51 protein-coding genes and 1 pseudogene (1 of these 52 running past the window's edge) are annotated in these 57671 nt (G+C 55.7%); 39 read left to right on the top strand and 13 right to left on the bottom strand.

Annotated features, from left to right (window positions below; all coding sequences use genetic code 11):
- Positions 1-77: 77 nt before the first annotated feature.
- On the bottom strand, positions 78-905 hold the full coding sequence (gene iclR, locus INF86_RS01405) for a glyoxylate bypass operon transcriptional repressor IclR (RefSeq protein WP_022646720.1): 828 nt from the start codon (positions 903-905) through the stop codon (positions 78-80).
- A 193-nt stretch (positions 906-1098) separates the two neighbouring features.
- Here iclR and metH point away from each other — a divergent pair, with 193 nt between their 5' ends.
- From metH to rluF, 5 genes and pseudogenes are all read left to right on the top strand, one after another.
- A complete protein-coding gene (gene metH / locus INF86_RS01410) occupies positions 1099-4782 on the top strand; it encodes a methionine synthase (RefSeq protein ID WP_023299082.1) in 3684 nt (1227 codons plus the stop codon).
- 217 nt (positions 4783-4999) lie between these two features.
- On the top strand, positions 5000-6631 hold the full coding sequence (locus INF86_RS01415) for a Na/Pi cotransporter family protein (protein WP_022646722.1): 1632 nt from the start codon (positions 5000-5002) through the stop codon (positions 6629-6631).
- Between the two features lie 94 nt (positions 6632-6725).
- Positions 6726-6941, top strand: a pseudogene (locus INF86_RS01420) (type II toxin-antitoxin system CcdA family antitoxin); the annotation flags it as partial.
- A gap of 13 nt (positions 6942-6954) precedes the next feature.
- Positions 6955-7116, top strand: coding sequence for a CcdB family protein (locus INF86_RS01425; RefSeq protein ID WP_193543152.1), 162 nt, complete (start codon positions 6955-6957; stop codon positions 7114-7116).
- A 54-nt stretch (positions 7117-7170) separates the two neighbouring features.
- Positions 7171-8043, top strand: coding sequence for a 23S rRNA pseudouridine(2604) synthase RluF (gene rluF / locus INF86_RS01430; RefSeq protein ID WP_022646725.1), 873 nt, complete (start codon positions 7171-7173; stop codon positions 8041-8043).
- On the opposite strand, the gene INF86_RS01435 is transcribed toward rluF, so the two are convergent.
- From INF86_RS01435 to lysC, 3 genes are all read right to left on the bottom strand, one after another.
- Positions 8044-8316 carry a DUF3811 domain-containing protein gene (locus tag INF86_RS01435; RefSeq protein WP_017382612.1) on the bottom strand — a complete coding sequence of 91 codons (273 nt, stop codon included), beginning with the start codon at positions 8314-8316 and terminating at the stop codon, positions 8044-8046.
- A gap of 50 nt (positions 8317-8366) precedes the next feature.
- Positions 8367-9311 (bottom strand): ketopantoate/pantoate/pantothenate transporter PanS, encoded by a 945-nt coding sequence (panS, locus tag INF86_RS01440; RefSeq protein WP_023295757.1) that lies wholly within the window; start codon positions 9309-9311, stop codon positions 8367-8369.
- A gap of 93 nt (positions 9312-9404) precedes the next feature.
- Positions 9405-10754, bottom strand: a complete 1350-nt coding sequence (lysC, locus tag INF86_RS01445; protein WP_022646727.1) for a lysine-sensitive aspartokinase 3 — start codon at positions 10752-10754, stop codon at positions 9405-9407.
- A gap of 374 nt (positions 10755-11128) precedes the next feature.
- Here lysC and pgi point away from each other — a divergent pair, with 374 nt between their 5' ends.
- The 6 genes from pgi to psiE all read left to right on the top strand — a co-directional run bounded on the left by pgi (position 11129) and on the right by psiE (position 17508).
- A complete protein-coding gene (gene pgi / locus INF86_RS01450; protein ID WP_022646728.1) occupies positions 11129-12778 on the top strand; it encodes a glucose-6-phosphate isomerase in 1650 nt (549 codons plus the stop codon).
- A gap of 366 nt (positions 12779-13144) precedes the next feature.
- Positions 13145-13387, top strand: a complete 243-nt coding sequence (gene yjbE, locus INF86_RS01455) for an exopolysaccharide production protein YjbE (RefSeq protein WP_003860341.1) — start codon at positions 13145-13147, stop codon at positions 13385-13387.
- A gap of 63 nt (positions 13388-13450) precedes the next feature.
- Entirely contained in the window at positions 13451-14089 is a 639-nt protein-coding gene (locus tag INF86_RS01460; protein ID WP_275062472.1) for a YjbF family lipoprotein, read from the top strand.
- A complete protein-coding gene (locus tag INF86_RS01465; protein ID WP_193543154.1) occupies positions 14086-14823 on the top strand; it encodes a capsule biosynthesis GfcC D2 domain-containing protein in 738 nt (245 codons plus the stop codon). Before INF86_RS01460 ends, INF86_RS01465 begins: the two co-directional genes overlap by 4 nt.
- A complete protein-coding gene (locus INF86_RS01470; RefSeq protein WP_023299084.1) occupies positions 14823-16919 on the top strand; it encodes a YjbH domain-containing protein in 2097 nt (698 codons plus the stop codon). Before INF86_RS01465 ends, INF86_RS01470 begins: the two co-directional genes overlap by 1 nt.
- Positions 16920-17097: 178 nt before the next feature.
- Positions 17098-17508 carry a phosphate-starvation-inducible protein PsiE gene (gene psiE / locus INF86_RS01475; protein WP_000202963.1) on the top strand — a complete coding sequence of 137 codons (411 nt, stop codon included), beginning with the start codon at positions 17098-17100 and terminating at the stop codon, positions 17506-17508.
- A gap of 96 nt (positions 17509-17604) precedes the next feature.
- On the opposite strand, the gene malG is transcribed toward psiE, so the two are convergent.
- The 3 genes from malG to malE all read right to left on the bottom strand — a co-directional run bounded on the left by malG (position 17605) and on the right by malE (position 21366).
- Positions 17605-18495 carry a maltose ABC transporter permease MalG gene (malG, locus tag INF86_RS01480; RefSeq protein ID WP_003860332.1) on the bottom strand — a complete coding sequence of 297 codons (891 nt, stop codon included), beginning with the start codon at positions 18493-18495 and terminating at the stop codon, positions 17605-17607.
- 14 nt (positions 18496-18509) lie between these two features.
- A complete protein-coding gene (gene malF, locus INF86_RS01485) occupies positions 18510-20054 on the bottom strand; it encodes a maltose ABC transporter permease MalF (protein ID WP_023299085.1) in 1545 nt (514 codons plus the stop codon).
- Positions 20055-20175: 121 nt separating this feature from the next.
- On the bottom strand, positions 20176-21366 hold the full coding sequence (malE, locus tag INF86_RS01490) for a maltose/maltodextrin ABC transporter substrate-binding protein MalE (RefSeq protein WP_022646733.1): 1191 nt from the start codon (positions 21364-21366) through the stop codon (positions 20176-20178).
- Positions 21367-21737: 371 nt separating this feature from the next.
- On the opposite strand from malE, the gene malK reads away from it, so the two are divergent.
- The 5 genes from malK (at position 21738) to ubiA (ending at position 26859) form a co-directional block, all read left to right on the top strand.
- On the top strand, positions 21738-22847 hold the full coding sequence (gene malK, locus INF86_RS01495) for a maltose/maltodextrin ABC transporter ATP-binding protein MalK (protein ID WP_003860329.1): 1110 nt from the start codon (positions 21738-21740) through the stop codon (positions 22845-22847).
- A gap of 42 nt (positions 22848-22889) precedes the next feature.
- On the top strand, positions 22890-24257 hold the full coding sequence (locus tag INF86_RS01500) for a maltoporin (protein WP_032621777.1): 1368 nt from the start codon (positions 22890-22892) through the stop codon (positions 24255-24257).
- 111 nt (positions 24258-24368) lie between these two features.
- Positions 24369-25307 (top strand): maltose operon protein MalM, encoded by a 939-nt coding sequence (malM, locus tag INF86_RS01505; RefSeq protein WP_032627019.1) that lies wholly within the window; start codon positions 24369-24371, stop codon positions 25305-25307.
- Positions 25308-25479: 172 nt separating this feature from the next.
- Positions 25480-25977 (top strand): chorismate lyase, encoded by a 498-nt coding sequence (ubiC, locus tag INF86_RS01510; protein ID WP_058677314.1) that lies wholly within the window; start codon positions 25480-25482, stop codon positions 25975-25977.
- A gap of 12 nt (positions 25978-25989) precedes the next feature.
- Positions 25990-26859, top strand: a complete 870-nt coding sequence (ubiA, locus tag INF86_RS01515) for a 4-hydroxybenzoate octaprenyltransferase (RefSeq protein WP_023305257.1) — start codon at positions 25990-25992, stop codon at positions 26857-26859.
- An 89-nt stretch (positions 26860-26948) separates the two neighbouring features.
- Here the strand turns inward: ubiA and plsB are convergent, their stop codons facing one another.
- On the bottom strand, positions 26949-29369 hold the full coding sequence (gene plsB / locus INF86_RS01520) for a glycerol-3-phosphate 1-O-acyltransferase PlsB (protein ID WP_022646738.1): 2421 nt from the start codon (positions 29367-29369) through the stop codon (positions 26949-26951).
- A gap of 154 nt (positions 29370-29523) precedes the next feature.
- On the opposite strand from plsB, the gene INF86_RS01525 reads away from it, so the two are divergent.
- The 4 genes from INF86_RS01525 (at position 29524) to INF86_RS01540 (ending at position 32339) form a co-directional block, all read left to right on the top strand.
- On the top strand, positions 29524-29892 hold the full coding sequence (locus tag INF86_RS01525) for a diacylglycerol kinase (RefSeq protein ID WP_006810487.1): 369 nt from the start codon (positions 29524-29526) through the stop codon (positions 29890-29892).
- A 108-nt stretch (positions 29893-30000) separates the two neighbouring features.
- A complete protein-coding gene (lexA, locus tag INF86_RS01530; RefSeq protein WP_003860318.1) occupies positions 30001-30609 on the top strand; it encodes a transcriptional repressor LexA in 609 nt (202 codons plus the stop codon).
- Positions 30610-30672: 63 nt separating this feature from the next.
- Positions 30673-32010 carry an MATE family efflux transporter DinF gene (gene dinF, locus INF86_RS01535; protein ID WP_022646740.1) on the top strand — a complete coding sequence of 446 codons (1338 nt, stop codon included), beginning with the start codon at positions 30673-30675 and terminating at the stop codon, positions 32008-32010.
- 119 nt (positions 32011-32129) lie between these two features.
- The gene (locus INF86_RS01540; protein ID WP_003860314.1) at positions 32130-32339 is read left to right on the top strand and encodes a CsbD family protein; all 210 of its coding nucleotides are present in this window, start codon (positions 32130-32132) and stop codon (positions 32337-32339) included.
- 47 nt (positions 32340-32386) lie between these two features.
- Here the strand turns inward: INF86_RS01540 and zur are convergent, their stop codons facing one another.
- On the bottom strand, positions 32387-32899 hold the full coding sequence (zur, locus tag INF86_RS01545; protein WP_006810484.1) for a zinc uptake transcriptional repressor Zur: 513 nt from the start codon (positions 32897-32899) through the stop codon (positions 32387-32389).
- Between the two features lie 117 nt (positions 32900-33016).
- Here zur and INF86_RS01550 point away from each other — a divergent pair, with 117 nt between their 5' ends.
- The 4 genes from INF86_RS01550 (at position 33017) to pspG (ending at position 36441) form a co-directional block, all read left to right on the top strand.
- Complete coding sequence (locus INF86_RS01550; RefSeq protein WP_022646741.1) at positions 33017-33505, top strand: cupin domain-containing protein; 489 nt, start codon at positions 33017-33019, stop codon at positions 33503-33505.
- A gap of 192 nt (positions 33506-33697) precedes the next feature.
- Complete coding sequence (traF, locus tag INF86_RS01555; protein WP_227414713.1) at positions 33698-34984, top strand: conjugal transfer protein TraF; 1287 nt, start codon at positions 33698-33700, stop codon at positions 34982-34984.
- 82 nt (positions 34985-35066) lie between these two features.
- Positions 35067-36062: a tRNA dihydrouridine(20/20a) synthase DusA gene (gene dusA / locus INF86_RS01560; RefSeq protein ID WP_003860304.1), complete on the top strand. Its 996-nt coding sequence runs from the start codon at positions 35067-35069 to the stop codon at positions 36060-36062.
- Between the two features lie 136 nt (positions 36063-36198).
- The gene (pspG, locus tag INF86_RS01565) at positions 36199-36441 is read left to right on the top strand and encodes an envelope stress response protein PspG (RefSeq protein WP_017382623.1); all 243 of its coding nucleotides are present in this window, start codon (positions 36199-36201) and stop codon (positions 36439-36441) included.
- Positions 36442-36626: 185 nt separating this feature from the next.
- Here the strand turns inward: pspG and INF86_RS01570 are convergent, their stop codons facing one another.
- A complete protein-coding gene (locus INF86_RS01570) occupies positions 36627-37610 on the bottom strand; it encodes a quinone oxidoreductase (protein WP_193543155.1) in 984 nt (327 codons plus the stop codon).
- Between the two features lie 66 nt (positions 37611-37676).
- Between INF86_RS01570 and dnaB the strand changes: the two genes are divergently transcribed.
- The 8 genes from dnaB to INF86_RS01610 all read left to right on the top strand — a co-directional run bounded on the left by dnaB (position 37677) and on the right by INF86_RS01610 (position 44904).
- Positions 37677-39089 carry a replicative DNA helicase gene (gene dnaB / locus INF86_RS01575; protein ID WP_193543156.1) on the top strand — a complete coding sequence of 471 codons (1413 nt, stop codon included), beginning with the start codon at positions 37677-37679 and terminating at the stop codon, positions 39087-39089.
- 16 nt (positions 39090-39105) lie between these two features.
- On the top strand, positions 39106-40185 hold the full coding sequence (gene alr, locus INF86_RS01580; RefSeq protein ID WP_023305261.1) for an alanine racemase: 1080 nt from the start codon (positions 39106-39108) through the stop codon (positions 40183-40185).
- A 21-nt stretch (positions 40186-40206) separates the two neighbouring features.
- Positions 40207-40764 (top strand): nicotinamide riboside transporter PnuC, encoded by a 558-nt coding sequence (gene pnuC, locus INF86_RS01585; RefSeq protein ID WP_032627030.1) that lies wholly within the window; start codon positions 40207-40209, stop codon positions 40762-40764.
- Positions 40761-41774 carry an AAA family ATPase gene (locus INF86_RS01590; RefSeq protein ID WP_155025113.1) on the top strand — a complete coding sequence of 338 codons (1014 nt, stop codon included), beginning with the start codon at positions 40761-40763 and terminating at the stop codon, positions 41772-41774. The genes pnuC and INF86_RS01590 overlap by 4 nt, the downstream gene beginning before the upstream one ends.
- 71 nt (positions 41775-41845) lie before the next feature.
- Positions 41846-43039 carry an aromatic amino acid transaminase gene (gene tyrB, locus INF86_RS01595; protein ID WP_126314479.1) on the top strand — a complete coding sequence of 398 codons (1194 nt, stop codon included), beginning with the start codon at positions 41846-41848 and terminating at the stop codon, positions 43037-43039.
- 266 nt (positions 43040-43305) lie between these two features.
- Entirely contained in the window at positions 43306-44019 is a 714-nt protein-coding gene (aphA, locus tag INF86_RS01600) for an acid phosphatase AphA (protein WP_048966216.1), read from the top strand.
- A 112-nt stretch (positions 44020-44131) separates the two neighbouring features.
- Positions 44132-44548, top strand: a complete 417-nt coding sequence (locus INF86_RS01605; RefSeq protein WP_023299095.1) for a secondary thiamine-phosphate synthase enzyme YjbQ — start codon at positions 44132-44134, stop codon at positions 44546-44548.
- Positions 44549-44550: 2 nt separating this feature from the next.
- The gene (locus INF86_RS01610) at positions 44551-44904 is read left to right on the top strand and encodes an MmcQ/YjbR family DNA-binding protein (RefSeq protein ID WP_006810472.1); all 354 of its coding nucleotides are present in this window, start codon (positions 44551-44553) and stop codon (positions 44902-44904) included.
- Between the two features lie 3 nt (positions 44905-44907).
- On the opposite strand, the gene uvrA is transcribed toward INF86_RS01610, so the two are convergent.
- Entirely contained in the window at positions 44908-47730 is a 2823-nt protein-coding gene (gene uvrA / locus INF86_RS01615) for an excinuclease ABC subunit UvrA (protein WP_003860287.1), read from the bottom strand.
- Between the two features lie 251 nt (positions 47731-47981).
- Here uvrA and ssb1 point away from each other — a divergent pair, with 251 nt between their 5' ends.
- Positions 47982-48506, top strand: a complete 525-nt coding sequence (gene ssb1, locus INF86_RS01620) for a single-stranded DNA-binding protein SSB1 (protein WP_045620928.1) — start codon at positions 47982-47984, stop codon at positions 48504-48506.
- Positions 48507-48567: 61 nt separating this feature from the next.
- On the opposite strand, the gene INF86_RS01625 is transcribed toward ssb1, so the two are convergent.
- The gene (locus INF86_RS01625; RefSeq protein WP_022646751.1) at positions 48568-48849 is read right to left on the bottom strand and encodes a YjcB family protein; all 282 of its coding nucleotides are present in this window, start codon (positions 48847-48849) and stop codon (positions 48568-48570) included.
- 431 nt (positions 48850-49280) lie between these two features.
- Here INF86_RS01625 and INF86_RS01630 point away from each other — a divergent pair, with 431 nt between their 5' ends.
- Positions 49281-50681, top strand: a complete 1401-nt coding sequence (locus tag INF86_RS01630) for a sensor domain-containing diguanylate cyclase (protein WP_032677167.1) — start codon at positions 49281-49283, stop codon at positions 50679-50681.
- Positions 50682-50946: 265 nt separating this feature from the next.
- Positions 50947-52512: an EAL domain-containing protein gene (locus INF86_RS01635; RefSeq protein ID WP_023299098.1), complete on the top strand. Its 1566-nt coding sequence runs from the start codon at positions 50947-50949 to the stop codon at positions 52510-52512.
- Positions 52513-52518: 6 nt separating this feature from the next.
- Here the strand turns inward: INF86_RS01635 and soxS are convergent, their stop codons facing one another.
- Entirely contained in the window at positions 52519-52845 is a 327-nt protein-coding gene (gene soxS, locus INF86_RS01640; protein WP_003860277.1) for a superoxide response transcriptional regulator SoxS, read from the bottom strand.
- 98 nt (positions 52846-52943) lie between these two features.
- On the opposite strand from soxS, the gene soxR reads away from it, so the two are divergent.
- The 4 genes from soxR to INF86_RS01660 all read left to right on the top strand — a co-directional run.
- On the top strand, positions 52944-53402 hold the full coding sequence (gene soxR, locus INF86_RS01645; RefSeq protein ID WP_193543157.1) for a redox-sensitive transcriptional activator SoxR: 459 nt from the start codon (positions 52944-52946) through the stop codon (positions 53400-53402).
- Between the two features lie 310 nt (positions 53403-53712).
- Entirely contained in the window at positions 53713-54384 is a 672-nt protein-coding gene (locus INF86_RS01650) for a glutathione S-transferase family protein (protein WP_022646756.1), read from the top strand.
- Positions 54385-54681: 297 nt separating this feature from the next.
- Complete coding sequence (ghxP, locus tag INF86_RS01655) at positions 54682-56031, top strand: guanine/hypoxanthine transporter GhxP (protein WP_022646757.1); 1350 nt, start codon at positions 54682-54684, stop codon at positions 56029-56031.
- 153 nt (positions 56032-56184) lie between these two features.
- Positions 56185-57671, top strand: partial view of a Na+/H+ antiporter gene (locus INF86_RS01660; protein WP_022646758.1) — the 5' portion only. Its footprint extends 160 nt past the window's final position; the window shows 1487 of its 1647 coding nt (coding positions 1-1487); it begins with the start codon at positions 56185-56187; its stop codon lies off the right edge, out of view.

The following is a 57671-nucleotide window of genomic DNA, read 5'->3' on the forward strand; positions in this document are numbered from 1 at the left end:
GTGCTCGCATTAATTTGTGGAAAACCCTCAGCCCTGTGGGAGAGGGCCGGGGTGAGGGCACCAGACCGCTCTCAATCCTAGCGAATCCCACCATACGCCAGCGTCACCTCTTTTGCGGCCTTAATCACCAGCGCACCCAGCTCGGTGACGCGGTCGTCGGTCATACGTGAAATCGGCCCGGAGATGGAGATGGCGGCAAACGGCTCGCGGTGTTCGTCGAAAATACAGGACGCGAGGCAGCGCAGCCCGAGGGCATGTTCTTCGTCATCAAACGAATAGCCGCGCTTGCGGGTCAGAGCCAGATCTTCTTTCAGATGCACCGGCGACACCAGGGTGGCGTGGGTGTAGGCGTGCAGACCTTTACGGTGCAGCAGACCCGTCACCTGCTCTTCGCTAAGCTGCGAGAGAAACGCTTTCCCTGCGCCAGAGGCATGCATCGGCAGCTTGCCGCCAATCGGTGCGGACATGCGCATCAGCTGCGTACACTGCACCTGGTCGATGATAATCGCCTGATGATCGCTCTGATCCAGCACGGCCAGGTTTACCGTCTCGCCGGACTCCTCCATCAGCTTGCGCAGAATCGGGTGGACAATCGCCAGCAGGTTGCGGCTTTGCAGGAAGCTGCTGCCAACGATAAAGGCATGCGCGCCAACCGCCCAGTGACCCAGCTCGCCCACCTGACGTACGAAGCCCAGCTGCTGCATGGTGGTTAACAGGCGGTGAGTGGTGGAGTTCGGCAGTCCCGCCTGCTGCGCCAGCTCCGTCAGGGCCACGCTACCATGCGATTCGGCTATCCATTCCAGCAGCTTCAGGCCGCGCGTCAGGGATTGAACCTGTCCGCCAGGTTGTGCAGCGGTGGTTGCAGCAGGTTTTCTGCCGCGTTTAGCGGGAACGGTCGTAACCATGACGAACTCCTTTTTCTGTATCGTGGAAATCATTTTCGTTTTATTTGGTGGTTTTGCAACCGCTTTCCTGACTGATCGGAGGAGTGATAGTGAACATGTCTCATGTTACCGCTGTGTGACTTTTCGACCCTTAGAGATTATGCCAGTATGGAACGCAGCCTTTTGGCCATGTTGAACGTTGTCGGGAGCAAGTGTGAGCAGCAAAGTAGAGCAACTGCGTGCGCAGTTAAATGAACGAATTCTGGTGCTGGACGGCGGCATGGGCACCATGATCCAGGGCTATCGTCTGAGTGAAGACGATTTCCGTGGCGAGCGCTTTGCCGACTGGCCTTGTGACCTGAAAGGAAACAATGACCTGCTGGTGTTGAGCAAACCCTCTGTCATCAGGGATATCCACAACGCCTACTTCGAAGCGGGTGCGGATATTGTAGAAACCAACACCTTCAACTCGACAACCATCGCCATGGCGGATTACCAGATGGAATCCCTGTCGGCGGAGATCAACTTTGAAGCGGCGAAACTCGCCCGCGCCTGCGCCGACGAGTGGACGGCCCGCACGCCGGACAAGCCGCGCTATGTTGCTGGGGTGCTGGGCCCGACCAACCGCACCGCGTCGATTTCTCCGGACGTGAACGATCCAGCCTTCCGCAATATCACCTTTGACCAACTGGTGGCCGCGTATCGTGAGTCCACTAAAGCGCTGGTGGAAGGCGGTTCCGACCTGATCCTGATTGAAACCGTATTCGACACTCTCAACGCCAAAGCCGCAATTTACGCGGTGAAAGAGGAGTTCGAGGCGCTGGGTGTTGACCTGCCGATCATGATTTCCGGCACCATCACCGATGCCTCGGGGCGCACGCTTTCCGGCCAGACAACCGAAGCGTTTTATAACTCTCTGCGCCATGCCGAAGCGCTCTCCTTCGGCCTGAACTGCGCGCTGGGGCCGGACGAGCTGCGCCAGTACGTGCAGGAGCTTTCGCGCATCGCAGAGTGCTACGTCACCGCCCACCCGAACGCCGGTCTGCCGAACGCGTTCGGTGAGTATGATCTGGATGCCGATACCATGGCGGCGCAAATCCGCGAGTGGGCCGAATCTGGCTTCCTCAACATCGTCGGCGGCTGCTGCGGCACCACGCCAGAGCACATCGCCGCCATGAGCCGCGCCGTCGCCGGGCTTGCACCGCGCAAGTTACCCGAGCTTCCGGTAGCCTGCCGTCTGTCCGGCCTTGAGCCGTTGACCATCGGCGACGACAGCCTGTTTGTGAACGTGGGTGAACGTACCAACGTCACCGGTTCTGCGAAGTTCAAGCGCCTGATCAAAGAAGAGAAGTACAGCGAAGCGCTGGACGTTGCCCGCCAGCAGGTGGAGAGCGGCGCGCAGATTATCGATATCAACATGGACGAGGGGATGCTCGACGCCGAAGCGGCGATGGTGCGCTTCCTCAACCTGATTGCCGGCGAGCCGGACATCGCCCGCGTGCCGATCATGATTGACTCTTCCAAATGGGACGTCATCGAAAAGGGGCTGAAGTGCATTCAGGGCAAAGGCATCGTTAACTCCATCTCAATGAAAGAGGGCGTCGATACCTTTATCCACCACGCGAAGCTGGTGCGTCGCTACGGGGCCGCCGTGGTGGTGATGGCCTTCGATGAAGTGGGCCAGGCCGATACCCGCGAGCGCAAAATTGAGATTTGCCGCCGGGCGTACAAAATTTTGACCGAAGAGGTGGGCTTCCCGCCGGAAGACATTATTTTCGACCCGAACATCTTTGCTGTCGCAACCGGCATTGAAGAGCACAACAACTACGCCCAGGACTTTATCGGCGCGTGTGAAGACATCAAACGCGAGCTACCGCATGCGCTAATTTCCGGCGGCGTGTCGAACGTCTCGTTCTCGTTCCGCGGCAACGACCCGGTGCGTGAGGCCATCCACGCCGTGTTCCTCTACTATGCCATCCGCAACGGGATGGACATGGGGATCGTTAACGCCGGACAGCTGGCGATTTACGACGACCTGCCCGCAGAACTACGCGACGCAGTAGAAGATGTGATCCTCAACCGTCGCGACGACGCCACCGAACGCATGCTGGATCTGGCGGAAAAATACCGCGGCAGTAAAGCTGACGAATCAGCCAACGTTCAGCAGGCCGAATGGCGTTCCTGGGATGTGAGAAAGCGTCTGGAATACTCGCTGGTAAAAGGCATTACTGAGTTCATTGAGCAGGATACCGAGGAAGCGCGTCAGCAGGCAGCCCGTCCGATTGAAGTGATCGAAGGGCCGCTGATGGACGGCATGAACGTGGTCGGCGATCTGTTCGGCGAGGGCAAAATGTTCCTGCCGCAGGTGGTGAAATCCGCCCGTGTCATGAAGCAGGCCGTGGCTTATCTTGAGCCGTTTATCGAAGCCAGCAAAGAGAAGGGCTCCAGTAACGGTAAGATGGTCATTGCCACCGTGAAGGGCGACGTACATGACATCGGCAAAAACATTGTCGGCGTGGTACTGCAATGCAATAACTACGAAATTATCGATCTTGGCGTGATGGTCCCGGCGGATAAAATCCTCAGGACCGCTCGCGAAGTGAATGCGGATCTGATTGGTCTTTCCGGGCTGATTACGCCGTCGCTGGACGAAATGGTCAACGTGGCAAAAGAGATGGAGCGCCAGGGCTTCACTATTCCACTGCTGATTGGCGGGGCAACCACCTCGAAAGCCCACACCGCAGTGAAAATCGAGCAGAACTACAGTGGGCCGACGGTGTATGTCCAAAACGCCTCGCGCACCGTGGGCGTGGTCTCCGCGCTGCTGTCTGACACCCAGCGCGATGACTTTGTCGCCCGCACCCGCAAAGAGTATGAAACCGTCCGCATTCAGCATGGACGTAAGAAACCGCGCACGCCGCCGGTTTCGCTTCAGGCGGCACGCGATAACGATCTGGCGTTCGACTGGTCCAGCTATACGCCGCCGGTCGCGCACCGTCTGGGCGTGCAGGAGGTGACGGCCAGCATCGAAACGCTGCGTAACTACATCGACTGGACGCCGTTCTTCATGACCTGGTCGCTGGCGGGCAAATATCCGCGCATTCTTGAAGATGAGGTAGTAGGCGAAGAGGCGAAACGCCTGTTTAAAGATGCCAACGATATGCTCGACAGACTGAGCGCAGAGAAAGCCCTCAACCCGCGCGGCGTGGTGGGGCTGTTCCCGGCGAACCGCGTGGGCGACGATGTCGAAATTTACCGCGATGAAACCCGCACCCATGTGCTGGCCGTGAGCCACCATCTGCGCCAGCAAACCGAGAAAGTGGGCTTTGCCAACTACTGCCTGGCGGATTTCGTCGCACCGAAACTCTCCGGTAAAGCCGACTATATCGGCGCCTTTGCGGTGACCGGTGGTCTGGAAGAAGACGCGCTGGCGGACGCGTACGACGCACAGCACGATGATTACAACAAAATCATGGTGAAAGCGATCGCCGATCGCCTGGCGGAAGCCTTTGCTGAGTACCTCCACGAGCGCGTACGTAAGGTGCACTGGGGCTACGCGGCGAATGAGAATCTCAGCAACGAGGAGCTGATCCGCGAAAACTACCAGGGCATTCGTCCGGCGCCGGGGTATCCGGCCTGCCCGGAACACACCGAGAAGGGTACTATCTGGAAACTGCTCGACGTGGAAGCGCATACCGGCATGAAACTTACCGAGTCGTTCGCCATGTGGCCGGGCGCGTCCGTTTCCGGCTGGTATTTCAGCCACCCGGACAGCAAGTACTTCGCCGTGGCACAGCTTCAGCGGGATCAGATTGAAGACTACGCCCTGCGAAAAGGCATGAGCGTGTCAGAGGTGGAACGCTGGCTGGCGCCGAATTTAGGCTACGACGCAGACTAACGTCACTTTTCCTTACAACAAACAGGGCACCGCTATGGTGCCTTGTCTCTTTCTTACGTTTAAACCCTTATACTGGAAGAAGGTTCTTACTACATTGCCCGGCGGCGCTGCGCTGACCGGGCCTGCGCGTAGGCCGGATAAGCCGTAGCCGCCATCCGGCAAGATAACGCGTAACAAGCCTCAGGAAAACAGATAACGATAAGGAGGAAAACCCACTGTGTTGACGTTGTTACACCTGCTCTCCGCAGTCGCACTGCTGGTATGGGGCACCCATATCGTTCGTACCGGCGTGATGCGCGTGTTTGGCGCACGTTTACGTACCGTTCTCAGCGGCAGCGTTGAGAAGAAGCCGCTCGCCTTCTGTGCGGGTATTGGCGTCACGGCGCTGGTGCAAAGCAGCAACGCCACCACCATGCTCGTCACCTCGTTCGTGGCGCAGGATCTGGTGGCGCTCGCCCCGGCGCTGGTGATTGTCCTGGGCGCCGACGTCGGTACCGCGCTGATGGCACGTATCCTGACCTTCGATCTCTCCTGGCTGTCGCCGCTGCTGATTTTTATTGGCGTCATTTTCTTCCTCGGTCGTAAGCAAAGCCGTGCCGGGCAGCTTGGCCGCGTCGGTATTGGCCTCGGGCTGATCCTGCTGGCGCTGGAGCTGATTGTGCAGGCAGTTACGCCGATTACCCAGGCCAACGGTGTGCAGGTCATTTTCGCCTCGTTAACCGGCGATATTATGCTGGATGCGCTGATCGGCGCGGTGTTTGCCATTGTCAGCTACTCCAGCCTGGCGGCCGTGTTGCTGACGGCCACGCTAACCGCTGCGGGCGCGATCTCTTTCCCGGTGGCGCTATGCCTGGTCATCGGTGCGAATCTTGGCTCTGGCCTGCTGGCGATGCTCAACAACAGCGCAGCCAATGCTGCCGCCCGCCGGGTGGCACTGGGGAGTTTGCTCTTCAAGCTGGTGGGTAGCCTGATCATTCTGCCGTTTGTGCACCCGCTGGCGAACCTGATGGACAACCTCTCTCTGCCGAAAGCGGAGCTGGTGATCTACTTCCACGTCTTCTACAACCTGGTACGCTGTCTGGCGATGGTGCCGTTTGCCGCGCCGATGGCCCGCTTCTGCGAGCGGCTAATTCGTGATGAACCGGAGCTGGACGCGCGCCTTAAACCGAAGCATCTGGACACCTCGGTGCTGGACACGCCCGCGCTGGCCATCGCGAATGCCGCCCGCGAAACGCTGCGCATGGGTGACGCGATGGAAACCATGCTGGAAGGGTTGCAAAAGGTGATGCACGGCGAGCCGCGCGAAGAAAAAGAGCTGCGCAGGCTGGCGGACGATATCAACGTGCTGTATACCGCCATCAAGCTCTATCTGGCGCGGATCCCACAGGACGAGCTGGCGGAAGAGGAGTCGCGCCGCTGGGCGGAAATCATTGAGATGTCGCTTAACCTGGAGCAGGCTTCGGATATTGTCGAGCGTATGGGCAGTGAAATCGCAGACAAATCCCTGGCCGCACGTCGGGCGTTTTCTGTCGAAGGGCTGAAGGAGCTGGAAGCGCTGCACGAACAGCTGGTCAGCAACCTGAAGCTGGCGATGTCGGTCTTCTTCTCCAGCGACGTGCCGAGCGCGCGCCGCCTGCGCCGCAACAAGCACCGTTTCCGCATCCTCAACCGGCGCTACTCGCACGCCCACGTTGAGCGTCTGCACCAGCAGAACGTGCAGAGTATCGAAACCAGCTCGCTCCACCTGGGGCTGCTGGGAGATATGAAGCGTCTTAACTCATTGTTCTGTGCGGTGGCATACAGCGTGATGGAGCAGCCGGATGAAGACGATGAGCGGGATGAGTATTAATCTCTGAAAGCGCCTCGCAAAACGGTTTTGTGAGGCGTGACTACCATAAAGAGCAATTTATTCTTCAACCCTTACATTTTTAAGGGAATAGGAAGTGCTCAATTATTACGCTACACTTCGCCAGTTCATGCGCATTCCAATGGGGGTTCTCATGCGCGGTGCTAATAGCATTAAAAAATCAGTGAATGTTTCCCTGTCGCCGGACATTCTTGAAGAGGCGCGAAGGCTTAAACTTAACCTTTCTGCCGTGCTAACGGCGGCTTTGCAGGAGCAATTTCGTGAACATCGGCGCGCAGAGTGGCTTGAAGAAAAATAAAGCTTCTATGGTCGCTCCCGCCGTTGAGGTCGCGGGAAAACCCTACGTGGTGATGATGCACATGATGGCAGGCATATCGCTAAAAGAGTTAGGTGAACGCGTTGCCCATCTTACTAACAGCAGTGCTTCATTGCGGGATGCACTCGATTTTCTGATCAGCGGTTACTAGGACTTTTTTGTCAGGCGCAAGGTAAGGTATATTTCGCCCTTCACAGGAGAAACTATGCTGCCAACTCAATCAACCCGATTAAACAAATACATTAGCGAGAGCGGGATCTGCTCACGTCGCGAGGCTGACCGTTACATTGAACAGGGTAACGTGTTTCTTAACGGCAAACGCGCCACCATTGGCGATCAGGTGGTACCTGGCGATGTGGTGAAAGTGAATGGTCAGGTCATCGAACCGCGTGATGCCGAAGACCTGGTGTTTATCGCGTTGAACAAACCGGTTGGGATTGTCAGCACCACGGAAGATGGCGAGCGGGACAACATTGTTGATTTCGTGAACCACAGCAGCCGCATTTTCCCGATTGGCCGTCTGGATAAAGACTCTCAGGGGCTGATTTTCCTCACCAACCACGGCGATCTGGTCAACAAAATTCTGCGTGCCGGTAACGACCACGAGAAAGAGTACATCGTGACGGTGAACAAGCCGGTGACGGACGAGTTTATCCGCGGAATGGGCGCTGGCGTGCCGATTCTGGGCACCGTGACGAAGAAGTGTAAAGTCAAAAAAGAAGCACCGTTCGCGTTCCGCATCACGCTGGTTCAGGGCCTGAACCGCCAGATCCGCCGCATGTGCGAGTACTTCGGTTATGAAGTGACGAAGCTGGAACGCACGCGCATCATGAACGTCAGCCTGTCTGGCATCCCGCTGGGCGAGTGGCGTGACTTAACGGATGACGAGCTGATCGAGCTGTTCAAACTTATCGAGAACTCCTCGTCCGAAGCGAAGCCGAAAGCTAAAGCCAAACCGAAAACGCAGGCGATTAAGCGTCCGGTGGTGAAGGCACCGCAGGCGGAAGAGAAAGGGCGAGGCAAGCCGGGCAACGGAAAACGCTTTACCCAGCCGGGGCGCAAAAAGAAAGGGCGCTGATTAGCGCCTTCCACGGGTTGATGTGCTGGCGGACCAGGAAAAAGTCGCCTCTGCGTCGGGTTTATACGCCTGCTCTTTTTTCAGCTTGCGGGCTTTTTTCGCCGCGGCATCACGTTGCGCCATCAGCTTATCGATGTACTCTTTTTTAACCTGATTGGTTTCGGCGTTCGTCAGCGTGCGGCCATGCGCGATGCGGGCGCGGTCGAGAAGCGTTTTAAGTTCGCGCTGCTCGGCTTCGGTCATGTCTTTCTGGGTCAAACGTGGTGTAGCCATTGCTGAAGCCTCCTGATGGGGAGGCTTCAGTGTAAAGCAAGCCGGCTCAATTAACCCTGTTTCACCGCATCTTTTTTCGGTTGGTCATCAATCGGCTTACCGGACCAGTATCCTGCTAACAGCGAACCGGACAGGTTGTGCCAGACAGAGAACAGCGCCCCCGGCAGCGCCGCCAGCGGTGAGAAGTAAATTTTACCCAGCGCCGCCGCCAGGCCGGAGTTCTGCATCCCCACTTCGATCGCCAGCGTGCGGCAGGTGGATTCGTCAAAGCCAAACAGCTTTCCGCCCCAGTAACCGCCCAGCAGACCAATAGTGTTATGCAGCACAACCGCGACGATCACTACAAAGCCCACCGAAGCAATGTGCGATGCGGAACCGGCTACCACGGCGCTGATAATGGCAAGTATGCAGACCATCGAAAACGCGGGCAGATACGGCTCAACCGCTTTCACCACCCGCGGGAAGAGATGGTGGATCACCAGTCCCAGCGCAATCGGGATCACCACGATTTGCAGAATGCTGAGCAGCATGCCCATCACATCCACCTGGATATGCGCGTCCACGTACAGGCGGGTTAACAGCGGCGTGGCAATCACGCCCACCAGCGTGGAAACGGAAGAGATAGTGACGGAGAGCGCCACGTCGCCTTTCGCCAGATAGATCATGACGTTAGATGCCGTGCCGCTGGCGACGCTCCCCACCAGCACCATCCCGGCGGAAAGGTCGGGCGGCATCTTAAAGGCCATCGCCAGCAGCCAGGCCGCGAGCGGCATCACCAGGTAGTGCAGGAAAATCCCTGCGGCAACCGGTGCCGGGCGAGACAGCACGCGTTTGAAATCGTCAATTTTTAGATGCACGCCCATGCCGAACATAATCAGCATCAGTAGCGTGGTGACCCACGGACCAATGCCCGTGAACGTGGTGGGAGTGTAATACGCGAGTACGGAGAGCAGCAGCGCCCATAACGGGAACAGCCGGGTGATAGCGGAGAGCATAGTGAATTCCTTGCAGTATTGTCGTGTTGTTTTGTTATAAAAAAGCCGGGTCTGTGCCCGGCTTATGGATAATGTTTATCGTGCTAACGAATTTTATTCAAACAAATTCTGATGAAGTTTCTGCACAACCTGCTCGGCCTGATCGGCAGGGACCAGGAAGCAGAGGTTGTAGCTGGACGCGCCGTAGCAAATCATGCGGATGCTGAACGGGTCGAGCACGCCGAACACCTCTTTGCCCACGCCGCACGCGCGCGACAGCTTATTACCGATGATGGCAACCAGCGCCAGATCTTCTTCCACCTCCACGCGGCACAGCTCGGAAAGCTCAATCAGCAGCGACTGCGTCAGCAGGGTGTCGCCGGTAGAGGTGGAACCGGTGGTGTCGAGCGTCAGCGCAATGCTGACTTCTGACGTGGTGATCAGGTCCACGGAGATATTGTGGCGCGCCAGGATGCCAAACACTTCCGCCAGGAATCCGCGGGAGTGCAGCATATTATGGCTGTGCAGGGTAACCAGCGTCTGCTTACGACGCAGGGCCAGCGCGCGGAACAGCGGCGGGTTCTCGGTTTTCTTGCAGACCAGCGTCCCGCCCGCCTTTGGATCTTTACTGGAGCCAACGAAGACCGGAATGTCGCTGCGCACGGCGGGCAGCAGCGTGGCCGGATGCAGCACTTTCGCGCCGAAGGTGGCCATTTCAGCCGCTTCTTCAAAGGCGATCACGTCAATGCGTTTTGCCGCAGAGACCACGCGCGGGTCGGTGGTGTAAATGCCCGGCACGTCCGTCCAGATATCCACGCGGGTGGCATGCAGGGCTTCACCCAGCAGGGCGGCGGTATAGTCGCTGCCGCCACGGCCCAGCGTGGTTGTGCGCCCTTTGGCTTCGCTGCCGATAAAGCCCTGGGTGATCACTATGCCTTCATCCAGACGCGGGGCAAGCTGCTGGTTAGTGAGCTCTGCCAAAGCTTCAACGTCCGGCTCGGCGCGGCCAAAGCGGTCGCTGGTGCGCATTACTTTACGCACGTCGAACCACTGCGCCTGAATATTGCGCTCGCGCATGATCTCAACGAACAGCAGGGTGGACATCAGTTCGCCGTGGCTGACCAGTTCATCGGTTAGGGCGGTAGAGGTTGCCAGTGAAGCGGCTTCTGCCAGGGTAGTGATATTTTCCAGCAGGCGTTCCACTTCCTCACGAATGACGTTCGGGTTTTGCAGACGCTCAAGGATGTCGAACTGAATTTTGCGCAGTGCATCCAGCTTCACGAAACGCTCGGTCGCTTCCAGTCCTTCAGACAAAGAAACCAGCAGGTTCGTCACGCCGGCTGAGGCGGAGAGCACCACCAGGCGGGTATTCGGATCGGCCAGCACCACATCGGCGCTGCGGTTCATGGCAGCGTAGTCTGCCACACTGGTGCCGCCAAACTTGGCGACCACAAAACTCGTCATAACAACCTCGTGTCAGGGAATGAATAGAGCGACCTTGGCACAAGAATGAAGCGAGAACAGGTGCAGGCGCAAAATACGGCCCTATAAATAAAATGCGGGGGAGGTCCTGTCAATGCTGGGATTATGCGGATTTTTCATGGGGGGGTACCCCTCAGAAACAGGACTTATAACAGGCCCATATTTTATGCTCCTTTTTACCCCTTTTTGACCAACATTTCGCCACGCCGGAAGGGCGCGACAGCAGCTATACTTTTCGGGTCTTTTCACCTGCGTTTGATGCAGACCAGGGCAATGGCATAAAAACCATCACAATTTTTATTTGCAGGCGCTACAATCGACCGCAGTCACAATTCTCAAATCAGAAGAGTATTGCTATGAAAAACATCAACCCAACGCAGACCGCTGCATGGCAGGCACTACAGAAACATTTTGATGAAATGAAAGACGTCACTATCGCGGATCTGTTCGCGAAAGATGCCGATCGTTTCAGCAAGTTTTCCGCCACCTTCGATGACCTGATGCTGGTGGATTTCTCCAAGAACCGTATCACCGAAGAGACGCTGGCGAAGCTGCAAGATCTGGCGAAAGAGACTGAGCTGGCAGATGCCATCAAATCCATGTTCTCCGGTGAGAAGATCAACCGCACCGAAGACCGTGCCGTGCTGCACGTGGCGCTGCGCAACCGTAGCAATACTCCAATTATCGTTGACGGCAAAGATGTGATGCCGGAAGTGAACGCGGTGCTGGAAAAGATGAAAACCTTCTCTGAAGCGATCATCTCAGGTCAGTGGAAAGGCTACACCGGCAAAGCGATCACCGACGTCGTAAACATCGGTATCGGCGGCTCTGACCTCGGCCCGTTCATGGTCACCGAGGCGCTGCGCCCGTACAAAAACCATCTCAACATGCACTTCGTGTCCAACGTCGATGGGACTCACATCGCTGAAGTGCTGAAAAAGGTGAACCCGGAAACCACGCTGTTCCTGGTGGCGTCTAAAACCTTCACCACTCAGGAAACCATGACCAACGCCCACAGCGCGCGCGACTGGTTCCTGAAAACCGCGGGCGACGAAAAGCACGTGGCGAAACACTTCGCGGCGCTGTCCACCAACGGTAAAGCGGTGGGTGAGTTCGGTATTGATACTGCGAACATGTTTGAATTCTGGGACTGGGTGGGTGGCCGCTACTCGCTGTGGTCTGCGATCGGTCTGTCCATCATCCTGTCCGTCGGCTTCGACAACTTCGTTGAGCTGCTCTCCGGTGCGCACGCGATGGACAAACACTTCTCCACCACCGCGCCTGAGAAAAACCTGCCGGTGCTGCTGGCGCTGATCGGGATCTGGTACAACAACTTCTTCGGCGCTGAAACCGAAGCGATTCTCCCGTACGACCAGTATATGCACCGCTTTGCGGCCTACTTCCAGCAGGGCAACATGGAATCCAACGGTAAATACGTTGACCGTAACGGTAACGCGGTGGATTATCAGACTGGCCCAATCATCTGGGGCGAGCCGGGCACCAACGGTCAGCACGCGTTCTACCAGCTGATCCATCAGGGCACCAAAATGGTACCGTGCGATTTCATCGCCCCGGCGATTACGCACAACCCGCTTTCCGACCACCATCCGAAGCTGCTGTCTAACTTCTTCGCCCAGACCGAAGCGCTGGCGTTCGGTAAATCCCGCGAGGTGGTTGAGCAGGAGTACCGTGACCAGGGTAAAGATCCGGCTACGCTGGAACACGTTGTGCCGTTCAAAGTGTTCGAAGGCAACCGTCCAACTAACTCCATTCTGCTGCGTGAAATTACGCCGTTCAGCCTGGGCGCGCTGATTGCCCTCTACGAGCACAAGATCTTCACTCAGGGCGCTATTCTGAACATCTTCACCTTTGACCAGTGGGGCGTTGAGCTGGGCAAACAGCTGGCAAACCGCATTCTGCCAGAGCTGGGTGACGATAAAGCAATCGACAGCCACGACAGCTCCACCAATGGTCTGATTAACCGTTATAAAGCATGGCGTGCGTAATAAATATGTCATGAACAATGCCGGCGATATGCCGGCATTTTTTTATCGGATAATTCCTGATGTCTGTTAGTTATCTCAAATTCTGAATCTGAGTTTAATCCGAAAAACACGGTTACCCCGTTAATTGCTGAGGGTTATTTTAAGAAAATACGGAGTGATACTTTAATGGGTTTATATTATAACTGTTTGATAATGAATGGTTATCTATTTCAATAATTATTTTTTCTTTTCATTTTTAACCATTAGTCTGAAAACCTCATCCCTATTTACCCCCACGGTAAACCCACTGCTTTAGTTGTGTATACTCGAATCCGCCTGAATTTCTTTTCGGGCAAATCTCCATTCATTCATTGAAGGGAAATTGTTATGAAGAAAGTACTGTATGGCATTTTTGCCATATCTGCGCTTGCGGCGACGTCTGTCTATGCAGCTCCGGTCCAGGTCGGGGAAGCAGCAGGGTCGGCAGCGACGTCTGCGTCTGCGGGGAGTTCTACCGCAGCCAGCACCAGCGCCGTAAGTTCAGCCGTGGGTGTCGCGCTGGCGGCAACCGGTGGCGGTGATGGCTCCAATACCGGAACCACGACCACTACGACGACCAGCACCCAGTAATACCGGGTGTTTTAATCATAACCACACTTCGGTGTGGTTATTTCGCCCCTTCGGAGAAGAGTCGTGAAGCGACCTGCAATCATCCTGATTTGCCTGCTGTTGCAGGCGTGCTCAGCTACCACCAAAGGGCTGGGCCACTCACTGTGGGACAGCATGTTCGGCACGCCGGGCGTGCATCTGACCGATGACGAACTTCAGAACATGCCGTATGCCAGCCAGTACATGCAGCTAAACGATGGTCCGCAACTGTTTGTGGTGCTCGCTTTCGATGAAAACGGGCAGCAGAAATGGGTGACGCAGGATCAGGCCACCATCGTGACTCAGCATTCCCGAATCGTGAAAACGTTGCTCGGCGGCGACAACCTGCTTGAGGTAAACAACCTGGCTGAAGATCCGCTCATCAAGCCGAATCAGATCGTCGATGGCGCAAGCTGGACGCGCACAATGGGCTGGACCGAGCACAAACAGGTGCGCTACGCCACGGCCCGCTCCACCTTCCGCTGGGACGGTACAGACAGTGTGACAGTCGGTAGCGACGAAACGCAGGTTCGCGTGCTGGATGAAGAGGTAACAACTGACCAGGCCACCTGGCATAACCGCTTTTGGATCGACGAGGAGGGCCAGATCCGTCAGTCCTTGCAGTATCTCGGTGCGGGTTTCTTCCCGGTGAAAACGACCCTTATCAAGGCGGCGAAATCATGAAAACGCTTATCCACATTGCGCTTCTCGCCAGCCTGGCCTCGCCGCTGGCGTGGTCTGCGGGAACGGTACAGGTCTACACCCCGGACAGCGAAAAACCTAAAACCTTAACCAATGCCGGGCATCTGCTCGATCTGGTGGGGCAGCCGAGGCTGGCGAAAAGCTGGTGGACCGGGGCGGTTATCAGCGAGCGTCAGGCGACGATTGTAGCGGAACAAAAACATCAGGCGCTGCTCGCCCGACTGAGCGGGCTGGCACAACAGGAAGATGCTGACGATGCCGCGGCCATTACTAGCCTGCGTCAGCAGCTTCAGGCGGTTAAGGTGACGGGTCGCCAGAAGGTGAATCTCGATCCGGATGAGGTGCGCGTCGCCGAAAACGGCAATCCGTCGCTGGAAGGGGACTATACCCTGTGGCTGCCGGCTCAGCCTTCCACCGTCACCGTGATGGGGCTTATCAGCAGCCCTGGCAAAAAGCCGTTTACGCCGGGCCGGGACGTCGTGAGCTATCTCGACGAGCAAAGCTTGCTCAGCGGTGCGGATAACAGCTATGCCTGGGTGGTCTATCCGGACGGGCATACGCAAAAAGCGCCGGTGGCTTACTGGAATAAACGCCATATAGAACCTATGCCAGGCAGCATCATTTTTGTCGGTTTTGCCGACCATTTCTGGACGAAAGCGTATGACGGGCTTAATGCCGATATCCTTCGCTCCCTGATACAGCGGATACCGGAATAATGAAAAAAACCTATCTCTACAGCATGCTTGCACTGTGCGTGAGTGCCGCCTGTCATGCAGAAACGTATCCGGCACCCATCGGCCCGTCGCAGTCCGATTTTGGCGGCGTGGGCTTACTGCAAACCCCGACCGCGCGTATGGCCCGCGAGGGGGAAATCAGCCTTAACTATCGCGATAACGATCAGTACCGTTACTACTCTGCGTCCGTGCAGCTGTTCCCCTGGCTGGAGACCACGCTGCGCTACACCGACGTGCGTACAAAACAGTACAGCAGCGTGGACGCCTTCTCCGGCGATCAGACCTATAAAGACAAAGCCTTCGACGTGAAGCTGCGCCTGTGGGAAGAGAGCTACTGGATGCCGCAGGTCTCCGTCGGGGCGAAAGACATTGGCGGGACCGGCCTGTTTGATGCGGAATACATCGTTGCCAGCAAAGCCTGGGGACCGTTTGATTTCTCGCTGGGTCTTGGCTGGGGCTACCTCGGCACCAGCGGCAACGTAACCAACCCGTTCTGTACCTACAGCGACAAATACTGCTACCGCGATAACAGCTATAAAAAAGCGGGTTCCATCAACGGCGACCAGATGTTCCACGGCCCGGCCTCGTTGTTTGGAGGCGTAGAGTATCAAACGCCATGGCAGCCGCTGCGCCTGAAGCTGGAGTACGAAGGCAATAACTACAGCGAAGATTTTGCCGGCAAGATTGAGCAGAAGAGCAAGTTTAACGTCGGCGCCATTTACCGCGTCACCGACTGGGCCGACGTTAACCTCAGCTATGAGCGCGGTAATACCCTGATGTTTGGCTTTACGCTGCGCACCAACTTTAACGACATGCGGCCGCGCTACAATGATAACCCGCGGCCCAAATACCAGCCGGAGCCGCAGGATGCGATCATTCAGCACTCCGTGGTAGCGAACCAGCTGACGCTGCTGAAATATAACGCGGGCCTGGCGGATCCGAAGATCCAGACCAAAGGCGATACGCTGTACGTCACCGGCGAGCAGGTAAAATACCGCGACTCCCGCGAAGGGATCGAGCGCGCCAACCGGATCGTCATGAACGATCTGCCGGAGGGGATCCGCACGATCCGCGTGACGGAGAACCGTCTCAACCTGCCGCAGGTCACCACTGAAACCGATGTTGCCAGCCTTAAGCGTCATCTTGAAGGCGAACCGCTGGGACATGAAACCGAGCTGGTGCAAAAACGCGTTGAGCCGGTGGTGCCAGAGAGCACCGAGCAGGGCTGGTATATCGATAAATCCCGCTTCGATTTCCATATCGATCCGGTGCTGAACCAGTCCGTGGGTGGGCCGGAAAACTTCTACATGTATCAGCTGGGCGCGATGGCGACGGCGGATCTGTGGGTGACCGACCACCTGTTGACCACCGGTAGTCTGTTCGGCAACCTTGCCAACAACTACGACAAATTTAACTACACCAACCCGCCGAACGATTCAAAACTGCCGCGCGTGCGTACCCGCGTTCGCGAATATGTGCAGAACGATATCTACGTGAATAACCTGCAGGCCAACTACTTCCAGTACTTCGGTAACGGCTTCTACGGCCAGGTTTACGGTGGCTATCTGGAAACCATGTTCGGCGGCGCGGGGGCGGAGGTGCTTTATCGTCCCGTCGACAGTAACTGGGCGTTTGGGATTGATGCCAACTACGTGAAACAGCGTGACTGGCGCAGCGCGCAGGACATGATGAAGTTCACCGACTACAGTGTCAAAACCGGCCACCTGACCGCCTACTGGACGCCGTCGTTCGCACAGGATGTGCTGGTGAAAGCCAGCGTCGGGCAGTACCTGGCGGGCGATAAGGGCGGCACGCTGGATATCTCCAAACACTTCGACAGCGGCGTAGTGGTAGGCGGTTATGCCACCATCACCAACGTTTCGCCAGACGAGTACGGGGAAGGGGACTTCACCAAAGGGGTGTACGTGTCGATTCCGCTGGATCTGTTCTCGTCAGGCCCAACCCGCAGCCGTGCGGCAGTGGGCTGGACGCCGCTGACGCGCGACGGCGGTCAGCAGCTTGGACGTAAGTTCCAGCTGTATGATATGACCAGCGATAAGAACATTAACTTCCGCTGATGCTTGTTTGCCCGGTGGCGCTGCGCTTACCGGGCCTACGAGAGTATTTTTGTAGGCCGGGCAAACGCAGTGCCGCCCGGCAAGAATGTTCATATGGACAAAACATAAACAAAAAATATAGATCCCCGTCACATTTTTGCGTTATACAGGAACCTCGCCCTGGAGAATGAGGTGCTGTATGACATCCCTGACTCGTCCGCGTGTTGAGTTTATCTCAACGATACTCCAGACCGTGCTGAACCTCGGTCTGCTGAGCCTTGGCCTGATCCTGGTCGTGTTTCTGGGTAAAGAGACGGTGCATCTGGCGGATGTGCTGTTCGCACCTGAGCAAACCAGCAAATACGCGCTGGTGGAAGGCCTGGTGGTCTACTTTCTCTACTTTGAATTTATCGCCCTGATTGTGAAGTACTTTCAGTCCGGCTTCCACTTCCCGCTGCGCTATTTTGTCTACATTGGCATCACCGCCATTGTGCGGCTGATCATCGTCGATCATAAATCCCCGCTCGACGTGCTGATCTACTCGGCGGCGATCCTGCTGCTGGTGATCACCCTCTGGCTGTGCAACTCAAAGCGGCTGAAACGCGAATAAAAAAAGGGCGCTCCGAAGAGCGCCTAACAACAGTCACAAGTTGGTTCAATACAATACGTCTAAAGTTGAGGGTTGCAGTGGCATAACAGATGAAACTTAACCTTTCACACCGCCCGCCGTCAGGCCGTTGACCAGCCAGCGCTGGGCCAGCAGGAACACCACGGTAATCGGGATGGCAGAGAGTACGGCCGCCGCGGCAAAGTCGCCCCACAGGTAGTTTTGCGGGTTGAGGTATTGCTGCATACCGACGGCCAGGGTGTAGCTGTTCACATCGCGCAGTAACAGAGAGGCGACCGGTACTTCGGTGATCGCCGCGATAAACGACAGGATGAACACCACCGCCAGAATCGGCACCGACAGCGGCAGCAGCACCAGACGGAACGCCTGCCACGGGGTGGCGCCATCCAGCGCGGCGGCTTCTTCCAGTGAACCATCGATGGTTTCGAAATAGCCCTTGATGGTCCACACATGCAGGGCGATGCCGCCAAGATAGGCGAAGATCACGCCGCCGTGGGTGTTCAGGCCGATAAACGGCACGTACTGGCCCAGACGATCAAACAGGGCATACAACGCCACCAGTGACAGCACCGCCGGGAACATCTGGAAAATCAGCATCCCTTTCAGCAGGGTCGCTTTGCCAGGAAAACGCATACGGGCGAAGGCGTAAGCACAAGTGGTGGAGAGCGTCACGATGCCGATGGCAGTGATGGTCGCCACTTTTACCGAGTTCCACAGCCACAGCAGCACCGGGAACGGCGGGGGAGTGACGCGTCCATCCGCGTGTTCCACACTGAAGCCCAGCGCGAGTTTCCAGTGCTCCCAGGAGATTTCATCCGGGATCAGGCTCCCGGTGGCGAAGTTCCCCGAACGCAGGGAGATGGCGATAACCATCAGCAGCGGGAACATGATCGCCGCGATGAAAATCAGCAGGCCTAAGTGCGTCGCGAGGAGGCGCAGTTTCTGAGATTTGGGTTGTACCATAGCCATGTTCAGTGCCCTCCTTAGTCAAATTTCATACGTGTAGCTTTCAGGTTCACGATCGCCAGGGCGCCCACCAGCAGGAAGATCAGGGTGGCAATCGCCGCCGCCAGTCCGAAGTCCTGGCCACCGCCGCCTTCGAAGGCGATACGGTAGGTGTAGCTCACGAGCAGGTCGGTATAACCTGCCGGCGTGGTGGTGCCGAGACGGTCCGGACCGCCGTTGGTCAACAGCTGAATCAGCACAAAGTTGTTAAAGTTAAAGGCGAAGCTGGCAATCATCAGCGGCGTCAGCGGCTTAATGAGCAGCGGCAGGGTAATTTTGAAGAAGTTCTGGAACGGACCCGCGCCGTCCATCGCCGAGGCTTCGTACAGGTCGTCCGGGATGGCCTTCAGCAGCCCCATGCACAGGATCATCATGTACGGATAACCGAGCCAGGTGTTCACGATGATAATCATCGAGCGAGCGGTGGTCGGGTCGCTGAACCAGGCCGGTTTGATGCCGAACAGCGCGCTCAGCATCATGTTGATTTCACCGAAGCTCTGGTTAAACAACCCTTTGAAAATCAGAATCGAGATGAACGATGGCACGGCGTACGGCAGAATCAGCAGCACGCGGTAAATCGCTTTCCCTTTCAGGGACTCCCACTGGACCAGACAGGCCAGCACCATGCCCACGGCCACGGTCAGGATCACGGTCAGGATGGAGAAGACTACCGTCCAGACGAAGATGGCGAAGAACGGTTTCTGGATGCCTTCGTCGGTAAACACGCGGGTAAAGTTATCCCAGCCGATGGTAACGGTATAGCCCGGGCTGAGCTTGTCGTCGCCCCAGCTGCCGTCGGCATTCACCGACTGATAGAAACCAATGTCGTTATTCGGACGGTACTTCACGCCGCTCTGGTTGTTGGTCAGCGTGCCGTCATCCGCCAGAGTATAAAGCGGCTGCGTGCCGGAAAACTGGCGCAGCGAGCTCATGGTTACTTTGCTGTCATCGGGCAGCACGGCGGTGAGCTGGGTCAGCGCCTGGCGATTTTGAGTGATGATACGCAGGTTGGCACGTTCACCTTCTGGCAAGGCCGCGGCCTCTTTTAAGACCAGCTTCTGCTCGCCGCCAAATTTGAACGCGTCGGAAAGATAGTTTTTGCCGCTCTCACCGTCAGTGAGCGCTAACTTCCACTCATCTCCCGCAGGATACAGGCCGAAGTTAAAGGTTTTACCCGCCTGATAAGAACGATCCAGAAGCACCTGAGTGGCACGCTCCTGCGCGAGCTGGTTGGTGCTGCTGTAGTTAGTAAAGGCAATCGCGATGGTGCAGATCAGCGGAAAGAGGACAAACAGCCCCATCCCGGCAACACCGGGGTAGACATAGCGCCAGGCATACGCTTTACGGTTGGCGAAAATATACAGGCCAACCGAGCTTAAAATCAGCGTCATGATGGCAAAAAGGTATTCCCCTTGCACGTACATTAAAACAACAAGGTAACCCACCAGCAGACACAGCAGACCTATCACTGACCACTTCAGTGCGTCGCTTTGCCACCAGCGTTTCTTTTTAATGACATCCATGGGGTTCTTCCTCTACAACGGTGGAAACTTATCGTCAGGTGGCGCTGGGCTTACCTGACCTACGGATCGTGCCGTAGTCGTAGGGCGGGTAAGCGCACGCGCCACCCGCCGTTTTTCAGACTTACTTAGTAATACGACCCTGAGCATCTTTCAGCGCGGCATCAACAGTCTGGCGACCGCTTGCAGCGTTGATGACGGCGGTACGGGTGGCGTACCAGAACGCAGCCATCTGTGGGATGTTCGGCATGATTTCGCCTTTCTGGGCGTTATCCATGGTGGCCGCAATGCGTGGATCTTTCGCTAACTGATCCTGGAAGGATTTCAGCGCAACGGCGCCCAGCGGTTTGTCCTTGTTCACTTCATCCAGACCCTGATCGGTCAGCAGGTAGTTTTCGAGGAACTCTTTCGCCAGCTCTTTGTTCGGGCTGGCGGCGTTGATACCCGCGCTCAGCACGCCAACAAACGGTTTAGACGGCTTGCCGTTGAAGGTTGGCAGCAGGGTCACGCCGTAGTTGACTTTGCTCTTGTCGATGTTGGTCCAGGCCCACGGACCGTTGATGGTCATCGCGGTTTCGCCTTTGTTGAACGCCGCTTCCGCGATGGAGTAGTCGGTATCCGCGTTCATGTGTTTGTTCTTAATCAGGTCAACCAGGAAGGTCAGGCCTTTTTTCGCGCCCGCGTTGTCCACGCCCACGTCTTTCACGTCATATTTGCCGTTTTCAAACTTGAACGCGTAGCCGCCGTCGGCAGCAATCAGCGGCCAGGTGAAGTACGGCTCTTGCAGGTTGAACATCAGAGCGGATTTACCTTTCGCCTTCAGCTCTTTATCCAGAGCAGGGATCTCTTCCCAGGTTTTCGGTGGATTTGGCACCAGGTCTTTGTTGTAAATCAGTGACAGGGCTTCAACCGCGATTGGGTAAGCGATCAGCTTGCCGTTATAGCGAACGGCGTCCCAGGTGAACGGGAACAGTTTGTCCTGGAAGGCTTTGTCTGGCGTAACTTCTGCCAGCAGGCCAGACTGCGCGTAGCCCCCGAAACGGTCATGCGCCCAGAAGATAATGTCCGGTCCATCGCCGGTTGCCGCAACCTGCGGGAACTTCTCTTCCAGTTTGTCCGGGTGTTCTACGGTGACTTTGATACCGGTGTCTTTCTCGAATTTTTTGCCCACTTCGGCCAGACCGTTATAGCCCTTGTCGCCGTTAATCCAGATAACCAGCTTACCTTCTTCAATTTTGGCGAGAGCCGGTGCGGAAATCATCATTGCTGCGAGGGCGGACAATGCGAAAACGCGTGCGCCAGTCTTGATCTTCATATCTGCCATCCTTTATTGGTGATGTGCTCGTGGATACATAAGGTGGTTCAACGTGACTCAGTCTCCTTATTTGACATCCTCTTTCCATCCTCCCAGTCCCTACGCCCCACCCCCTGTTTGTGTGATCCCTGTAACATAAATTTAAGTTATGAGTGCTGGCGCACATAAAAACCCACTGAATTTTGCAGGCCGCTTCACGATTTTCGCCTCAGCCCCTCCGCTGCGGTCGCAGAGCCTGCTCTCTCATCCTCCCGCCTCCTCCCCCATAAAAAAGCCGGGGGGTGGAGGATTCACGAAAGTAATGGAACACGCATAGTGAACTTATCTTGAATGTTTCTGTCGGTGACAGGTTGTAACGAAGGGAGAAGGGCATGGCGAGCGTACAGCTGCGTAATGTAACGAAAGCCTGGGGCGACGTTGTGGTGTCAAAAGACATCAATCTGGACATCCACGAAGGTGAGTTTGTGGTGTTCGTTGGTCCATCAGGCTGTGGTAAATCTACTCTGCTGCGTATGATTGCCGGTCTTGAAACCATCACCAGTGGCGATTTATTTATTGGTGATACCCGAATGAACGACATCCCGCCAGCTGAACGCGGCGTGGGCATGGTGTTCCAGTCTTATGCGCTTTATCCGCATCTTTCCGTTGCCGAGAACATGTCCTTTGGCCTGAAGCTGGCCGGCGCGAAAAAAGAGACCATTAACCAGCGCGTCACCCAGGTGGCGGAAGTGCTCCAGCTGGCACATCTGCTGGAGCGTAAACCGAAGGCGCTCTCCGGTGGTCAGCGTCAGCGTGTGGCGATCGGCCGTACGCTGGTGGCCGAGCCGCGCGTGTTCCTGCTCGATGAACCTCTCTCTAACCTGGATGCCGCCCTGCGCGTCCAGATGCGTATCGAAATCTCCCGTCTGCACAAGCGTCTTGGACGCACGATGATTTACGTCACCCACGATCAGGTCGAAGCGATGACGCTGGCCGACAAAATCGTGGTACTGGACGCCGGTCGCGTGGCGCAGGTGGGCAAACCGCTGGAGCTGTATCACTACCCGGCAGACCGCTTTGTTGCGGGCTTCATTGGCTCGCCAAAGATGAACTTCCTGCCCGTAAAAGTGACCGCGACGGCAATCGAACAGGTACAGGTGGAGCTGCCAAACCGTCAGCAAGTCTGGCTGCCGGTCGACAGCGCCAACGTACAGGTGGGGGCCAATATGTCCCTCGGTATCCGCCCTGAGCATTTACTGCCGAGCCACATCGCTGATGTGACGCTGGAAGGTGAAGTTCAGGTCGTCGAACAGCTTGGTCACGAAACACAGATTCATATCCAGATCCCCGCCATCCGTCAGAACCTGGTCTACCGCCAGAATGACGTGGTGTTGGTAGAAGAGGGTGCCACATTCGCTATCGGTTTGCCGCCAGAGCGTTGCCATCTGTTCCGTGAGGATGGCACTGCATGTCGTCGGTTGCACAAAGAGCCAGGCGTTTAAGCATTCCAATTACAAAGAAAAGCAATGATCTCAGGAGATAGAATAATGATTACTCTGCGCAAACTTCCTTTGGCAGTTGCCGTCGCAGCGGGCGTAATGTCTGCTCAGGCACTGGCAGTGGATTTCCATGGTTATGCTCGTTCTGGTATCGGCTGGACGGGTAGTGGCGGTGAACAACAATGTTTCCAGGCAACAGGCGCACAAAGTAAATACCGTCTCGGTAACGAATGTGAAACCTACGCCGAACTGAAACTGGGCCAGGAAGTGTGGAAAGAAGGCGACAAGAGCTTCTATTTCGACACCAACGTAGCGTACTCCGTGGCACAGCAGAATGACTGGGAAGGTACCGATCCGGCGTTCCGTGAAGCTAACGTGCAGGGTAAAAACCTGATTGAATGGCTGCCTGGCTCTACCATCTGGGCCGGTAAGCGCTTCTATCAGCGTCATGACGTACACATGATCGACTTCTACTACTGGGATATCTCTGGTCCTGGTGCCGGTATTGAAAACATCGATCTGGGCTTCGGTAAACTGTCTCTGGCAGCGACGCGTTCCCAGGAAGCTGGCGGTTCTTATGCCTTCAGCAGCCAGAACATCTATGACCGTACCAAAGATACCGCGAACGACGTATTTGACGTGCGTTTAGCGGGCCTGGAAACTAACCCGGACGGCGTGCTGGAACTGGGTGTGGATTATGGCCGCGCGAACACGACCGACGGCTATGATCTTGCCGACGGCGCGTCGAAAGATGGCTGGATGTTCACCGCTGAACATACCCAGAGCATGCTGAAAGGCTACAACAAGTTTGTGCTGCAGTATGCGATGGACTCAATGACCACGCAGGGTAAAGGTCTGAGCCAGGGTTCCTATGGTTCTTCCAGCTTTACCATCACGAATCCTGATGGCACGACGACCAATTACGCCAACGATGTGATTAACAACAACGGCAGCCTCTGGCGCATCCTGGACCACGGTGCAATCACCCTGGCCGACAAGTGGGACCTGATGTATGTCGGTATGTACCAGAAACTCGACATGGATGATAACCAGGGGAGTGACTGGTGGACCGTGGGTGTACGTCCGATGTACAAATGGACGCCAATCATGAGCACCCTGCTGGAAGTGGGCTACGACAACGTCAAATCCCAGGAAACCGGCGATCGCAACAGCCAGTACAAAATCACCCTGGCGCAACAGTGGCAGGCTGGCGACAGCATCTGGTCTCGTCCGGCCATCCGTGTCTTCGCAACCTACGCGAAGTGGGATGAGAAATGGGGCTACGCGAAGAACGGTAACGGCGATGCCACCCGTTACGCGATCTCTGACTCCACCGGTAACGGTCGATTCTCTACCAGCCGCGGCGATGACGATGAGTTCTCCTTCGGCGCCCAGATGGAAATCTGGTGGTAACCGAATCCTGATCTGACGATGTAATCTGGGGGGCGAAAGCCCCTCAATTCCTGAGGTACTGCGCGCTATTGCCTGGCCACCGCAGTGCTTACGCTTTCTGAGGTGATAACAATGAAAATGAAGAAAAATCTCGTCGCGCTGTGCCTGTCAGCGGGTCTGCTGGCCTGTGTGCCTGGCGTCACGCTCGCTGACGTCAATTATGTACCGCAGAATACCAGCGCAGCGCCTGCCATTCCGACAGCCGCTCTACAGCAATTAACCTGGACGCCGGTGGATCAGTCCAAAACGCAGAGCACACAGCTTGCGACGGGTGGCCAACAGCTCAATGTGGCTGGCATTACCGGGCCGGTAGCCGCCTATAGCGTACCGGCTAATATCGGTGAGCTAACGTTGACTTTATCCAGTGAAGTTAACAAACAGACCAGCGTTTTTGCGCCGAACGTTCTGATCCTCGATCAGAACATGACGCCTTCCGCCTATTTCCCCAGCAGCTATTTTACCTATCAAGAGCCGGGTGTAATGAGCGCGGACCGCCTGGAAGGGGTAATGCGTCTGACCCCGGCGCTCGGGCAGCAAAAGCTCTACGTACTGATCTTCACCACTGAAAAAGATTTGCAGCAAACCACCACTCTGCTCGATCCGGCAAAAGCCTATGCCAAAGGGGTTGGTAACGCCATTCCCGATATTCCCGATCCGATTGCGCGCCATACCACCGACGGCCTGCTTAAGCTGAAGGTGAAAACCAACAGCAGCTCCAGCGTACTCGTAGGCCCACTGTTTGGCTCATCTGGCCCGGGTCCGGTAACGGTGGGTAATACTGCCGCGCCTGTGTATGCCGCGCCAGCCGCAGCACCAGCCGCAGCCCCGGCCCCGGCGAAAAAAGCCGAGCCGGTGCTTAACGATACTGAAACTTACTTTAACAACGCCATCAAGCAGGCAGTTAAAAACGGCGATGTCGATAAAGCGCTGAAACTGCTTGATGAAGCCGAGCGTTTAGGTTCAACCACTGCCCGTTCCACCTTTATCAGCAGTGTAAAAGGCAAGGGGTAACCGTCTCCCCACAGTGCTGATTTTGTTAGTCGTTTAGTGCGCCTTCACGGGCGCACTTTTTTTGGCTAAGTTGCACCTTTGTTGCGATAGTGATCGTTAAATTCTGTTTGTCCGTCCTCATTTTGCCAATCTGCGATACAATGCTTTTACGTTATGTATCGGAGAGTCTGGCATGTCACACCCCGCGCTAACGCAGCTGCGTGCGCTACGCTATTTCGACCACATCCCTGCGCTTGACCCGGAACAGCTGGACTGGCTGCTGCTGGAAGATTCCATGACAAAACGTTTTGAGCAACAGGGTAAAACGGTCACGGTGACGATGATTCAGGAAGGGTTTGTCTCGGCTGAAGCGATTGCCAGCGAGCTGCCGCTGCTGCCGCAAGAAGAACGCTACTGGCTGCGTGAAATTTTACTCTGTGCGGATGGCGAGCCGTGGCTTGCCGGGCGAACGGTGGTTCCTGAGTCTACACTTTCCGGGCCGGAGCTTGCACTGCAACGCCTCGGCAAAACGCCGCTGGGGCGCTATCTGTTCACCTCGTCTGAACTGACCCGTGATTTTATTGAAATTGGTTGCGATGCCGATTTGTGGGGGCGCCGTTCCCGCCTTCGTTTGAGTGGCAAGCCGTTAATACTGACGGAACTCTTTTTGCCTGCATCGCCGTTGTACTAAGAGGGAGAAAAAATGGAGTGGAGTCTGACGCAGAATAAGCTGCTGGCCTATCACCGCCTGATGCGTACTGATAAACCCATTGGCGCGCTGCTGCTGCTGTGGCCGACCTTATGGGCGCTGTGGGTTGCCACGCCGGGCGTACCGCCGCTTTGGATCCTGGCGGTGTTTGTGGCGGGTGTCTGGCTGATGCGCGCTGCGGGCTGTGTGGTCAACGACTATGCTGACCGGAAATTTGATGGACATGTTAAGCGCACCGCGAATCGTCCTTTGCCGAGCGGTCAGGTGACCGGGAAAGAGGCGCGCATCCTGTTTGTGGTGCTGGTGCTTCTCTCTTTCATGCTGGTGTTAACCCTTAACACCATGACCATTCTGCTGTCCGTCGCTGCTCTGGCGCTGGCCTGGGTCTACCCATTTATGAAGCGATACACCCATCTGCCGCAGGTGGTATTGGGTGCGGCATTTGGCTGGTCGATTCCCATGGCGTTTGCCGCGGTCAGCGAGTCCGTTCCGCTCAGCTGCTGGCTGATGTTCCTGGCGAATATTCTCTGGGCCGTTGCGTACGATACCCAATACGCGATGGTCGATCGCGATGACGATCTCAAGATTGGCATCAAATCGACGGCGATCCTGTTTGGCCGTCACGACAAACTGATCATCGGCATATTGCAGGTGGCGGTGCTGGCGCTGATGGTGGCGATTGGTCGCCTGAACGGGCTGAACTGGGAGTTTTACTGGTCCGTGCTGGTGGCGGGTCTGCTGTTTGCGTATCAGCAGAAGCTGATCGCGAAGCGCGAGCGTGAAGCCTGCTTTAAAGCGTTTCTGAATAATAACTACGTCGGGCTGGTGCTGTTTATGGGGCTGGCGATGAGTTATTGGTCATAAAAAAGCCGGGTGGCGGCTTCGCCTTACCCGGCCTACGATTTAGCAGAACATGTAGGCCGGGTAAGCGTTAGCGCCACCCGGCTTTAACATCACTCGCCCTGCGTCGAACTCTCAATCGTTAAACGCACATCCGCGGTAATCAGCTCTGCCAGCATCTGGTAAACCTTCATCGTCTCTTCCGGCTCAGCATCGCCCGTATCGCTAATGTAACCTTCGTCGCGCAGCGTCAGCACCAGGGAGCTGAATACCGCTTTGTCGAAGAATTCCGGGGCGTTAATGCCATGCAGAACGGACAGGCGCTGGGCCAGCGTCCGACTCTCTTTTTCCAGCGTACCGCGGTTGATTGACGGGTTAGCACTCAATAACCAGAAGGTAATGGCGTAGCGCTGCAACGTCTCACGCGCACCGGAAGCCAGGAGCTGCAAGGTTCGGGAACGTGACGGATTGATATGCAGTTCGTCATCACTGATGGTAATCAGCCCCTGACGACGCATCTCTGCGGACATTTTATCGAGCTCTGCCGCCAGCTCATCGTTACTCCAGCGCAGGAACAGCTCCGCTTTCAGCATCGGATAGATGGCCTGAATATGGCGCAGCAGCTCCTGACGCGAAATACGGCGGTGCTGGGTAATAATGGCAGCCATCAGTGACGGCAGCATCAGCATGTGAGTGATGTTATTACGGTAGTAGGTCATCAGCACGGCCTGCTCGCGCGGCAGAATGATGATGTCACCAATCGTATCTTTCTCGACTTCGAACTTGTTCATCTGCAACGCGTGATCGATCAATTCGCTGGCGGTGGCAGACGGCACGGTCGAATCCACGGAATACGGCACGTTGCGCATGATATCCAGATAGCAATCAATCTGCTCGGTCAGCTGTTCACGGGTCAGTGAACGCTGGCGAGAGGCCAGAAGCGCGGTACAACACAGGTTCATGGCGTTTGCCGCACCAGCATTGTTGATGCGTACCATCAGCTCGGATGCAATGCCGTTGACCGTTGGCGTCAGCCAGGCCGGACGTACCGCTTCGATAGGATCAATAGACTCGCGCCACTCCGGAACATGATGGTTCAGATACGTCATCAGCGGCAGGGGCTCGCCAAAGTTCACGTAGCCCTGGCCGAGATTGCGCAATTTACTCAGACCACGCAGCATCTGCGGCAGACTCTCTTTCTCTTTGGTCGCACCGCGCAGCTCTTTCGCGTAGGTGCCCACTTCCATCACGTGTTCATAACCGATGTAAATAGGCACCAGCGTGATAGGACGCGTACCGCCACGCAGCATGGCCTGAATGGTCATCGACAGCGTGCCGGTCTTCGGATCGAGCAGACGACCGGTACGGGAGCGACCGCCTTCAACAAAGTACTCCACGGAATAACCGCGGCTGAACAGCTCGCCCAGATACTCCCTGAAGACGGTGGAGTAGAGCTTGTTACCCTTGAAGGTACGACGAATGAAGAACGCACCCAGACGGCGGAAAATCGGACCAGCTGGCCAGAAGTTCAGGTTGATACCGGCAGCAATATGCGGCGGCACCAGGCCCTGGTGATAGAGCACGTAAGAGAGCAGCAGGTAGTCCATGTGGCTGCGGTGGCAGGGCACATAGACAATCTCGTGGCCGTCATGCGCTAACTGACGCACGCGCTCGGCGTTGTGGACGTTAATCCCCTGATAGAGGCGGTTCCACGTGAAACCGAGGATACGGTCAGAGAGACGAATCATCTCGTAGGAGAAGTTCGCGGCGATCTCTTCCATCAGCGCGATTGCGTTCTGCTGCGCTTTCTCGTGCGAAATCTTCTTGCTGCGCGCTTCGTCTTCTACGGCACGGGCAATCGCTTTGGAAGCCAGCAGCTTGTTAAACAGATCCTGACGCGCCGGGAGACGTGGCCCAACGGCCGCCAGACGCTGACGTGCAAAGTGCATACGCGCAACGCGCGCCAGCTTTTGCGCAATGATTTTGTCAGTACCGTGTTCATCCGCCATGCGGCGCAGTGAAACGGAAGGCGAGAAGCGAACAAAGCTGTCGCGTCCCAGCCATGAGACGGCGAAGAATTTCTGAATGCCGTTGAGCATACGCAGCGGCGGGTTCTCTTCCCCTTTTTCACGCCCCGGACGACGGCCAAACATCACCGACACCGGCACCATCTGCACGTCCAGATCGGGGTTGCTGCGGTGCAGATCGAGGTAATCATGGAACAGCTTAATGGACTCTTCTTTCGGCGTGTAATAGGTGAACACGCGCGGTCCGCCATGGATGAACACGTAGCGCGGCAGCAGCGTACCGTCGACTTCCAGCGGTTCAAGCGGGTCAGGTAAATCGTGCGCCAGACATTGAGCGCGAAGCGTTAGCAGGTCTGCCTTCGAGTTATAAGGCAAAACGTACATAATAGGGCGCGACGTATCGAGCCCTAATTCCAGCGCAGGTTCTGCTGGGATAGACTTACTTTTTACCAGTACGCTTAATGGTAAATTAAGTAATTTGTAGTAAATTCGTGGCCAGCCGGACATAAACGATGTAAAGCCTCTGGTTAATAATGCAATTGCGGCGCAAGGATAACAGAAAGCGCGCAAAATTTCTGTTGTTACCCGTCATACTTCAGGTCGCAGCAAAACGCGCTGCGGCTTTAGTTACTGACGCTATTTATCATAAAAGGTTCTTTTAATGGCCAATAATACCACTGGGTTAACTCGAATCATTAAAGCTGCCGGTTATTCATGGAAAGGTTTCCGCGCCGCATGGGTTAATGAAGCCGCTTTCCGCCAGGAAGCGGTTGCCGCAATCGTTGCCGTTGTCATCGCCTGCTTCCTTGATGTTGATGCTATCACCCGCGTACTGCTCATCGGATCTGTCCTTCTGGTGATGATAGTGGAAATTCTGAATAGCGCTATTGAGGCCGTTGTTGACCGAATCGGGTCGGAATTCCATGAACTGTCTGGCCGGGCGAAAGACATGGGTTCCGCTGCCGTACTGCTGTCGATTATCACGGCGGCGATCACCTGGGTCACGCTACTTTGGTCGCATTTCCGATGAGCCTCGAGGAATAATTAAGTCCCTGGTTTTTTGTGCAGTTTTTGGTTCCAAAATCGCCTTTGACTGTATATACTCACAGCATAACTGTATATACACCCAGGGGGCGGTATGAAAGCGTTAACGACCAGGCAGCAAGAGGTGTTTGATCTCATTCGGGATCATATCGGCCAGACGGGTATGCCACCCACGCGTGCAGAAATTGCGCAGCGTCTGGGCTTCCGTTCTCCTAATGCTGCCGAAGAGCACCTTAAGGCGCTTGCGCGTAAGGGCGTGATTGAGATTGTTTCCGGCGCCTCACGCGGCATCCGTCTGCTGGTGGAAGAAGAGAGCGGTATTCCGCTGGTGGGTCGCGTAGCCGCAGGTGAACCTCTGCTGGCGCAGCAGCACATCGAAGGGCACTATCAGGTTGACCCAGGCATGTTCAAGCCGAGCGCCGATTTCCTGCTGCGCGTTAGCGGAATGTCCATGAAAGATATCGGTATTCTTGATGGCGATCTGCTGGCGGTACACAAAACCCAGGACGTGCGTAACGGACAAGTGGTCGTGGCGCGCATTGATGATGAAGTGACGGTTAAGCGCCTGAAAAAACAAGGCAATACCGTGCAGCTTCTGCCTGAAAACAATGAATTCTCCCCGATTGTGGTGGATCTCCGCGAGCAGAGCTTCTCTATTGAAGGGCTGGCGGTCGGCGTTATCCGCAACGGTGAATGGCTGTAATCTTTTCCTGACAGGCTGTAGTTCCTCTACAGCCTGGCCTGTTTTCTGATTCCGGTAATTTCCATGGCATTGCTAACTTCTGCCGATAAGGCGTTGTGGCGTCTTGCGCTACCGATGATTTTTTCCAATATTACCGTTCCTCTGCTGGGGCTGGTGGATACGGCGGTAATCGGGCATCTGGATTCGCCGATTTACCTGGGCGGCGTCGCGATCGGCGCAACGGCGACCAGCTTCCTCTTTATGCTGCTACTTTTTCTGCGCATGAGTACGACAGGCCTGACGGCCCAGGCGTATGGTGCAAAAGATCCCCTGCGTCTGGCGCGTGCGCTGGTTCAGCCGCTCATTCTGGCGTTCGGTGCTGGCGCGTTAATCGTTCTGTTGCGTACGCCGCTGATTGATCTTGCGCTCCATATTGTAGGCGGCAGCGATGCCGTACTGGAACAAGCCCGGCGGTTCCTCGAAATTCGCTGGCTCAGCGCGCCCGCTTCACTGGCAAACCTGGTCCTTCTGGGCTGGCTGCTGGGCGTGCAGTACGCCCGCGCGCCAGTGATCCTGCTGGTGGTGGGCAACCTGCTTAACATTGTGCTCGATCTCTGGCTGGTGATGGGACTGCACATGAACGTCCGGGGCGCGGCGCTGGCTACGGCAATTGCCGAGTACGGGACGCTGCTGATCGGTTTGGGGATGGTCTGGCGCGTGCTGGCGATGCGCGGTATCACCCTGGATCTGCTGAAATCGGCCTGGCGCGGCAATATGCGTAAGCTGCTGGCGCTCAATCGCGACATCATGCTCCGTTCGCTCCTGCTGCAACTCTGCTTCGGCGCATTAACCGTTTTTGGTGCGCGTCTTGGGCCTGAGATCGTCGCCGTCAACGCAGTGCTCATGACGTTACTGACCTTTACCGCTTACGCGCTGGATGGTTTTGCTTACGCCGTCGAGGCGCATTCAGGGCAGGCTTATGGCGCGCGTGAAAGCGGCCAGTTACGCGAAGTCTGGCGTGCTGCCTGTCGTCAGGCGGGTCTGGTGGCGCTGGTCTTTGCTCTGGTTTACGCCTGTTTTGGTGGGCATATTGTCGCGCTTCTCACCTCGTTGCCCGCGCTACGTGAGCTGGCCGATCGCTACATCCTCTGGCAGGTAGTATTACCGGTGGTGGGTGTGTGGTGCTATTTGCTGGACGGCATGTTTATTGGTGCGACGCGCGGGGCGGAGATGCGCAACAGCATGGCCGTCGCTGCGGCGGGGTTCGGCCTGACGCTGCTGACCTTGCCGTATCTCGGCAATCATGGTCTGTGGCTCGCGCTGGCGGTGTTTCTCTCACTGCGTGGCCTTTCGCTGGCCGTTATCTGGCGTCGTCACTGGCGAAACAATACCTGGTTTCCAGCCCCGCACGATATATCGTAACGGTTAAAGATTCCGAATATAAAAATAAATGCCGAATCCTTAACTATAATAATAATCACGTCCAGCAGAAAAGAACGAAGCGGACGATACTCATAGACGCTTAACACGAGGACACGATTATGAATAAAGACGAAATCGGCGGCAACTGGAAGCAATTCAAAGGTAAAGCGAAAGAACAGTGGGGTAAGCTGACAGATGACGATATGACCGTCATTGAAGGTAAGCGCGATCAGCTGGTAGGTAAAATCCAGGAGCGCTACGGTTATGAAAAAGATCAGGCGGAAAACGAAGTCAAAGACTGGGAAACCCGTAACGACTACCGCTGGTAACCGGCACTATCCCCAAGGGCGGCTCTGAGCCGCCTTTTTCTTTGGCCTTAACGCGGCTTTTTCTTCACCAGGATAGAGTGATCGTGCTGACAGGCATCCTGATGACGGCATGACTCCACCTCCACGCAGGCAGAACATAAGCCGTGGGCTTCGATCACGTTATGGCGCAGCGCAAAGCCCATTCTGGCTGCCAGCGTATGCATAATATCTTCCACACCTTCCGCACACTCTTCCTTCACCACGCCACAGCGATCGCAGATAAACATGGCGGACGTGTGAGTAGGCTGGTCAAAAAGATGGCACAGCACATAGCTGTTTGTTGATTCCACTTTATGCACAAACCCTTGCTCCAGCAGAAAATCCAGCGCCCGATAGACGGTCGGCGGTTTTGCCTGCGGCTCGCTTTCACGCAGCAGGTCGAGCAGATCGTAAGCGCTGATGGCACCCTGTTGCAGGCTCATCAGACGCAGTACCTCAAGGCGCTGCGGGGTCAGGCGCACATTGCGTTGCGCACAGAGCTTTTCAGCTTGCGCTAACAGCTCTTTTGTGGACTTGTCCATCGGGCACCTCGGATGTGGTAAGGGGTGAAAACCCTCACTTTATCATGTTCTGCTAAAAACACCGAGATCCGCCGGGCTGTGCTATACCTGACGCATCGCAAATCGGGAGATCGCATGATGAAAAGACCTGACTGTATTCGGCACTGGCGGGACGTGGAAGGCGCCGATGACGCAACGTATCCGGACAGCAATGAACGGTTTTCTATTGGCGCGCCGCTGGCCCGCAAGCTGGGTCTCGGCCGCATTGGTATTCACCATGAACGGCTGCCGCCCGGACGCCGTACTTCTTATCCGCATGCGGAAAGCGACGAAGAGGAGTTTGTTTACGTTCTGGAGGGTTACCCTGAGGCCTGGATCAATGGTTATCTGTGGAAGCTTGAACCCGGAGACAGCGTGGGATTTCCTGCCGGCACGGGCGTGTGCCATACCTTTATCAACAACACCGATGAAGAGGTGCGCTTACTGGTGGTGGGTGAGGCTAATAAAAAACATAACCGCATCTACTATCCCCTCAATCCGGTGTATGCCGTGACGCGCGAAGACCACTGGGTAGACCATCCGCCTCAGTTTTTTGGCCCGCACGATGGAAAACCTGGGCGAAAATAATTTCCTCTTCTATAAATATTGATGGTCGTCACACATTAGAACAGGCCGGGATGGAATTTAACTTAGGGAAATAGCGGGTCTTTTTGTACTTATTCACAGCAATAGTTCGTTCCTGTTTGGGTGATAACAGACAGGGTTAACTAATAACAAACTATTTACGAGCACACTGTGAAAAAACATTTTAAATTTTCGATGGTTAGCATTGCTGTCTCCTTTTTTATGGCAAATCAGGCGGGAGCAGCCAATACCTGGACGGAAGCGCGTAGCGACGCAATGGGCGGAACGGGTGTCGCGGCAGGGAGCTATGGCAGCGGGGCGTTAATCAACCCCGCGTTACTGGCAAAATCTAAGCCCGAGGATGATGTGACGGTCATTTTGCCGTCCGTTGGCGTGCAGGTGACCGATGAAGACAATCTTCAGGACGAGATTGATACCATTAACGATAAAATCAATCATTACAAGGACGTGGTTGATAGTCTGACCCCCATTGATATCATCACGAATCCATTAGGTTCGATCAATCAGTTCCAGGGCGCAGCGAAAGATCTCGCTGATGAGCTGGACTACCTGAAAGGCAAAACCGCACACGCCACCGCAGGGGCGGGGATTGCCGTCAGTATCCCTAACGATGTCCTTTCCGTGGCCTTTATGGCCAAAGGCTATGCACATGGCCGCGTCAGCTCTTCAATCGATCAGCAGGACATTGATTATCTGCGCGGTATACAACGAAGCGATGCGGTGGCTGCCGGTGTGGCGCTGGATGCCGCGCTAAACGGTTCCGATCAGATCACCAAAAACCTTAACTCTACGGCGTCTGGTCGGGCGGCGATTGTGTCCGACTACGGTATTGCGGTAGCCCGTCAGTTCGATCTTGGCGGCGTTCCGGTTTCTGTTGGCGTCACGCCGAAGCTGCAAAAAACCTGGCTCTATAACTACACTACCTCAATCTACGATTACGACAGTAATAAGTGGAACGACAGCCGCTACCGTACCGACGACACTGGCTTCAACGTTGATGCCGGTATTGCTGCTGATTTCGGTGAAAACTGGACGGTCGGCGTGAGCGGGCAAAACCTGATGTCGCGCGATATCGATACCAAAGATATCCGCATTCGCAACGGGCGCACGGGAGAGGTGGTGAGTTATAAAGACACCTATCAGATCCGTCCGCTGGTCACTGCCGGGGCCGCCTGGCACAACGATCTGGTCACGCTGACCGCAGATGGCGATCTGACCGAAACCAAGGGCTTTAAAAGCGAAGACACCTCCCAGTACGTTGGCGTCGGTGCCGAAGTCACGCCGCTGAGCTGGCTGGCAGTACGCGCCGGTTATCGTGCGGATATGAAAGGGAACGACAGCAACGTCTTTACCGGCGGTGTCGGTTTTGCGCCGTTCAACTCCGTCCATGTTGACCTGATGGGGCTTTATGGCGAAGACGAGACCTGGGGCGCAGGGGCACAGTTGAGCATGACGTTCTAAAGTACACCGGAGGCGCTGCGCCTCCGGCTTTTCTTTGTGCTATAGTAGCGCCCCTTTTCCGCCAGATGCTTAAAAGTTCGCCATGTCGTCAGAATTTCAGACCGCTTTCCCTGCACATCGTTTTTCCATTGCGCCAATGCTCGACTGGACGGACAGACATTGCCGCTATTTCCTGCGTCAGCTCTCCCGCCATACGCTGCTATACACCGAAATGGTCACTACCGGCGCAATTATTCACGGCAAAGGCGACTATCTGGCGTACAGCGAAGAGGAGCATCCGGTTGCGCTGCAACTCGGTGGCAGCGATCCGGCTGCGCTGGCGCAGTGCGCGAAGCTGGCCGAAGAACGCGGCTATGACGAGATTAACCTCAACGTCGGTTGTCCGTCCGACCGTGTGCAAAACGGCATGTTCGGCGCGTGTCTGATGGGAAATGCGCACCTGGTGGCGGACTGCATCAAAGCGATGCGCGACGTCGTCTCTATCCCGGTCACGGTCAAAACCCGTATCGGCATAGACGACCAGGACAGCTATGAGTTTCTGTGTGATTTCATCAACACGGTATCAGGGAAGGGTGAATGCGAGATGTTTATCATCCACGCCCGTAAAGCCTGGCTCTCAGGCCTCAGCCCGAAAGAAAACCGCGAGATCCCGCCGCTGGACTACCCGCGCGTGTACCAGCTGAAACGCGACTTCCCACACCTGACCATGTCGATCAATGGCGGTATTAAGTCGCTGGACGAGGCCAAAGCGCACCTCGAACATATGGATGGCGTGATGGTCGGACGCGAGGCGTATCAGAATCCGGGCATTCTGGCGACGGTTGACCGGGAAATCTTTGGCGTTGAGGGTGCTGACACCGATCCCGTGGCCGTAGTGCGCGCCATGTATCCGTACATTGAGCGCGAGCTGAGTCATGGTACGTATCTGGGCCACATTACCCGCCATATGCTTGGCCTGTTCCAGGGCATTCCTGGTGCGCGCCAGTGGCGTCGTTATCTCAGCGAGAACGCGCATAAAGCCGGTGCGGATATTGAGGTACTGGAACACGCGCTGCGTCTGGTTGCGGATAAACGTTAAATTTCGCTAAAAGATGGTCAAATACGCCACGCCCTGCAACACATTGCGGGGCGTTTTGCTTTCAGAACAACAACTTATTTTTGGCATGATTCTTGTAATGATCGCAGCATCATTCGGGAACTCGTGGGAGAGCACCATGCTGGAACTACTTTTTGTGATTGGCTTCTTTATCATGCTGATGGTCACGGGCGTGTCGCTGCTCGGTATTCTGGCCGCGCTCGTTGTGGCCACGGTGGTGATGTTTGTCGGCGGATTATTTGCCCTGACGATTAAACTCTTGCCGTGGTTACTTCTGGCGATTGCGGTGGTATGGGCCATACGGGCGATTAAATCACCAAAACTGCCGACTTATCAGCGTAATAACCGCTTCCGTTACTAAGGTATTGAGGGGTACGTCACATACCTGCAACTTTTCCGGCAGCAATCTTTAGAACAGAATAGGATTTACTTATCGAATCTGTCACTATGGCTGCCGCTAAAGAATTCATCGAGCTGTACCCTACATACAGCCGAACTAAAAAAAAGAAAGGGCTTCCCATGGGAAGCCCAATTTCTTTTTATGGCTCAGGGAATTAACAGACTTGAGCCCTGGGTTGCCCGGCTCTCCAGCACCTCATGCGCACGTTGCGCATCGGTCAGCGGATATTTCTGCGCTTCTGCCACATCCACTTTGATCACCCCGCTGGCGATCAGCGAGAACAGCTCGTTGCTGGCTTCCTCAAATTCTTCCCGATTAGTGATGTAACCTTGCAGGGAAGGGCGGGTGACATACAGTGACCCTTTCTGATTCAGAATGCCCAGGTTCACGCCGGTGACAGCCCCGGAGGCGTTACCGAAGCTCACCATCAGCCCGCGACGTTGCAGGCAGTCCAGCGAAGATTCCCAGGTGTCTTTCCCCACCGAGTCATACACCACGCGTACCTTTTTGCCGCCAGTGATCTCTTTCAGCCGCTCAACGATGCTCTCTTCCCGGTAGTTGATCACCTGCCATGCGCCCGCGTCCAGCGCGCGCTGTGCTTTTTGCGCGCTGCCTGTGGTGCCGATCAGCTTCGCCCCCAGGGCTTTCGCCCACTGGCAGGCAATCAGCCCTACGCCACCTGCGGCTGCGTGAAACAGGAATTGCTCGTCAGGCTTAATTTCGTAGGTTTTGCGCAGCAGATAATAGACCGTCAGCCCTTTCAGGAATGAGGCGGCAGCCTGCTCGAAGCCGATCGCATTTGGCAGAAGCGCCGCTTTCTCGGCCGGAACGTTATGGATGGAGCTGTAAGCGCCCAGCGCCGACTGCGCGTACACCACGCGATCGCCTTCCTTAATGTGCTTAACCGCGCTGCCCACTTTGCTGACGATACCGGCCGCCTCGGTGCCCAGTCCGCTCGGCATCGACGGAGGCGGATAGAGACCGCCGCGAATATAGGTATCGATGTAGTTAATGCCGATTGCTTTGTTTTCAACCTGGATTTCGTTCTCGCCAGGTGCCGTGGGGGTAAACTCCACGGCTTGCAGTACGTCTGGCCCGCCATGTTTCTGGAACTCAATGCGTGTTGCCATGCTCCCTCCGTTAGAAAATTATGGTAATCTTTCGACCCACTCTTTATCTCGGTAACTCCATTCACTATGGCAGGAAACAAACCCTTCAACAAACAGACTGAACCCCGTGAACGTGATTATCAGGTCGCCGGGTTAAAAGTCCCGCCGCACTCGATTGAAGCGGAACAGTCGGTGTTGGGCGGTTTAATGCTGGATAACGAACGTTGGGACGACGTCGCCGAGCGCGTTGTTGCGGAAGACTTCTATACCCGCCCGCACCGCCACATCTTTACTGAAATGGCGCGTTTGCAGGAGTCGGGCAGCCCGATCGACCTGATTACACTCGCAGAATCGCTGGAGCGTCTGGGACAGCTCGACAGTGTCGGCGGGTTTGCCTATCTGGCAGAACTGTCAAAAAACACGCCAAGTGCCGCGAACATCAGCGCTTACGCTGATATCGTCCGTGAACGTGCCGTTGTCCGCGAGATGATCTCGGTGGCGAATGATATCGCCGAGGCCGGTTTCGATCCCCAGGGGCGCACCAGCGAAGATCTACTTGATCTTGCCGAGTCCCGCGTCTTTAAAATCGCCGAAAGCCGTGCGAACAAAGACGAAGGCCCGAAAAACATCGCCGATGTGCTCGACGCCACCGTTGCGCGTATTGAGCAGCTTTTCCAGCAGCCGCACGATGGCGTGACGGGGGTGAACACCGGTTATGACGATCTCAACAAGAAAACGGCAGGTCTTCAGCCATCGGATTTGATTATCGTCGCGGCGCGTCCGTCGATGGGTAAAACGACATTTGCGATGAACCTCGTCGAAAACGCGGCGATGTTGCAGGATAAACCGGTTCTTATCTTCAGTCTTGAGATGCCCTCAGAACAGATCATGATGCGTTCTCTGGCATCCCTGTCGCGCGTGGATCAGACCCGCATCCGTACCGGTCAGCTCGACGATGAGGACTGGGCGCGGATCTCCGGCACCATGGGGATTTTGCTGGAAAAACGGAACATCTATATTGATGACTCCTCCGGCCTGACGCCGACGGAAGTGCGCTCCCGCGCGCGCCGTATCGCCCGTGAACACGGTGGTATCGGTCTCATTATGATCGACTACCTTCAGCTGATGCGCGTTCCGTCGCTTTCCGACAACCGTACGCTGGAGATTGCCGAAATTTCACGCTCGCTCAAAGCGTTAGCCAAAGAGCTGCACGTGCCGGTGGTGGCGCTGTCGCAGCTAAACCGTTCTCTGGAACAACGTGCAGACAAGCGCCCGGTCAACTCCGACCTGCGTGAATCCGGCTCCATCGAGCAGGATGCCGACTTAATCATGTTCATCTACCGTGATGAGGTTTATCACGAGAACAGCGATCTGAAAGGGATCGCCGAAATTATTATTGGTAAGCAACGTAACGGCCCCATCGGTACGGTACGTCTGACCTTTAACGGCCAGTGGTCGCGTTTCGACAACTATGCCGGTCCTCAATATGATGATGAGTAATTTCTAAGGAATTCAAATGCAAGCGGCAACTGTTGTGATTAACCGCCGCGCTCTGCGACACAACCTGCAACGTCTGCGAGAACTGGCGCCCGCCAGTAAGCTCGTTGCAGTCGTGAAAGCGAACGCTTACGGACACGGTCTTCTTGAGACCGCGCGAACGCTCCCCGATGCCGACGCTTTTGGCGTCGCCCGTCTCGAAGAAGCTCTCCGCCTGCGCGCAGGTGGAATTACGCAACCGATTCTGCTCCTCGAAGGCTTTTTTGAAGCCTCGGACCTGCCGACCATTGCCGATCAGCACCTGCACACGGCGGTGCATAACGAAGAACAGCTGGCCGCGCTGGAAACGGCCGAACTGAGCGAGCCGGTCACCGTGTGGATGAAGCTCGACACGGGCATGCACCGCCTGGGCGTGCGCCCGGAGAATGCCGAAGCGTTTTATCAGCGGCTGTGCCAGTGCCAGAACGTGCGTCAGCCGGTGAATATCGTCAGCCACTTTGCCCGCGCCGATGAGCCTGAATGCGGCGCAACGGAACAGCAGCTTGATATCTTCACCACCTTCTGCGAAGGCAAACCGGGGATGCGCTCCATTGCGGCGTCCGGCGGCCTTCTGCTGTGGCCGCAGTCGCACTTCGACTGGGCGCGTCCGGGGATTATCCTGTATGGCGTTTCCCCGCTTGAGAACAAACCCTGGGGACCGGACTTCGGCTTTAAGCCGGTGATGTCGCTGGTTTCAAAGCTGATTGCCGTGCGTGAGCACAAAGCAGGCGAGCCGGTAGGTTACGGCGGCACCTGGACGAGTGAGCGCGACACGCGGCTTGGCGTGGTAGCGATGGGCTACGGCGACGGCTATCCGCGCGCCGCGCCAACGGGTACGCCGGTACTGGTCAATGGTCGCGAAGTGAAGATTGTCGGCCGTGTGGCGATGGACATGATTTGTGTCGATCTGGGACCCGACGCGCAGGATAAAGCGGGGGACGATGCGGTGATGTGGGGCGAAGGCCTGCCGGTAGAGCGTATTGCTGAAATAACAAAAGTGAGTGCTTACGAACTTATCACGCGCCTTACCTCAAGGGTAGCGATGAAATACGTCGACTAATCACAGTATCCGGGAAGGGATATGTCACCATCTGAAATGGCTGCTTGTCTGGCCTATGCGCTCTCTGTCTGGCTGGCGGCCAGAAACAATATCAACACGTGGTGGATCGGTATTCTCGGCAGCGGGCTATACGCCTGGGTCTTCTATTCAGTGCAGCTCTATGCCGATGTTACCCTACAGCTCTTTTTCATTATCACGAGCATAACGGGTTGGGTGCACTGGCTGAAAGGAAACCGCGGAGAGGTATTGCCGGTGCGGCGAACCCACCCCAGACATTTTCTCCTTCTGCTGGCCTGTGCCGTGGCAGTAGCGGCGCTGTACGGGCTTTTATTGCATCGGTATACCAACGCCTGGGCACCCTGGCTGGACTCCATTATTTTAACCTTCAGCATCCTGGCGCAGTTCATGCTAATGGGCCGACGCCTGGAGAACTGGTACGTCTGGCTTGCCGTCAATACCCTTGCCGTGCCGCTGTATGCGATGAGGGGCCTGCATTTGACCGCGGTTCTGTATCTGGTGTTCTGGTTTAACGCCTGGCACGGTTTATATCAATGGCGTAAGGAGATCCGCGCGCGATGAAACCTTACGCAGAGGGTCTGATTGTCGGCAAGTTCGCGCCCTTACACGCAGGACATGAATTGCTTATCAACGCTGCGCTTGCCCGGTGCGAGACGGTGTTTATCATCAGCTATTCGCTACCGGAAATGCCGGGGTGCGAACCCGAAAAGCGCCTTCAGTGGCTACAGACGCGTTTCCCGCGGTGTCGTCACCTGGTGTTTTCGCCAGAGATCGCGGCGGGCCATGATATTGAACCGCCGCCGCCCAACGACGCAGATGCCGATCGCCACCGACACTACGTGGCTACCCTATGCGAACGCTTCTTTCACTGCCGACCGGACGCCGTATTCACTGCGGAGGATTACGGCGATGGCTTTGCCCGCGTATTAAGCCAGCGTTTTGGCAAACCGGTCACGCACGTGCGGCTTCAGCGCCCGGAGGGCCCTGATGCGCCCTCAGGCACGCTTATTCGCTCTGATGTTCATCGCTACCGCGAGATGCTCTCGGCGGAGGTTTACCGGAGTTTTGTCTTTCGAATTTGCTTATTGGGCGGCGAGTCGACGGGCAAAAGCACGCTTTCCCGGGCGTTGGCAGCAGCGCTTAACGCGCCCTATGTCGCTGAGTTCGGGCGCGAATACTGGGAAGAAAAGAACGGAGTACTGGAATGCGACGATCTCCTGCATATTGCGCGCGAGCAGGTGCGGCGTGAGGACGCAGCCAGCACGGCGCCTTATCTGATTTGTGATACGTCGCCCTTAACCACGCTGTTTTATACCCTCGACCAGTATGGCTCGGCGCCTCAGGCGCTGTACGACTTAGCCGGGCGGGACTACTCGCTGGTTGTACTGTGCGGCGATGAATTTCCCTTTGTACAGGACGGTACCAGGCAAGGCGCGGCGTTTCGCCGCAGGCAGCAGTCGTGGTATATCGCTGAACTGGCGCGCCGAAATATCCCGTATTTACGCGTCACAGGGTCGACGTCTGAGCGTATCGAACAAATTCGTGGGCATATCCAGAAACGGTTTTCATAACCTTCTCGACCTTCTCCTGCTTCCGGTTTATTGTTGAAAATCCTGCCTCATAACAATCCGGAGAACATCGCGTGTTTCAGAAAGTAGACGCCTACGCCGGCGACCCTATCCTCTCCTTGATGGAGCGTTTCAAAGAAGATCCTCGCAGCGACAAAGTGAACCTCAGCATCGGTCTTTATTACAACGAGGACGGCATCATTCCTCAACTGAAAGCCGTTGCCGAAGCCGAAGCGCGTCTTAACGCAACCCCGCACGGGGCTTCGCTTTATCTGCCGATGGAAGGGTTAAATACCTACCGTAATACCATTGCGCCGCTGCTGTTTGGTGCGGATCACGCGGTGCTCGCGCAAAAGCGCGTGGCGACTATCCAGACGCTGGGTGGCTCGGGTGCGCTGAAGGTAGGCGCAGATTTCCTGAAAAAGTACTTCCCGGATTCCGGCGTGTGGGTCAGCGACCCGACGTGGGAAAACCACGTGGCCATCTTTGAAGGCGCGGGCTTTAAGGTTGCGACCTATCCATGGTTCGACAGCGAAACCAACGGCGTACGCGTTGATGCGCTGCTGGAAAAACTGAACACTCTGCCGGAGCGCAGTATCGTATTGCTGCATCCGTGCTGCCATAACCCGACCGGTGCGGACCTCACCAATGCCCAGTGGGATGCGGTGATCGGGGTACTGAAGGCGCGTAACCTGATCCCGTTCCTCGACATCGCCTATCAGGGCTTTGGGGCGGGCATGGAGGAGGACGCCTACGCCATTCGCGCGATTGCCAGCGCGGGTCTGCCTGCGCTGGTCAGCAACTCTTTCTCAAAAATCTTCTCCCTCTACGGCGAGCGCGTCGGCGGTCTGTCCGTGGTGTGTGAAGATGCCGAAGCCGCGGGACGCGTACTCGGTCAGCTGAAAGCGACGGTCCGCCGTATTTACTCCAGCCCGCCGAACTTTGGTGCGCAGGTGGTCGCGACCGTACTGGGCGATGATCAGCTGAAAGCCACCTGGCTTGCGGAAGTGGAAGGCATGCGTAAGCGCATCCTGTCGATGCGTCAGGAGCTGGTTAACGTTCTGAAAGAGGCCGTGCCTGGACATAACTTTGATTATCTTCTCAAGCAGCGCGGGATGTTCAGCTATACCGGACTGAGTGCAGCGCAGGTCGATCGCCTGCGCGAAGAGTTCGGTGTCTACCTGATCGCCAGCGGCCGTATGTGTGTGGCGGGGCTGAATGCTGGCAACGTCCAGCGCGTGGCGCAGGCGTTTGCATCCGTAATGTAAGTATTCACTTACTTGCATGCTATATGTAGGCCGGGTAAGGCGCAGCCGCCACCCGGCTTTTTTGTTCGCGCCGGTGCCAGTCATTGCCCGGCGGTGCTTCGCTTACCGGGTCTACACGTTTCTTCTGCGCTTTGTGATCGTCTTCTTTTTATTCAGCTTCATAAGTAAAAACTCCTTTTCTTCCCCTCCCGCTGGGGTTATGGTCGGATAGTTTTTGACCATCCGCTCAAAATAAAAAGATAACAAACTGAATATTCAGGGGAAACATGCGCAAGATCACACTGGCGCTCAGCGCCGCCTGCTTATTGTTCTCGCTTAATAGTACCGTTGTTGCGCGGGCTTCTGCACCCACGCCGCTTTACACCGGCACCACCGCCGCCATTCTTGCCGAACAGGCCCCCATTCACTGGGTTTCAGTGGCACAAATCGAAAACAGCCTGACGGGTCGCCCGCCGATGGCCGTGGGCTTCGATATTGACGATACCGTTCTCTTCTCCAGCCCCGGTTTCTGGCGCGGCAAAAAAACGTACTCCCCTGAAAGCGAAGCCTATCTGAAAAACCCGGAATTCTGGGAAAAGATGAACAACGGCTGGGATGAGTTCAGTATCCCGAAAGAGGTTGCCCGCGCGCTGATCGCCATGCACGTAAAGCGCGGCGACAGCATTTACTTCGTGACCGGACGTAGCCAGACCAAAACCGAAACCGTCTCGAAAACGCTACAGGATGATTTTCTGATCCCGGCTGCCAGCATGAATCCGGTCATTTTTGCCGGGGACCAGGAAGGGCAAAACACCAAAACCCAGTGGCTGGAAAAGAAAAATATCAAGGTGTTCTACGGTGATTCAGATAACGACATCACCGCGGCGCACGACGTGGGAGCCAGAGGCATCCGGGTGTTACGCGCCTCGAACTCTACCTACCGGCCGCTGCCAATGGCCGGTAAATTTGGCGAAGAGGTGATCGTTAACTCCGAATACTGATGCATTAACGGCGGGGTGAATGCTTTTTTAAGCAAATCTCGCCGCGCGGGTTTTACCTTTCGCTTTCTTGCTGCACACTTAGAAAGATTCATCTTTCAACACGGAGCAGCACATGTGGTATCAACAGACCCTGACCTTAAGCGCAAAACCACGCGGATTTCACCTGGTGACGGACGAAGTCATCGGGCAAATCCGCGACCTGCCGCGCGTCAAAACGGGTTTGCTGCATCTGCTGCTTCAGCACACGTCTGCTTCTCTCACGCTCAATGAAAATTGCGATCCCACCGTCCGGTCTGACATGGAGCGGCATTTTCTGAAAACCGTCCCGGATAACGCCCCGTATGACCATGATTACGAGGGGGCGGATGATATGCCTTCGCACATCAAATCCTCTTTGCTGGGGGTCTCGTTGATGCTGCCGGTCCACAACGGACGGCTGCTGCTGGGAACGTGGCAGGGGATCTGGCTGGGAGAACATCGCATTCACGGTGGTTCGCGTAAAATTATCGCAACGCTACAAGGGGAATAAAGATGACAATTTCGGAGATACTTCAGTACTGCATGAGCAAGCCGGGCGCAGAACAGAGCGTTCACAGCGACTGGAAAGCCACGCAGATCAAAGTGGGTGATGTGTTGTTCGCGATGGTAAAAGAGGTTGAGGGACGTCCTGCGGCATCGCTGAAAACCAGTCCTGAACTGGCCGACTTACTGCGCCAGCAGCACGATGATGTCAGGCCAAGCAAGCATCTGAATAAAGCACACTGGAGTACGGTGTTTCTCGACGGCTCGCTGCCAGATTCGCAAATTTACTACCTGGTAGATGCGTCGTATCAACAGGCGGTAGAACTGCTGCCGGAAACGATCCGACAGCAGCTCTCCGTGTAACGATTACAGCAACGGTTTAAGGAAGCGCGCGGTGTGCGAGGCTTCGCACTCTGCAACGGTCTCTGGCGTACCGGAGACGAGGATTTCACCGCCGCCGCTGCCGCCTTCCGGGCCGAGATCGACAATCCAGTCCGCGGTTTTAATCACGTCCAGGTTGTGCTCAATCACCACGATGGTGTTGCCCTGATCGCGCAACTGGTGCAGCACGTCCAGCAGCTGCTGGATATCCGCAAAATGCAGGCCGGTGGTCGGCTCGTCCAGAATGTACAGCGTCTGACCGGTACCGCGTTTGGACAGCTCACGCGCCAGCTTCACGCGCTGCGCTTCACCGCCGGACAGCGTTGTCGCTGACTGCCCCAGACGAATATAGGTCAGACCCACATCCATCAGGGTTTGCAGCTTACGCGCCAGCGCAGGGACGGCGTCAAAGAACTCGCGCGCCTCTTCGATGGTCATATCCAGCACTTCGTGGATGGTCTTGCCTTTGTACTTAATCTCCAGCGTTTCGCGGTTATAGCGCTTGCCTTTACACTGGTCGCACGGCACGTAGATATCCGGCAGGAAGTGCATCTCAACCTTGATTACGCCGTCGCCCTGGCACGCTTCACAGCGGCCGCCGCGCACGTTAAAGCTGAAACGTCCTGGCGTGTAGCCGCGCGAACGCGCTTCCGGTACACCCGCGAAGAGTTCACGGACGGGCGTAAAGACGCCAGTATAGGTCGCCGGGTTGGAGCGCGGGGTGCGGCCAATCGGGCTCTGATCGATATCGATAACCTTGTCGAAATGCTCCAGCCCCTGAATGTCGCGGTACGGTGCAGGCTCGGCCAGCGTCGCGCCGTTCAGCGCCGTCTGCGCAATCGGGAACAGCGTATCGTTGATCAGCGTCGATTTACCGGAACCGGACACGCCGGTGATGCAGGTAAACAGCCCGACAGGCAGCGTCAGGGTCACGTCTTTCAGGTTGTTGCCGCGCGCCCCGGTTAGCTTCAGCACTTTTTCCGGGTTCGCCGCCACGCGCTGTTTTGGCACTTCAATTTTGCGCTTGCCGCTCATGTACTGGCCGGTCAGCGACTCGGGCACCGCCATAATGTCTTTCAGCGTCCCTTCTGCCACCACCTGTCCGCCGTGCACGCCAGCGCCCGGGCCGATGTCGATCACGTGGTCTGCGGCGCGAATGGCGTCTTCGTCGTGCTCAACCACAATCACCGTGTTGCCAAGGTTACGCAGGTGAACCAGCGTGCCGAGCAGGCGTTCGTTGTCGCGCTGGTGCAGGCCGATAGACGGCTCATCCAGCACGTACATCACGCCGACTAAGCCCGCGCCAATCTGGCTCGCCAGGCGGATACGCTGGGCTTCACCGCCGGAGAGCGTTTCAGCCGATCGGGAAAGCGTCAGGTAGTTCAGGCCGACGTTCACGAGGAACTTGAGGCGATCGCCGATCTCTTTCAGCACTTTTTCAGCGATTTTTGCGCGCTGGCCGGAGAGCTTCAGGTTGTTGAAGAAGTCCATTGCGTGACCGATGCTCATGTCTGAGATGGTCGGCAGCGCCGTGTTTTCAACAAACACGTGACGCGCTTCGCGACGCAGACGTGTACCCTCGCAGGTGGCGCAGGAGCGGTTGCTGATGAACTTCGCCAGCTCCTCACGCACCGCGCTGGATTCGGTCTCTTTGTAGCGGCGCTCCATGTTGTGCAGCACCCCTTCGAACGGGTGGCGACGCACGGAAGTGTCACCGCGATCGTTCATGTACTTGAACTCGATGTTCTCTTTGCCGGAACCGAACAGGATCACTTTATGTACGTTCGCGCTCAGGCTGGCCCACGGGGCTTCAACGTCGAACTTATAGTGCTCTGCCAGCGATTTCAGCATCTGGAAGTAGTAAAAATTACGCTTATCCCAGCCGCGAATGGCGCCACCCGCCAGCGACAGCTCCGGGTTCTGGATCACGCGGTCCGGGTCGAAATATTGCTGAACGCCGAGGCCGTCACAGGTCGGGCACGCGCCCGCCGGGTTGTTGAACGAGAACAGGCGCGGTTCCAGCTCGCGCATGCTGTAGCCGCAAATCGGGCAGGCGAAGTTGGCGGAGAAGAGCAGCTCTTCCGCTTTCGCATCGTCCATGTCTGACACCACCGCCGTGCCGCCCGACAGTTCCAGCGCCGTTTCAAAGGATTCCGCCAGACGCGTCGCCAGATCTTCACGTACCTTAAAGCGGTCAATCACCACTTCGATGGTGTGTTTCTTTTGCAGCTCCAGCTTTGGCGGATCGGACAGGTCACACACTTCGCCATCGATACGGGCGCGGATATAGCCCTGGCTTGCCAGGTTTTCCAGCGTTTTGGTGTGTTCACCCTTACGCTCTTTAATGATTGGCGCCAGCAGCATCAGGCGTTTGCCTTCCGGCTGAGACAGCACGTTATCCACCATCTGGCTGACGGTCTGGGCCGCCAGCGGAACGTCATGATCCGGACAACGCGGCTCGCCCACGCGCGCATACAGCAGACGCAGGTAGTCATGGATTTCGGTAATGGTACCGACCGTAGAACGCGGGTTATGCGATGTGGATTTCTGCTCAATGGAGATAGCAGGAGACAACCCTTCAATGTGGTCGACATCCGGTTTTTCCATCAGCGACAGGAACTGACGCGCGTACGCCGAGAGCGATTCAACGTAACGACGCTGTCCTTCGGCATACAAAGTGTCGAAAGCCAGTGAGGATTTGCCAGACCCCGAAAGCCCGGTCACGACGATGAGTTTGTCGCGAGGGATTATGAGGTTGATATTCTTGAGATTGTGGGTGCGGGCGCCCCGAACTTCGATCTTATCCATTCACCTTTCCCGGTTGGAACACGGATTGCCTGATTTGTTTGAAGGACAAACGGCTGTCAGAAACGGCTAATTATGACACAAAATGACCTGTTTGAATATACAGTATTGGAATGCATTTTCTGATTCACTGTGTAACAATGTCGAGTCCGCGAGAGAACTCTGGAACATGCTACGCAACTATCAAAGTGTCGCATGGAAATGGTACACTCGCGCGTTTACACTATTAAGAAACGTATTCAGGAGACACGAACATGGCCAGCAGAGGCGTAAACAAGGTGATTCTCGTCGGTAATCTGGGCCAGGACCCGGAAGTACGCTACATGCCGAGTGGTGGCGCAGTTGCCAACATTACGCTGGCTACTTCCGAATCCTGGCGTGATAAAGCGACCGGTGAAATGAAAGAGCAGACCGAATGGCACCGCGTTGTGCTGTTTGGCAAACTGGCTGAAGTGGCCGGTGAGTATCTGCGTAAGGGTTCTCAGGTCTATATCGAAGGCCAGCTGCGTACCCGCAAATGGACCGATCAATCCGGTCAGGAAAAATACACCACGGAAGTGGTGGTCAACGTAGGCGGCACCATGCAGATGCTGGGTGGTCGTCAGGGCAGTGGCGCACCGGCAGGTGGCGGCCAGCAGCAGGGCGGTTGGGGTCAGCCTCAACAGCCTCAGGGCGGCAATCAGTTCAGCGGCGGCGCGCAGTCTCGTCCTCAGCAGCAGTCTGCTCCGGCACCGTCTAACGAACCGCCAATGGACTTCGACGACGATATCCCGTTCTGATATCCAGACGCGTGAAACACAAAAAACCCAGACAATGTCTGGGTTTTTTTATAACAGGCTATCAGGTAATCACCATCGGCCAGTCTGGCGGAGTGTGGCTCATGGCTTCAACCATCACCACTTTAATGTTTTCCCAGACGGCGGCCATATCCACCAGCGTAATGCCGAGCAAACCTGTCGCGAACCAGCATGCGGCACCCAACCCTAACAGGGTGCTAATCACAGCAAGACCTGCGTAGTCGGACTTTCGGAACTGAATGTTTAACGTGCTGGCCAGGAACATCAAAACCGCGCTCAACAACGGCCAGCGCAGGAGCACCATACTGGTGGTAATGGTTGCCATAAAACCCATCCTCGACAAAACAGACGAACTGGAATGAAACAATGTTTCTCGTTACATAAGATGTGTGAACTATATCACATTTGCTGTTTTATTCGCCAGTATCGTATGAGGTAAAAGTGGGTTTATAACCGGGGAAAATATATCGTACTCGCTCAGATCGGCGCTTAGCCGGAATTTTTATTTTTAATTCATTCAGATAGCAAAACCTTTGCAAAACACCCTCGGCTGTATAGCGTTTACAGCAGTATGTCTATGGATTATGCTTGTGTGGAACAATAAATGTACCCGCAAAAATAATTCATCACATTGAATTATTTGGATTTTTATTCTTTTTTAACACTCAGCATACTCTTTGATTTCGTGGTCTTATTCTTTTATTCAGATATGAGTTATTGCGGTTGCTCTCTCGATTAATGACCTGCGAAAAGATAATGAAAGAAAAAAGACGCGAGATTATTAACGACAGCATGCAGGCTCTGCACGCCCTGGCGAAGCTGATGCCACAACTCAACGCGCAGTGTTCGCCGGTTGAAATGCTGGAAATCATCAACAGCGCACTGGGGGCAAATCTCTCGTGGGTCAGTGTCGAATCCGCAGACGGGCCGCGCGTGGTTTGTGCCGGCGACGTGACGTGTCACGCCTTCAACGTGGCGGATTTTCTTGCCAGCACCCTGTTGCAGCGGCATCACCGCGCCTGGCGCGTTATCTACTGGAAAGAGCATATTGGCCGGGCGGTATTTTCCCCTCAGCACCCGGGCTATGCGCGGCTGCAAAGCGGCGTGCTGTGTAAACTCTCAGCGCATGGCAGACAGTGCAGTGGTTATTTCTTTTTGGCTTTTAATGAAAAACTGACCTCGTTGCCGATATTGAAAAATATCGTGGTGGTATTGGTCGAGAAGCTAAAAGATTATTTTGATGACATCATCGTGCGGGAAAAAACAGCGCAAGAGATGCAGCGCGTCGTCACGCAATATAAAACTTTATTTGAACGTGCTCCGGTATTGATGAACGCCTTTGACAGACATAACCGGTGTGTATTGTGGAACGCCGAATGCGAAAAAGTCTTTGGCTGGAGTATGACTGAAATCGGTGAGCACCCCGATCCGCTGGCCCTGTTTTACCCGGATCCCGAGGAGCGACAGCGCGTGCAGGAGTCGGTTCGTTTCGCACCACTTAAGGATATGTACGAATGGCACCCGGTGCGTAAAGACGGGACGCCGTTAACCATCCTCTGGTCAAACATCCTTTTACCGGATAACTCCATTCTCAATATTGGCCTCGATATCACCGAACGTAAAAAAGCAGAACAGCAGCTGACCGTCAAAGCCACCACGGACGATCTGACGGGCTGTCTGAATCGCTCGACAATTTTACAGCGGCTCAAAATGGCGCTGGCAGCCAGTTCGCCGCAGGATGTCAGTAGCCACTTCTGTCTCCTGATGTTCGACCTCGATTATTTCAAGCAGATCAACGATCGGTGGGGACATCAGGTTGGCGATGCGGCATTGATTCACTTTTGCGACCGTATTCGCGAAGTGAGCCCGGCCGGGTCGGCACTGGGACGGGTAGGGGGCGAAGAGTTTGTTCTTCTGCTGGCGCGTACGGATGGTATGGCCGCTACGTTGCTCTCTTCCCGGCTGCGTGCCGCGCTGATCTCAAAACCGCTGCGTGTGGGCGATAAAACGCTGGTACTCTCTTTCAGCGCCGGGGTGGTTGAAGTCTGTCACGGGCAACGGGATACTTCTGCCATACTGATGCGTGCCGATCAGGCATTATATGACGCCAAGCGTACGGGAAGAGGAAAAACGGTTCTGGCGTCTGATTATTTATAAATCAGCATAAGAACAAAGAGCAGGCTATTTCAGCCAACAAATTTTCCACACATGTCGCGGGTAATTATTATCCTTATCAGAAACGAAATGAATACTTTTAGTTTGGCTTACGGGAAAATATTATCGGCATCACGAATTTTAGGATTTTTAATACCAAAAGTCAGTTGCTAACTTCCCATGATTCATGCAACGTAATCACCTGTTTATCAAAGCAGCCGGTCTTCATTGCTACAGGCGTACAACATGCAGGGATACAGAGCGGGAAATGAATCGTAGCGCGCGGCGCAAAATGCTCAAAGCGGTCGGGATTATCATGGTAGTTATGCTGCCGGTGATGCTTGCGCTATGGTTTGCCCAGCTTAGAGCCGTGTCGGAAATCAGCGCTCAGCTGCGCACGTTTGCTGAACTTGCTTTAAACAAAACTGAACGGGTTATTCAACAGGTTGATATGGCCCGGGAAGACGCAGAAAAATATCAGGGTAAAGTGTGTACGCCGGAGCATCGTCAATATATGTTGAACGTTTCCCGCGGTCGCCTTTTTGTTGCCGATTTAATTTATGCTGAAGGCCAGGACTTTCTCTGCTCGACCCTTTTTACGCCGGATCATCCTTACATCATCCCCGCTGCCAATTACACACGTAAACCCGACGTTGCTATCTATTATTTTCGCGATACGCCATTTTTTAATGGTTATAAAATGATATATATGCAGCGCGGAAATTATGTCGCAGTGGTCAACCCGCTTTCGTACAGTGAGGTGATGTCAGACGATCGTTCCCTGTCGTGGGGAGTGTATGACACCGTCAGCAATGCATTCTTTTCTGTGAGTCAGAAAGCCAATATTTCTTTATTGCATTCGATGCTCCGACATCAGGAAACGACTTTTCAGAAAGATGACCGTTTTTATACGATCGTAAAATCAGAGCAGAGGCCCATTGCGGCCATCGTTTCAACCTCCAATGCCCGTTTTTATAAAACGCTTTATCATCAGGCTACTCTGACGCTACCGCTGGGGATGATTTGCAGCATTATTATTTTGCTGGTGTGGTCGCGAACACACCGTGAATTCAATTCGCCTGGCCGACTTCTGCACCGGGCGCTGAATAAACGCCAGCTGTGCGTCCATTATCAGCCCATTATTGATATAAAAAATAACCAGTGCGTGGGAGCAGAGGCGTTGTTGCGCTGGCCAGGATTCAACGGTCAGGTTATGAGCCCGGCGGAATTTATTCCCCTGGCCGAAAAAGAGGGGATGATTGAGCGTATTACGGATTACGTCGTGGAGGAGGTGTTCACCGATCTGGGCCATTTTCTTGCCGCTCACCCCGATCTGTATGTCTCGATTAACCTCTCGGCGTCGGATTTTCACTCTTCGCGTCTTATCGCCCTGATCTCCGACAAAGCCCGCTTTTACTCGGTTCGCGCGCAGCAAATCAAAATTGAGGTGACGGAGCGGGGGTTTATTGACGTGCCGAAAACCACGCCGGTCATTCAGGCGTTTCGCCAGGCGGGGTATGAAGTGGCGATTGATGATTTCGGAACCGGCTACTCTAACCTGCATAACCTCTATTCGCTGAACGTCGATATCCTGAAAATCGACAAATCTTTTATCGATACCTTAACCACCAACAGCACCAGCCACCTGATTGCCGAGCACATCATTGAGATGGCGCAAAGCCTGCGGCTGAAAACCATTGCGGAAGGAGTCGAGACGGGGGAGCAGGTGAGCTGGCTGCTGAAGCGTGGCGTGCAGTATTGTCAGGGATGGCACTTCGCGAAAGCGATGCCGCCCCAGGCATTTATGGCCTGGCAGCAGCAACCCTTGCGTTAACACGCATTAATTGAGCTGATGGCGGTAGTCGCTCGGCGTACGGTCAAACTCGCGGCGGAAGACGCGGGAAAAGGTCTGCTGCGACACATAGCCCAGATCCATTGCGATATCAAAAATGGGCCGCTGCGTTGAGCGTAACGCCTGCGCCGCCAGCAGGAGCCTGCGCTGGCGAATGTAGTCACCCAGCGTTTGATGCATTACGGTGCGGAACATTCTCTGTAAATACCATTTCGAATAGCCCGACTTCTTAGCGACCACATCAATGTTCAACGGCTGGTCGATATGTTCATCAATCCATTCAATAAGCGTCTGAATAATTTGCTGATGCGACATAAGGTTACCCCTCTGTGGAGACATCTGTCCTGGTTGATTCGTCGTTTTCTCTGCGGGGGAGTATAATTCCTCAAGTTAACTTGAGGTAAAGAGGTTTTATGGAAAAGAGATTACCGCGCATCAAAGCGCTGTTAACCCCCGGTGAAGTGGCGAAACGAAGCGGCGTGGCGGTGTCGGCGCTCCACTTCTATGAAAGCAAAGGGTTAATAAAAAGTATCCGTAACGCCGGAAACCAGCGGCGCTATACCCGCGATGTGCTCCGCTACGTGGCGATTATCAAAATTGCGCAACGTATCGGCATCCCCCTGGCTACCATCGGCGACGCGTTCGGCGTATTGCCGGAAGGACACTCGCTGAGCGCGAACGAGTGGAAGCAGCTGTCGTCCCAGTGGCGAGAAGAACTGGATCGTCGTATTCACACGCTGGTGGCCCTGCGCGATGAACTGGATGGCTGCATTGGTTGCGGGTGTTTATCACGTAGCGATTGTCCGCTGCGTAACCCGGGTGACAGGCTGGGCGAGCAGGGAACAGGGGCGCGGTTGCTGGAGGAGGATTGAGAGGTGTGTGCCGGGTAAGGCGCAGCCGCCACCCGGCAACAAGCATAAAGAACTAAAGCGCCACTAAGGGCGCTTTAGTTTTTTCCGGTCTTTGTCTTTCTCTCTATCCCGCTGGCTCACGGGAGGGTTTCCCCCGACATCAGTACTCCTCGTGTCGAGCTTGTGGAGGAGGTTCCGGTTTGTACTGACACTTTAATTCTATGCCCGGCCGCCGTTTTTGCCACCGGAGATGATGAGATTTTAGCCGATTTTTTTTCGTGAAGTTGTTCAGTTTTCTATAGTTAAAAAGTATGAATCACCGGAGAACATCATGCTAACGGTCCACCACCTTAACCAGTCTCGTTCCCATCGCGTCCTCTGGGCGCTGGAAGAGCTGGGTCTGACATATGAGATTGTGCGCTACCAGCGCGAAAAAACCATGCTCGCACCAGACGCGCTCAAAAAAGTGCATCCGCTGGGAAAATCCCCGGTACTGGAAGATAACGGACTGGTTCTGGCTGAATCAGGCGCGATTCTGGAATATCTTCAGGAAACGTACGATTCGGCGTCACGATTCAAACCGTTAGATCCCGCCCATAAAGTGCAGTATCGCTTCTGGCTGCATTACGCCGAAGGATCTTTGATGCCGCTGCTGTTAATGAAGCTGGTATTTAACAGCCTCGGCAAACCCCCCGTCCCGTTTGGCCTGCGCACGCTGGGTAAGGCGCTGGGGCAGGGGGTGCAAAAAGCGTATCTCAACCGCCAGCTGGAAACGCATGCGCGCTTTATTAACGATCATCTTGCCGAAAACAGCTGGTTTGCCGGCGACACGCTGACCATGGCGGATATCCAGATGAGTTTTCCCCTCTTCGCCCTGCTGGCGAGAGGCGGCATCGACAATCTCGACCACATAGCGGCGTGGAAACAGAGAGTGGAGGCACGTCCGGGCTGGCAGACAACGCTTGCGAAAGGCGGCCCGCTGACGATACCCGGCGGGGGATGAAATGTAACGAAATTGCGCATGGACGATAACGTTTGCGCATCCTCTGCTTAATTCTTCATCGTCATGAGGCAATTTTAGCGAAAAACGAGAAAGTTCAGTTGAAAAGGGCGGGTATTAGGCTAGATAATCGTTTGCCTACATTTGACCACCCGTTTTGTAAGCGCGGAGCTAAACGTTTGCTTTTTTTGTGACGCCCCTTTCGTCGCAAACGCAGCACAAGGATTTGACGTTTCGCTGGCAGTGGAGTCTCCACCACGCTTACGGACTTTCAATAAAAATTTTCAGGGGATGTTTTCTATGTCTACGCCATCTGCGCGTACCGGCGGTTCACTTGACGCCATGTTTAAAATTTCTGCTCGCGGCAGCACCGTGCGCCAGGAAGTTGTTGCCGGTCTGACGACGTTTCTGGCGATGGTGTACTCCGTCATCGTGGTGCCGGGCATGCTCGGCAAAGCCGGTTTCCCGCCAGCGGCGGTCTTCGTTGCCACCTGCCTGGTTGCGGGTGTGGGTTCGATTGTGATGGGCCTGTGGGCGAACCTGCCGCTGGCGATCGGGTGCGCCATCTCCCTGACCGCGTTTACCGCCTTCAGCCTGGTGCTGGGCCAGCATATCAGCGTCCCGGTAGCGCTCGGCGCGGTGTTCCTGATGGGTGTACTGTTCACCGTGATCTCTGCTACCGGCATCCGTAGCTGGATTTTGCGCAACCTGCCGCAGGGCGTGGCGCACGGCACCGGTATCGGCATCGGCCTGTTCCTGCTGCTGATCGCCGCCAACGGCGTGGGTCTGGTCATCAAGAACCCGCTGGACGGCCTGCCGGTTGCGCTGGGTAACTTCGCGAGCTTCCCGGTGATCATGTCGTTGGTGGGGCTGGCGGTGATCATTGGCCTGGAAAAATTGAAAGTGCCGGGCGGCATTCTGCTGACCATTATCGGCGTGTCCATCGTCGGCCTGATTTTCGACCCGTCCGTTCATTTCTCCGGGATTTTCGCCATGCCGTCGCTGAGCGATGACAACGGTAACTCCCTGATTGGCAGCCTGGATATTGTGGGCGCGCTGAACCCGGTGATCCTGCCAAGCGTGCTGGCGCTGGTAATGACCGCGGTGTTTGATGCCACCGGGACCATCCGCGCGGTGGCGGGGCAGGCTAACCTGCTGGACAAAGACGGCCAGATCATTGACGGCGGCAAAGCGCTGACCACCGACTCCCTGAGCAGCGTTTTCTCTGGCCTGGTGGGTGCAGCGCCAGCGGCAGTGTACATTGAGTCCGCAGCGGGTACGGCGGCAGGCGGCAAAACCGGCCTGACGGCTATTACCGTTGGCGTACTGTTCCTGCTGATCCTGTTCCTCTCTCCGCTCTCTTATCTGGTGCCAGCTTACGCGACCGCACCTGCGCTGATGTACGTCGGCCTGCTGATGCTGAGCAACGTGGCGAAAATCGACTTTGCTGACTTTGTTGATGCCATGTCCGGCCTGATCACCGCGGTCTTTATCGTGCTGACCTGTAACATCGTGACCGGCATTATGATCGGTTTCGCCTCGCTGGTGATTGGGCGTCTGGTCTCCGGTGAGTGGCGCAAGCTGAACATCGGTACCGTTGTCATCGCCGTTGCGCTGGTGGCGTTCTACGCGGGCGGCTGGGCAATTTAAGTTATCCATTGATGCGAAAACGGGTGGCTCAGGCCGCCCGTTTTTATTTTCAGGACTCATCCCGTTGTCTTTTACGTTACTCTGGAGAGGATAGAATAAGAGGCACGATGCCTCAGGTTTGGCTTAAAAAGAAACACAGCAAACAGGGAACGCATGGAAATTTTCTTCACAATACTCATCATGACCCTTGTGGTCTCATTATCCGGGGTGGTTACACGCGTACTGCCCTTTCAGGTCCCCCTGCCTTTAATGCAAATAGCTATCGGCGCGCTGCTGGCGTGGCCGACGTTCGGTCTGCACGTGGAGTTCGATCCGGAACTGTTCCTCGTGCTGTTTATCCCGCCGCTGCTGTTTGCCGATGGCTGGAAAACGCCGACGCGCGAATTTCTTGAGCACGGGCGAGAGATCTTCGGTCTGGCGCTGGCGCTGGTGGTCGTTACCGTGGTCGGGATTGGTTTCCTGATCTACTGGGCCGTACCGGGGATCCCGCTTATACCCGCCTTTGCGCTGGCTGCCGTGCTGTCGCCGACCGACGCCGTGGCGCTGTCCGGCATTGTGGGCGAAGGGCGCATTCCTAAGAAAATCATGGGCATTTTGCAGGGCGAGGCGCTGATGAACGACGCTTCCGGCCTGGTCGCCCTGAAGTTTGCCGTGGCGGTAGCCATGGGCACCATGGTCTTTACCGTCGGCGGTGCAACCCTCGAATTCTTCAAGGTGGCGATTGGCGGTATCCTCGCAGGCTTTGTTGTAAGCTGGCTGTACGGTCGTTCGCTGCGCTTCCTCAGCCGCTGGGGCGGCGATGAACCGGCGACGCAGATCGTCCTGCTGTTCCTGCTGCCGTTCGCCTCTTACCTGATTGCCGAACATATCGGCGTGTCGGGCATTCTGGCGGCGGTAGCCGCGGGGATGACCATCACCCGTTCCGGCGTGATGCGCCGGGCGCCGCTGGCGATGCGTCTGCGCGCGAACAGTACCTGGGCGATGCTCGAGTTTGTCTTTAACGGCATGGTGTTCCTGCTGTTGGGCCTGCAACTGCCGGGCATTATGGAATCTTCGCTGATCGCGGCCGAAGCGGATCCAAACGTTGAAGTCTGGATGCTGTTTACCGATATCGTACTCATCTACCTTTCGCTAATGCTGGTGCGTTTCGGCTGGCTGTGGACGATGAAGAAGTTCAGCGTTCGCTTCCTGACCAAAAAGCCGATGGAGTTCGGCTCCTGGACCACGCGCGAGCTGCTGATTGCCTCTTTCGCGGGCGTTCGCGGGGCGATTACCCTTGCTGGTGTGCTCTCCATTCCTCTGCTTCTGCCGACGGGCGACGTCTTCCCGGCGCGCTACGAGCTGGTGTTCCTGGCGGCGGGCGTGATCCTCTTCTCCCTGTTTGTCGGCGTAATTATGCTGCCGATTCTGCTGCAGCATATTGATGCGGGTGACACCTCGCAGCAGCATAAGGAAGAGCGGATTGCCCGTGCGGCGACGGCGGAAGTGGCGATTGTCGCCATCGAGAAGATGGAGGAGCGTCTGGCCGCCGATGCCGAAGAGAACATTGATAACCAGCTGCTGAAGGAAGTCAGTTCACGCGTGATCGGTAATTTGCGTCGCCGTGCTGACGGACGTAACGACGTGGAAAGTTCGTTGCA

It is taken from the genome of Enterobacter cloacae complex sp. I1M, from assembly GCF_014982425.1.
GTDB classification, from domain to species: domain Bacteria; phylum Pseudomonadota; class Gammaproteobacteria; order Enterobacterales; family Enterobacteriaceae; genus Enterobacter; species Enterobacter intestinihominis.

Excerpts from the sequence above, each read along its gene's own strand:
- ubiA (WP_023305257.1), top strand. The coding sequence starts at position 25,990 with ATGGAGTGGAGTCTGACGCAGAATAAGCTGCTGGCCTATCACCGCCTG.
- ssb1 (WP_045620928.1), top strand. The coding sequence starts at position 47,982 with ATGGCCAGCAGAGGCGTAAACAAGGTGATTCTCGTCGGTAATCTGGGC.
- dinF (WP_022646740.1), top strand. The coding sequence starts at position 30,673 with ATGGCATTGCTAACTTCTGCCGATAAGGCGTTGTGGCGTCTTGCGCTA.
- INF86_RS01630 (WP_032677167.1), top strand. The coding sequence starts at position 49,281 with ATGAAAGAAAAAAGACGCGAGATTATTAACGACAGCATGCAGGCTCTG.
- INF86_RS01650 (WP_022646756.1), top strand. The coding sequence starts at position 53,713 with ATGCTAACGGTCCACCACCTTAACCAGTCTCGTTCCCATCGCGTCCTC.
- uvrA (WP_003860287.1), bottom strand. The coding sequence starts at position 47,730 with ATGGATAAGATCGAAGTTCGGGGCGCCCGCACCCACAATCTCAAGAAT.
- malE (WP_022646733.1), bottom strand. The coding sequence starts at position 21,366 with ATGAAGATCAAGACTGGCGCACGCGTTTTCGCATTGTCCGCCCTCGCA.
- malK (WP_003860329.1), top strand. The coding sequence starts at position 21,738 with ATGGCGAGCGTACAGCTGCGTAATGTAACGAAAGCCTGGGGCGACGTT.
- rluF (WP_022646725.1), top strand. The coding sequence starts at position 7,171 with ATGCTGCCAACTCAATCAACCCGATTAAACAAATACATTAGCGAGAGC.
- pnuC (WP_032627030.1), top strand. The coding sequence starts at position 40,207 with ATGTCACCATCTGAAATGGCTGCTTGTCTGGCCTATGCGCTCTCTGTC.
- soxS (WP_003860277.1), bottom strand. The coding sequence starts at position 52,845 with ATGTCGCATCAGCAAATTATTCAGACGCTTATTGAATGGATTGATGAA.
- pgi (WP_022646728.1), top strand. The coding sequence starts at position 11,129 with ATGAAAAACATCAACCCAACGCAGACCGCTGCATGGCAGGCACTACAG.
- malM (WP_032627019.1), top strand. The coding sequence starts at position 24,369 with ATGAAAATGAAGAAAAATCTCGTCGCGCTGTGCCTGTCAGCGGGTCTG.
- INF86_RS01435 (WP_017382612.1), bottom strand. The coding sequence starts at position 8,316 with ATGGCTACACCACGTTTGACCCAGAAAGACATGACCGAAGCCGAGCAG.
- dnaB (WP_193543156.1), top strand. The coding sequence starts at position 37,677 with ATGGCAGGAAACAAACCCTTCAACAAACAGACTGAACCCCGTGAACGT.
- INF86_RS01610 (WP_006810472.1), top strand. The coding sequence starts at position 44,551 with ATGACAATTTCGGAGATACTTCAGTACTGCATGAGCAAGCCGGGCGCA.
- ubiC (WP_058677314.1), top strand. The coding sequence starts at position 25,480 with ATGTCACACCCCGCGCTAACGCAGCTGCGTGCGCTACGCTATTTCGAC.
- dusA (WP_003860304.1), top strand. The coding sequence starts at position 35,067 with ATGTCGTCAGAATTTCAGACCGCTTTCCCTGCACATCGTTTTTCCATT.
- soxR (WP_193543157.1), top strand. The coding sequence starts at position 52,944 with ATGGAAAAGAGATTACCGCGCATCAAAGCGCTGTTAACCCCCGGTGAA.
- psiE (WP_000202963.1), top strand. The coding sequence starts at position 17,098 with ATGACATCCCTGACTCGTCCGCGTGTTGAGTTTATCTCAACGATACTC.
- INF86_RS01525 (WP_006810487.1), top strand. The coding sequence starts at position 29,524 with ATGGCCAATAATACCACTGGGTTAACTCGAATCATTAAAGCTGCCGGT.
- panS (WP_023295757.1), bottom strand. The coding sequence starts at position 9,311 with ATGCTCTCCGCTATCACCCGGCTGTTCCCGTTATGGGCGCTGCTGCTC.
- INF86_RS01590 (WP_155025113.1), top strand. The coding sequence starts at position 40,761 with ATGAAACCTTACGCAGAGGGTCTGATTGTCGGCAAGTTCGCGCCCTTA.
- lysC (WP_022646727.1), bottom strand. The coding sequence starts at position 10,754 with ATGACGAGTTTTGTGGTCGCCAAGTTTGGCGGCACCAGTGTGGCAGAC.
- malG (WP_003860332.1), bottom strand. The coding sequence starts at position 18,495 with ATGGCTATGGTACAACCCAAATCTCAGAAACTGCGCCTCCTCGCGACG.
- alr (WP_023305261.1), top strand. The coding sequence starts at position 39,106 with ATGCAAGCGGCAACTGTTGTGATTAACCGCCGCGCTCTGCGACACAAC.
- plsB (WP_022646738.1), bottom strand. The coding sequence starts at position 29,369 with ATGTCCGGCTGGCCACGAATTTACTACAAATTACTTAATTTACCATTA.
- INF86_RS01635 (WP_023299098.1), top strand. The coding sequence starts at position 50,947 with ATGAATCGTAGCGCGCGGCGCAAAATGCTCAAAGCGGTCGGGATTATC.
- aphA (WP_048966216.1), top strand. The coding sequence starts at position 43,306 with ATGCGCAAGATCACACTGGCGCTCAGCGCCGCCTGCTTATTGTTCTCG.
- iclR (WP_022646720.1), bottom strand. The coding sequence starts at position 905 with ATGGTTACGACCGTTCCCGCTAAACGCGGCAGAAAACCTGCTGCAACC.
- INF86_RS01625 (WP_022646751.1), bottom strand. The coding sequence starts at position 48,849 with ATGGCAACCATTACCACCAGTATGGTGCTCCTGCGCTGGCCGTTGTTG.
- pspG (WP_017382623.1), top strand. The coding sequence starts at position 36,199 with ATGCTGGAACTACTTTTTGTGATTGGCTTCTTTATCATGCTGATGGTC.
- ghxP (WP_022646757.1), top strand. The coding sequence starts at position 54,682 with ATGTCTACGCCATCTGCGCGTACCGGCGGTTCACTTGACGCCATGTTT.
- zur (WP_006810484.1), bottom strand. The coding sequence starts at position 32,899 with ATGGACAAGTCCACAAAAGAGCTGTTAGCGCAAGCTGAAAAGCTCTGT.
- INF86_RS01605 (WP_023299095.1), top strand. The coding sequence starts at position 44,132 with ATGTGGTATCAACAGACCCTGACCTTAAGCGCAAAACCACGCGGATTT.
- INF86_RS01570 (WP_193543155.1), bottom strand. The coding sequence starts at position 37,610 with ATGGCAACACGCATTGAGTTCCAGAAACATGGCGGGCCAGACGTACTG.
- lexA (WP_003860318.1), top strand. The coding sequence starts at position 30,001 with ATGAAAGCGTTAACGACCAGGCAGCAAGAGGTGTTTGATCTCATTCGG.
- INF86_RS01425 (WP_193543152.1), top strand. The coding sequence starts at position 6,955 with ATGGTCGCTCCCGCCGTTGAGGTCGCGGGAAAACCCTACGTGGTGATG.
- malF (WP_023299085.1), bottom strand. The coding sequence starts at position 20,054 with ATGGATGTCATTAAAAAGAAACGCTGGTGGCAAAGCGACGCACTGAAG.
- traF (WP_227414713.1), top strand. The coding sequence starts at position 33,698 with ATGGTTAGCATTGCTGTCTCCTTTTTTATGGCAAATCAGGCGGGAGCA.
- INF86_RS01540 (WP_003860314.1), top strand. The coding sequence starts at position 32,130 with ATGAATAAAGACGAAATCGGCGGCAACTGGAAGCAATTCAAAGGTAAA.
- INF86_RS01465 (WP_193543154.1), top strand. The coding sequence starts at position 14,086 with ATGAAAACGCTTATCCACATTGCGCTTCTCGCCAGCCTGGCCTCGCCG.
- INF86_RS01550 (WP_022646741.1), top strand. The coding sequence starts at position 33,017 with ATGAAAAGACCTGACTGTATTCGGCACTGGCGGGACGTGGAAGGCGCC.
- INF86_RS01470 (WP_023299084.1), top strand. The coding sequence starts at position 14,823 with ATGAAAAAAACCTATCTCTACAGCATGCTTGCACTGTGCGTGAGTGCC.
- yjbE (WP_003860341.1), top strand. The coding sequence starts at position 13,145 with ATGAAGAAAGTACTGTATGGCATTTTTGCCATATCTGCGCTTGCGGCG.